This window comes from Haematobacter sp., assembly GCF_032102465.1.
Taxonomy (GTDB): domain Bacteria; phylum Pseudomonadota; class Alphaproteobacteria; order Rhodobacterales; family Rhodobacteraceae; genus Haematobacter.
Genome location: NZ_DAMDHB010000025.1, coordinates 1 through 55698, shown reverse-complemented (window position 1 = coordinate 55698; position 55698 = coordinate 1). Strand labels below are relative to the sequence as shown.

56 protein-coding genes and 1 other RNA gene are annotated in these 55698 nt (G+C 66.1%); 35 read left to right on the top strand and 22 right to left on the bottom strand.

Annotated features, from left to right (window positions below):
• Nucleotides 1-24: 24 nt before the first annotated feature.
• Complete coding sequence (gene ctaD, locus RT513_RS14695; RefSeq protein WP_088216491.1) at nucleotides 25-1695, top strand: cytochrome c oxidase subunit I; 1671 nt, start codon at nucleotides 25-27, stop codon at nucleotides 1693-1695.
• 12 nt (nucleotides 1696-1707) lie between these two features.
• Complete coding sequence (locus RT513_RS14690; protein WP_290688941.1) at nucleotides 1708-2238, top strand: DUF2244 domain-containing protein; 531 nt, start codon at nucleotides 1708-1710, stop codon at nucleotides 2236-2238.
• Between the two features lie 3 nt (nucleotides 2239-2241).
• Here the strand turns inward: RT513_RS14690 and RT513_RS14685 are convergent, their stop codons facing one another.
• Nucleotides 2242-2424 (bottom strand): DUF3008 family protein, encoded by a 183-nt coding sequence (locus tag RT513_RS14685; RefSeq protein ID WP_290688943.1) that lies wholly within the window; start codon nucleotides 2422-2424, stop codon nucleotides 2242-2244.
• 71 nt (nucleotides 2425-2495) lie between these two features.
• Nucleotides 2496-2954: a GatB/YqeY domain-containing protein gene (locus RT513_RS14680; protein ID WP_088216488.1), complete on the bottom strand. Its 459-nt coding sequence runs from the start codon at nucleotides 2952-2954 to the stop codon at nucleotides 2496-2498.
• A gap of 132 nt (nucleotides 2955-3086) precedes the next feature.
• On the opposite strand from RT513_RS14680, the gene carA reads away from it, so the two are divergent.
• Both carA and RT513_RS14670 read left to right on the top strand, forming a co-directional pair.
• Nucleotides 3087-4250, top strand: a complete 1164-nt coding sequence (carA, locus tag RT513_RS14675) for a glutamine-hydrolyzing carbamoyl-phosphate synthase small subunit (protein WP_290688946.1) — start codon at nucleotides 3087-3089, stop codon at nucleotides 4248-4250.
• A 67-nt stretch (nucleotides 4251-4317) separates the two neighbouring features.
• Nucleotides 4318-6237, top strand: a complete 1920-nt coding sequence (locus tag RT513_RS14670; protein WP_290688948.1) for a glycosyltransferase family 2 protein — start codon at nucleotides 4318-4320, stop codon at nucleotides 6235-6237.
• Here RT513_RS14670 and RT513_RS14665 read toward each other — a convergent pair.
• The 3 genes from RT513_RS14665 to RT513_RS14655 all read right to left on the bottom strand — a co-directional run bounded on the left by RT513_RS14665 (nucleotide 6227) and on the right by RT513_RS14655 (nucleotide 9396).
• Nucleotides 6227-6808, bottom strand: a complete 582-nt coding sequence (locus RT513_RS14665) for a TIGR02281 family clan AA aspartic protease (RefSeq protein ID WP_290688950.1) — start codon at nucleotides 6806-6808, stop codon at nucleotides 6227-6229. The genes RT513_RS14670 and RT513_RS14665 overlap by 11 nt on opposite strands.
• 64 nt (nucleotides 6809-6872) lie before the next feature.
• Nucleotides 6873-7496, bottom strand: a complete 624-nt coding sequence (locus RT513_RS14660) for a MarC family protein (protein ID WP_290688952.1) — start codon at nucleotides 7494-7496, stop codon at nucleotides 6873-6875.
• A gap of 61 nt (nucleotides 7497-7557) precedes the next feature.
• Nucleotides 7558-9396, bottom strand: coding sequence for an ABC-F family ATP-binding cassette domain-containing protein (locus tag RT513_RS14655; RefSeq protein WP_088216484.1), 1839 nt, complete (start codon nucleotides 9394-9396; stop codon nucleotides 7558-7560).
• Between the two features lie 214 nt (nucleotides 9397-9610).
• Between RT513_RS14655 and ndk the strand changes: the two genes are divergently transcribed.
• Nucleotides 9611-10033 carry a nucleoside-diphosphate kinase gene (ndk, locus tag RT513_RS14650; RefSeq protein ID WP_035708607.1) on the top strand — a complete coding sequence of 141 codons (423 nt, stop codon included), beginning with the start codon at nucleotides 9611-9613 and terminating at the stop codon, nucleotides 10031-10033.
• A gap of 118 nt (nucleotides 10034-10151) precedes the next feature.
• On the opposite strand, the gene RT513_RS14645 is transcribed toward ndk, so the two are convergent.
• The 3 genes from RT513_RS14645 to RT513_RS14635 form a co-directional block, all read right to left on the bottom strand.
• Nucleotides 10152-10322 carry a hypothetical protein gene (locus RT513_RS14645; protein ID WP_179209244.1) on the bottom strand — a complete coding sequence of 57 codons (171 nt, stop codon included), beginning with the start codon at nucleotides 10320-10322 and terminating at the stop codon, nucleotides 10152-10154.
• A 363-nt stretch (nucleotides 10323-10685) separates the two neighbouring features.
• Nucleotides 10686-11897, bottom strand: a complete 1212-nt coding sequence (locus RT513_RS14640; protein ID WP_290688955.1) for a UbiH/UbiF family hydroxylase — start codon at nucleotides 11895-11897, stop codon at nucleotides 10686-10688.
• A 1-nt stretch (nucleotide 11898) separates the two neighbouring features.
• Entirely contained in the window at nucleotides 11899-12576 is a 678-nt protein-coding gene (locus RT513_RS14635) for a pyrimidine 5'-nucleotidase (RefSeq protein WP_088216482.1), read from the bottom strand.
• Nucleotides 12577-12747: 171 nt separating this feature from the next.
• Here RT513_RS14635 and RT513_RS14630 point away from each other — a divergent pair, with 171 nt between their 5' ends.
• The 5 genes from RT513_RS14630 (at nucleotide 12748) to RT513_RS14610 (ending at nucleotide 17120) form a co-directional block, all read left to right on the top strand.
• On the top strand, nucleotides 12748-13398 hold the full coding sequence (locus RT513_RS14630) for a GntR family transcriptional regulator (RefSeq protein WP_088216481.1): 651 nt from the start codon (nucleotides 12748-12750) through the stop codon (nucleotides 13396-13398).
• Nucleotides 13399-13449: 51 nt separating this feature from the next.
• On the top strand, nucleotides 13450-14874 hold the full coding sequence (locus RT513_RS14625; RefSeq protein WP_290688958.1) for a protein adenylyltransferase SelO: 1425 nt from the start codon (nucleotides 13450-13452) through the stop codon (nucleotides 14872-14874).
• 108 nt (nucleotides 14875-14982) lie between these two features.
• Nucleotides 14983-15408: a Fur family transcriptional regulator gene (locus RT513_RS14620; protein WP_290688960.1), complete on the top strand. Its 426-nt coding sequence runs from the start codon at nucleotides 14983-14985 to the stop codon at nucleotides 15406-15408.
• Nucleotides 15405-16679 carry a phosphopyruvate hydratase gene (gene eno, locus RT513_RS14615; protein WP_290688962.1) on the top strand — a complete coding sequence of 425 codons (1275 nt, stop codon included), beginning with the start codon at nucleotides 15405-15407 and terminating at the stop codon, nucleotides 16677-16679. Before RT513_RS14620 ends, eno begins: the two co-directional genes overlap by 4 nt.
• 12 nt (nucleotides 16680-16691) lie before the next feature.
• The gene (locus RT513_RS14610; RefSeq protein WP_290688964.1) at nucleotides 16692-17120 is read left to right on the top strand and encodes a cupin domain-containing protein; all 429 of its coding nucleotides are present in this window, start codon (nucleotides 16692-16694) and stop codon (nucleotides 17118-17120) included.
• Nucleotides 17121-17424: 304 nt separating this feature from the next.
• On the opposite strand, the gene RT513_RS14605 is transcribed toward RT513_RS14610, so the two are convergent.
• Nucleotides 17425-18516, bottom strand: a complete 1092-nt coding sequence (locus tag RT513_RS14605) for an anhydro-N-acetylmuramic acid kinase (protein ID WP_409518418.1) — start codon at nucleotides 18514-18516, stop codon at nucleotides 17425-17427.
• 144 nt (nucleotides 18517-18660) lie between these two features.
• On the opposite strand from RT513_RS14605, the gene tyrS reads away from it, so the two are divergent.
• The 3 genes from tyrS to RT513_RS14590 all read left to right on the top strand — a co-directional run bounded on the left by tyrS (nucleotide 18661) and on the right by RT513_RS14590 (nucleotide 20661).
• Nucleotides 18661-19911, top strand: a complete 1251-nt coding sequence (tyrS, locus tag RT513_RS14600; RefSeq protein ID WP_290688763.1) for a tyrosine--tRNA ligase — start codon at nucleotides 18661-18663, stop codon at nucleotides 19909-19911.
• A gap of 73 nt (nucleotides 19912-19984) precedes the next feature.
• Entirely contained in the window at nucleotides 19985-20413 is a 429-nt protein-coding gene (locus tag RT513_RS14595) for a TIGR01244 family sulfur transferase (protein ID WP_290688761.1), read from the top strand.
• Nucleotides 20410-20661, top strand: coding sequence for a hypothetical protein (locus RT513_RS14590; protein ID WP_290688759.1), 252 nt, complete (start codon nucleotides 20410-20412; stop codon nucleotides 20659-20661). Before RT513_RS14595 ends, RT513_RS14590 begins: the two co-directional genes overlap by 4 nt.
• Before the next feature lie 216 nt (nucleotides 20662-20877).
• Here RT513_RS14590 and modA read toward each other — a convergent pair whose 3' ends face one another.
• On the bottom strand, nucleotides 20878-21642 hold the full coding sequence (modA, locus tag RT513_RS14585) for a molybdate ABC transporter substrate-binding protein (RefSeq protein WP_290688757.1): 765 nt from the start codon (nucleotides 21640-21642) through the stop codon (nucleotides 20878-20880).
• 49 nt (nucleotides 21643-21691) lie between these two features.
• Nucleotides 21692-22384: a metal-dependent hydrolase gene (locus tag RT513_RS14580; protein WP_290688755.1), complete on the bottom strand. Its 693-nt coding sequence runs from the start codon at nucleotides 22382-22384 to the stop codon at nucleotides 21692-21694.
• A gap of 59 nt (nucleotides 22385-22443) precedes the next feature.
• Here RT513_RS14580 and RT513_RS14575 point away from each other — a divergent pair, with 59 nt between their 5' ends.
• The 16 genes from RT513_RS14575 (at nucleotide 22444) to RT513_RS14500 (ending at nucleotide 35455) form a co-directional block, all read left to right on the top strand.
• Nucleotides 22444-23106, top strand: a complete 663-nt coding sequence (locus tag RT513_RS14575) for a ceramidase domain-containing protein (RefSeq protein WP_290688753.1) — start codon at nucleotides 22444-22446, stop codon at nucleotides 23104-23106.
• 30 nt (nucleotides 23107-23136) lie between these two features.
• Entirely contained in the window at nucleotides 23137-23424 is a 288-nt protein-coding gene (gene gatC, locus RT513_RS14570) for an Asp-tRNA(Asn)/Glu-tRNA(Gln) amidotransferase subunit GatC (RefSeq protein ID WP_035741492.1), read from the top strand.
• Complete coding sequence (gene gatA / locus RT513_RS14565) at nucleotides 23421-24908, top strand: Asp-tRNA(Asn)/Glu-tRNA(Gln) amidotransferase subunit GatA (RefSeq protein WP_313534124.1); 1488 nt, start codon at nucleotides 23421-23423, stop codon at nucleotides 24906-24908. The genes gatC and gatA overlap by 4 nt, the downstream gene beginning before the upstream one ends.
• 28 nt (nucleotides 24909-24936) lie before the next feature.
• Entirely contained in the window at nucleotides 24937-25539 is a 603-nt protein-coding gene (locus tag RT513_RS14560; RefSeq protein ID WP_290688748.1) for a hypothetical protein, read from the top strand.
• Nucleotides 25540-25590: 51 nt separating this feature from the next.
• The gene (locus RT513_RS14555; protein ID WP_290688773.1) at nucleotides 25591-26214 is read left to right on the top strand and encodes an N-acetylmuramoyl-L-alanine amidase; all 624 of its coding nucleotides are present in this window, start codon (nucleotides 25591-25593) and stop codon (nucleotides 26212-26214) included.
• A gap of 12 nt (nucleotides 26215-26226) precedes the next feature.
• An RNA gene (gene rnpB / locus RT513_RS14550) (RNase P RNA component class A) lies at nucleotides 26227-26611 on the top strand.
• An 81-nt stretch (nucleotides 26612-26692) separates the two neighbouring features.
• Entirely contained in the window at nucleotides 26693-27256 is a 564-nt protein-coding gene (locus tag RT513_RS14545) for a sugar O-acetyltransferase (RefSeq protein WP_290688742.1), read from the top strand.
• 66 nt (nucleotides 27257-27322) lie between these two features.
• Nucleotides 27323-27889, top strand: a complete 567-nt coding sequence (locus RT513_RS14540) for a NifU family protein (protein WP_035741497.1) — start codon at nucleotides 27323-27325, stop codon at nucleotides 27887-27889.
• On the top strand, nucleotides 27879-28556 hold the full coding sequence (gene tsaB, locus RT513_RS14535; protein WP_290688740.1) for a tRNA (adenosine(37)-N6)-threonylcarbamoyltransferase complex dimerization subunit type 1 TsaB: 678 nt from the start codon (nucleotides 27879-27881) through the stop codon (nucleotides 28554-28556). Before RT513_RS14540 ends, tsaB begins: the two co-directional genes overlap by 11 nt.
• On the top strand, nucleotides 28553-28972 hold the full coding sequence (gene rimI / locus RT513_RS14530) for a ribosomal protein S18-alanine N-acetyltransferase (protein WP_290688738.1): 420 nt from the start codon (nucleotides 28553-28555) through the stop codon (nucleotides 28970-28972). The genes tsaB and rimI overlap by 4 nt, the downstream gene beginning before the upstream one ends.
• A 133-nt stretch (nucleotides 28973-29105) precedes the next feature.
• The gene (locus RT513_RS14525; protein ID WP_088216464.1) at nucleotides 29106-30095 is read left to right on the top strand and encodes a BMP family protein; all 990 of its coding nucleotides are present in this window, start codon (nucleotides 29106-29108) and stop codon (nucleotides 30093-30095) included.
• Nucleotides 30096-30103: 8 nt separating this feature from the next.
• Nucleotides 30104-31666, top strand: a complete 1563-nt coding sequence (locus RT513_RS14520; protein WP_290688735.1) for an ABC transporter ATP-binding protein — start codon at nucleotides 30104-30106, stop codon at nucleotides 31664-31666.
• Nucleotides 31666-32748: an ABC transporter permease gene (locus tag RT513_RS14515; RefSeq protein WP_290688730.1), complete on the top strand. Its 1083-nt coding sequence runs from the start codon at nucleotides 31666-31668 to the stop codon at nucleotides 32746-32748. Before RT513_RS14520 ends, RT513_RS14515 begins: the two co-directional genes overlap by 1 nt.
• Nucleotides 32748-33713, top strand: a complete 966-nt coding sequence (locus RT513_RS14510; protein WP_290688728.1) for an ABC transporter permease — start codon at nucleotides 32748-32750, stop codon at nucleotides 33711-33713. Before RT513_RS14515 ends, RT513_RS14510 begins: the two co-directional genes overlap by 1 nt.
• Nucleotides 33714-33752: 39 nt before the next feature.
• Nucleotides 33753-34673, top strand: a complete 921-nt coding sequence (locus RT513_RS14505; protein WP_290688771.1) for a sulfite exporter TauE/SafE family protein — start codon at nucleotides 33753-33755, stop codon at nucleotides 34671-34673.
• Nucleotides 34673-35455, top strand: a complete 783-nt coding sequence (locus RT513_RS14500; RefSeq protein ID WP_290688726.1) for a TIGR02186 family protein — start codon at nucleotides 34673-34675, stop codon at nucleotides 35453-35455. The genes RT513_RS14505 and RT513_RS14500 overlap by 1 nt, the downstream gene beginning before the upstream one ends.
• A 4-nt stretch (nucleotides 35456-35459) precedes the next feature.
• Here the strand turns inward: RT513_RS14500 and RT513_RS14495 are convergent, their stop codons facing one another.
• The 3 genes from RT513_RS14495 to RT513_RS14485 are packed head-to-tail and all read right to left on the bottom strand — an operon-like array spanning nucleotide 35460 to nucleotide 37471.
• On the bottom strand, nucleotides 35460-35696 hold the full coding sequence (locus RT513_RS14495) for an Lrp/AsnC ligand binding domain-containing protein (RefSeq protein ID WP_035741509.1): 237 nt from the start codon (nucleotides 35694-35696) through the stop codon (nucleotides 35460-35462).
• Nucleotides 35697-35729: 33 nt separating this feature from the next.
• Nucleotides 35730-37259, bottom strand: a complete 1530-nt coding sequence (locus RT513_RS14490) for an ATP-dependent RecD-like DNA helicase (protein WP_290688723.1) — start codon at nucleotides 37257-37259, stop codon at nucleotides 35730-35732.
• Nucleotides 37260-37300: 41 nt separating this feature from the next.
• Nucleotides 37301-37471, bottom strand: a complete 171-nt coding sequence (locus RT513_RS14485; protein ID WP_179209241.1) for a hypothetical protein — start codon at nucleotides 37469-37471, stop codon at nucleotides 37301-37303.
• A 126-nt stretch (nucleotides 37472-37597) separates the two neighbouring features.
• On the opposite strand from RT513_RS14485, the gene moaA reads away from it, so the two are divergent.
• Nucleotides 37598-38602: a GTP 3',8-cyclase MoaA gene (moaA, locus tag RT513_RS14480; protein WP_290688769.1), complete on the top strand. Its 1005-nt coding sequence runs from the start codon at nucleotides 37598-37600 to the stop codon at nucleotides 38600-38602.
• Between the two features lie 6 nt (nucleotides 38603-38608).
• Here the strand turns inward: moaA and RT513_RS14475 are convergent, their stop codons facing one another.
• Nucleotides 38609-38980 carry a hypothetical protein gene (locus tag RT513_RS14475; protein ID WP_290688720.1) on the bottom strand — a complete coding sequence of 124 codons (372 nt, stop codon included), beginning with the start codon at nucleotides 38978-38980 and terminating at the stop codon, nucleotides 38609-38611.
• Between the two features lie 44 nt (nucleotides 38981-39024).
• Here RT513_RS14475 and RT513_RS14470 point away from each other — a divergent pair, with 44 nt between their 5' ends.
• The gene (locus tag RT513_RS14470; protein ID WP_313534123.1) at nucleotides 39025-39828 is read left to right on the top strand and encodes a Crp/Fnr family transcriptional regulator; all 804 of its coding nucleotides are present in this window, start codon (nucleotides 39025-39027) and stop codon (nucleotides 39826-39828) included.
• A 6-nt stretch (nucleotides 39829-39834) separates the two neighbouring features.
• Here RT513_RS14470 and RT513_RS14465 read toward each other — a convergent pair whose 3' ends face one another.
• From RT513_RS14465 to RT513_RS14450, 4 genes are read right to left on the bottom strand one after another with little or no spacing between them, the layout of a single operon-like run.
• Nucleotides 39835-40998: a M20 aminoacylase family protein gene (locus RT513_RS14465; RefSeq protein ID WP_290688718.1), complete on the bottom strand. Its 1164-nt coding sequence runs from the start codon at nucleotides 40996-40998 to the stop codon at nucleotides 39835-39837.
• A 13-nt stretch (nucleotides 40999-41011) separates the two neighbouring features.
• Nucleotides 41012-42370, bottom strand: coding sequence for an NAD(P)/FAD-dependent oxidoreductase (locus RT513_RS14460; RefSeq protein WP_290688716.1), 1359 nt, complete (start codon nucleotides 42368-42370; stop codon nucleotides 41012-41014).
• An 8-nt stretch (nucleotides 42371-42378) separates the two neighbouring features.
• A complete protein-coding gene (argE, locus tag RT513_RS14455; RefSeq protein WP_290688714.1) occupies nucleotides 42379-43539 on the bottom strand; it encodes an acetylornithine deacetylase in 1161 nt (386 codons plus the stop codon).
• 38 nt (nucleotides 43540-43577) lie between these two features.
• On the bottom strand, nucleotides 43578-45410 hold the full coding sequence (locus RT513_RS14450; protein ID WP_290688712.1) for an ABC transporter ATP-binding protein: 1833 nt from the start codon (nucleotides 45408-45410) through the stop codon (nucleotides 43578-43580).
• A gap of 374 nt (nucleotides 45411-45784) precedes the next feature.
• Between RT513_RS14450 and RT513_RS14445 the strand changes: the two genes are divergently transcribed.
• From RT513_RS14445 to RT513_RS14435, 3 genes are all read left to right on the top strand, one after another.
• On the top strand, nucleotides 45785-47488 hold the full coding sequence (locus tag RT513_RS14445; protein ID WP_290688710.1) for a peptide ABC transporter substrate-binding protein: 1704 nt from the start codon (nucleotides 45785-45787) through the stop codon (nucleotides 47486-47488).
• 80 nt (nucleotides 47489-47568) lie between these two features.
• The gene (locus RT513_RS14440; protein ID WP_088216450.1) at nucleotides 47569-48576 is read left to right on the top strand and encodes an ABC transporter permease; all 1008 of its coding nucleotides are present in this window, start codon (nucleotides 47569-47571) and stop codon (nucleotides 48574-48576) included.
• Nucleotides 48569-49483, top strand: a complete 915-nt coding sequence (locus RT513_RS14435; protein ID WP_290688707.1) for an ABC transporter permease — start codon at nucleotides 48569-48571, stop codon at nucleotides 49481-49483. The genes RT513_RS14440 and RT513_RS14435 overlap by 8 nt, the downstream gene beginning before the upstream one ends.
• Nucleotides 49484-49786: 303 nt before the next feature.
• On the opposite strand, the gene RT513_RS14430 is transcribed toward RT513_RS14435, so the two are convergent.
• The 3 genes from RT513_RS14430 to gltX all read right to left on the bottom strand — a co-directional run bounded on the left by RT513_RS14430 (nucleotide 49787) and on the right by gltX (nucleotide 54356).
• A complete protein-coding gene (locus RT513_RS14430) occupies nucleotides 49787-51226 on the bottom strand; it encodes an NAD(P)(+) transhydrogenase (Re/Si-specific) subunit beta (RefSeq protein ID WP_290688705.1) in 1440 nt (479 codons plus the stop codon).
• A gap of 13 nt (nucleotides 51227-51239) precedes the next feature.
• A complete protein-coding gene (locus RT513_RS14425) occupies nucleotides 51240-52811 on the bottom strand; it encodes a Re/Si-specific NAD(P)(+) transhydrogenase subunit alpha (protein ID WP_290688703.1) in 1572 nt (523 codons plus the stop codon).
• 222 nt (nucleotides 52812-53033) lie between these two features.
• Nucleotides 53034-54356 (bottom strand): glutamate--tRNA ligase, encoded by a 1323-nt coding sequence (gene gltX, locus RT513_RS14420; RefSeq protein ID WP_290688701.1) that lies wholly within the window; start codon nucleotides 54354-54356, stop codon nucleotides 53034-53036.
• A 72-nt stretch (nucleotides 54357-54428) separates the two neighbouring features.
• Between gltX and RT513_RS14415 the strand changes: the two genes are divergently transcribed.
• The gene (locus RT513_RS14415; RefSeq protein ID WP_290688699.1) at nucleotides 54429-54860 is read left to right on the top strand and encodes a metallopeptidase family protein; all 432 of its coding nucleotides are present in this window, start codon (nucleotides 54429-54431) and stop codon (nucleotides 54858-54860) included.
• Nucleotides 54861-55698: the final 838 nt, after the last annotated feature.

Sequence of the window (55698 nt, the reverse complement as noted above, 5' to 3'; positions counted from 1 at the left end):
CATCAAGATACGGGAGGCGGCAGCATGGCCGACGCAGCCATCCATGGCCACGAAGGGCATGACAAGCGCGGGTTCTTCACCCGCTGGTTCATGTCAACGAACCACAAGGACATCGGGATTCTCTACCTGTTCACGGCAGGCGCCGTCGGGCTGATCTCCGTCCTGTTCACTGTCTATATGCGGCTGGAGCTGATGCATCCGGGCGTACAATACATGTGTCTCGAAGGCGCACGGCTCATCCCCTCCGCGGAAGCCTGTACGCCGAACGGCCACCTGTGGAACGTGATGATCACCTATCACGGTGTGCTCATGATGTTCTTCGTCGTGATTCCCGCGCTGTTCGGCGGCTTCGGCAACTACTTCATGCCGCTGCATATCGGCGCGCCGGACATGGCGTTTCCGCGCCTGAACAACCTCAGCTACTGGCTGTTCGTGGCGGGGACGGCGCTTGGCGTGGCCTCGCTCTTCGCTCCCGGCGGCAACGACCAGATGGGATCGGGCATCGGCTGGGTGCTCTATCCGCCGCTCTCCACGCATGAGACGGGTTACTCGACCGACCTCGCGATCTTTGCGGTGCACGTGTCGGGGGCGTCGTCGATTCTCGGCGCGATCAACATCATCACCACCTTCCTGAACATGCGCGCGCCGGGCATGACCCTGCACAAGGTGCCGCTCTTCGCCTGGTCGGTGTTCGTGACAGCCTGGCTGATTCTGCTCGCGCTGCCGGTTCTGGCCGGTGCGATCACCATGTTGCTGACCGACCGGAACTTTGGCACCACCTTCTTCGACCCGTCGGGCGGTGGCGACCCGATCCTGTATCAACATATCCTGTGGTTCTTCGGCCACCCGGAAGTGTACATCATTATCCTGCCGGGCTTCGGCATCATCTCCCATGTCATCGCGACCTTCTCGCGCAAGCCGATCTTCGGCTATCTGCCGATGGTCTATGCGATGGTGGCCATCGGGGTACTGGGCTTCGTCGTCTGGGCGCACCACATGTACACCGTGGGGATGAGCCTTGCGCAGCAGTCCTACTTCATGCTCGCCACCATGGTCATCGCGGTGCCGACGGGGGTGAAGGTCTTTTCCTGGATCGCCACGATGTGGGGCGGCTCCATCGAGTTCAAGACACCGATGCTCTGGGCGTTCGGCTTCCTGTTCCTGTTCACCGTGGGCGGCGTGACCGGCCTCGTGCTCAGCCAGGCGCCGCTCGACCGCTCCTATCACGACACCTATTACGTGGTGGCGCACTTCCACTACGTGATGTCACTGGGCGCGGTGTTCGCCATCTTCGCGGGGGTCTATTACTGGATCGGGAAGATGTCGGGGCGGCAATATCCCGAATGGGCGGGCAAGCTGCACTTCTGGATGATGTTCGTCGGCGCGAACCTCACCTTCTTCCCGCAGCACTTCCTTGGCCGTCAGGGGATGCCGCGCCGTTACATCGACTATCCGGAGGCTTTCGCGACGTGGAACCTGGTTTCCTCTCTCGGCGCCTTCCTGTCGTTCTTCTCCTTCGTGTTCTTTATCGGAGTGGTGTTCTACACGCTGACCCGTGGCCAGCGCGTGACCGAGAACAACTACTGGAACGAATATGCCGATACGCTGGAATGGACCCTGCCTTCCCCGCCGCCGGAGCATACGTTCGAGACGCTGCCGAAACAGTCCGACTGGGACAAATCGCACGCTCACTGATCGCGCAGACTGATGCCGTATGAATGGGTCAAACGACCGGAAGGAGCCTCGGAGAAGTCCGGGGCTCCTTTGCCTTCGGGCGGGGCCGAGCCGCTGGCGGAACTGCACCTCTGGCCCTACCGCTCACTGCCACGCCGGGGCTTCGTCTGGGTGATAGGGGGTATGGCGGTGCTTCTGTCCCTGCCGCTGATCGAGGTATTGGGCTCGCCCGTGCTGTGGGGGTTGCTACCCTTTGTGCTGGCTGCGCTCTGGGGCCTCTGGTTTGCCCTGAACCGCAGCTATCGGGATGGCGAGATCCTCGAAAGGCTGACGCTCTGGCCCGACAGGGTCGATGTGTTGCGCGACGGTCCACGGCGGGCGCATTCCGAATGGCACGCCAATCCGCATTGGGTCAGGGTGGACCTGCATCGTCGGGAAGGGCCCGTGCCCAACTATCTCACGCTCTCCGGGGCGGGGCGGGAGATCGAGATCGGCGCCTTTCTGTCGGAGGAGGAGCGCCTCTCCCTCTGGCCGGAGCTTGCCGACCTGTTCCGACGCGCCTGACGCTCAGTCCTTGTGCTCCGGCAGTCCCTTGCGCCTGGTGGCGGCGAAGTCCTCCAGTTGCGCCTCGCTCATGTCCTGATACATCTCGCGCGACGCGCCCTTGAGGCTGGACACCGGCTCTTCACCCCGCTTGGCGGCAAGGGCTGCCCCTGCCGCCTTCTGCTGCGCTTTCGACTTGGCTGGCATGATTGTCTCCGCCGCTGGAGTGCTGCGAAGAAACGCCGGGCTTCCGGCGGTTGTTCCCGGCGGAGAGGGCCTCAGCCCAGCCGGTCCTTCACTTTCGGGCCGACCGTAGTGAAATCCATCTGGCCGGTATATTTCGCCTTCAATGCCGCCATCACGCGGCCCATGTCGCGCACCGATGTCGCGCCGAGGTCCGTGATCGTATCGGATATGGCCTTCTCGACCTCTTCCGGGTCAAGCTGCCGGGGCAGGAACTCCTCGATCACCGTGATCTCGGCCCGTTCCTTCTCCGCCAGTTCGAGCCGGCCGCCCTCCTCATAGGCGCGCGCGCTTTCCTGACGCTGCTTCACCATGCGCCCCAGAATGGCGAGGATATCGGAATCCGTTGCGCCCTGGTCGTTCCCCTCCCCGCGGAGCGCGATGTCCCTGTCCTTGATCGCGGCGTTGATGAGCCGGAGCGCGGAGAGCCGGGCGGCATCGCGGTTCTTCATCGCATCCTTGAGGTGCTGGGAGATCAGGTCTCGGAGCTGCATGGCTGTTACCCGTGGCTGTTCGCGAAAGGTTTCAGATATACTCGCACCCGCGCGGAAACAACGGGCGTGATCGCCTTGACCCTGCCGAGAGGTTTGCCTAGTTTCCCGCAGATTTTCCGAAGGAGTCGTCTCATGACCGGTCTGTCCCCCCAGAGCCGCCCGACCGCATGCCTTGCCCTGTCCGATGGCACGGTGTTCTACGGGCGAGGCTTCGGCGCGGCCGGCGAGACGGTGGCGGAGCTTGTCTTCAACACCGCGATGACCGGCTATCAGGAGATCATGACCGATCCGTCCTATGCCGGACAGGTCGTAACCTTCACCTTCCCCCATATCGGCAATGTCGGCGTCAATGCCGATGATGACGAAACCGCCGAACCCGTCGCCGCCGGCATGGTGGTGAAATGGGACCCGACCGAACCTTCCTCCTGGCGTGCGACGGGTGAGCTGACGGACTGGCTCCGCCGCAAGGGGCGGATCGGCATCGGCGGGATCGACACCCGCCGCCTGACCCGCGCCATCCGCCAGCAGGGGGCGCCGCATGTCGCGCTCGCCCATGATCCCGATGGCAACTTCGACGTGGCCGCGCTGGTCGCCAAGGCGCGGGGCTGGAAGGGCCTTGTGGGGCTCGATCTGGCCAAGGACGTCACCTGCGCCCAGAGCTATCGCTGGGACGAAAAGCTCTGGGCCTGGCCCGAAGGCTATACCCGGCGCGACGGGCCGGGGGCCAAGGTCGTAGCCATCGACTATGGCGCAAAGCGGAACATCCTGCGCTGCCTTGCCTCTGCGGGCTGCGATGTGACGGTTCTGCCCGCTACGGCGACGGCGGAGGATGTGCTGGCGCTGAACCCCGATGGTGTGTTTCTGTCCAACGGTCCGGGCGATCCCGCGGCGACAGGGGTCTATGCCGTCCCGATGATTCAGGGTGTGCTCGAACGTGACCTGCCGATTTTCGGCATCTGCCTCGGGCACCAGATGCTGGCGCTGGCGCTTGGCGCGCGGACGGTCAAGATGAACCACGGCCACCATGGCGCGAACCATCCGGTGAAGGATCTGGAGACCGGCAAGGTGGAGATCACCTCCATGAACCATGGCTTCACCGTGGACAGCCAGACCCTGCCTGCGGAGGTGATCGAAACGCACGTCAGCCTGTTCGACGGCTCCAATTGCGGCATCCGCGTGAAGAACCGCCCGGTCTTTTCCGTTCAGTATCACCCGGAAGCCAGCCCCGGTCCGCAGGACAGCTACTATCTGTTCGACCGTTTCACCGCAGCGATCCGTCACAAAAAATCAAGTTGATCGATTTCTGTTAACTTCGCGTTAAGGTTGATAGACGGAAGTTGATCCCTGTTACAGGGGGGTCAGCATGTCCGTCACGCCGCTTCGGGTCGTTCGCTCCCGTCCTCAACCCGTGCCGCAGCAGGGACGGCCCGAAATCGGTGCCCTGCTGGTTGGCAAGGGCGCTCTGCTGCCGCCAGACCTCTTTCGGGCGCAAGCGCTGCTCGCCCGGCAGGAGGCGGACCTTCCCGATACCCTGCTGGCGCGGGGCCTCGTGTCGGAGCCGACCCTTCTCGCGGCCTTTGCCGATCAATCCAACGCCCGGATCGTCGATCCGCTGGCGGAGCGCCCGGACGCCCGGCTGATCGACACCTTCGGCGCCGTGCGCTGTCTGCGGGAGGGTCTGCTGCCCTGGCGGCGGGCAGGCGGCGTGACCATCGTGCTGTCCTCCCGGCCCGACCGCTTTTACAGGCGGCGGAATGAGCTGGTGACGCTCTACGGCCCCGTTGCCCTCGCCCTCGCCGCCGCCCCGGCGATCGAGGAAGCCGTGCTGCGATCCGCGCGGGAGGAGCTGCGCGATCAGGCCGAATCGACGGTGGGAGAGGAGGAGAGCTGCCGGAACTGGCGGCCACAGCGTCTGGCCCGGATCGGCATCGGTGTCGCGATGGTCATGATCCTGCTGCTCGCAACGTCACCCCGCCTCGTGGTGGGCATTCTGGCCGCCGTCGCGCTGCTGGTGCTGGCCGCGAGCACCGTGCTCCGTCTGGCGGCTCTCGCGGCACGGCTGCCGTCTCTGCTGGCCGAGCGCCGGCCTGGCGCCACCGCCGATGTTCCAGTTCCGCTGATGCGGCTCCCCGTCGTCTCCCTGCTCGTGCCCATGTTCCGGGAGGAGGATATCGCACCGCGCCTGCTCGCACGGCTCGGGCGGATCGACTACCCGCGGGAGCTGCTTGATGTCATCCTCGTGCTGGAGGAGCGGGACCGGCAGACACACAAGGCCCTTGCCGAAGCCGATCTGCCGCCCTGGATGCGGATCGTCACGGTCCCCGACGGACCGCTCAGGACCAAACCGCGCGCGATGAACTTCGCCCTGGATTTCGCCCGCGGATCGATTGTCGGTGTCTATGACGCGGAGGATGCCCCCCATCCCGACCAGATCAACCAGATCGTGCGGCGGTTTTACGAGGCCCCGCCGGAGGTCGCCTGTCTGCAGGGTGTGCTGGACTATTACAACGCGCGGACGAACTGGCTCTCGCGGTGCTTTACCGTGGAATACGCAAGCTGGTTTCGTGTGATCCTGCCGGGATTGCAGCGCCTCGGCCTGCCGCTTCCGCTCGGGGGCACGACATTGTTCATGCGGCGCGACGCGCTGGAGGCGCTTGGCCGCTGGGATGCCCACAACGTGACCGAGGATGCCGATCTGGGGATCCGCCTCACCCGCCACGGCTATCGGACGGAGGTTCTTCCGACCGTGACGGAGGAGGAGGCGAACTGCCGCGCGCTCCCCTGGGTCCGGCAGCGCTCTCGCTGGATCAAGGGCCACGCGATCACATGGGCGGTTCATATGCGCGATCCTGGCAAGCTCCGCCGCGATCTGGGCTGGCGGGGGTTCTGGGGGATGCAGCTGATCTTTGCGGGCGCGGTGGCCCAGCCCCTGCTGGCGCCCGTGCTCTGGAGCTTCTGGGCGCTTGCACTGGGCCTTGGTCATCCCCTGTCGGGGATGCTGTCGCCCGCAGGCACCACGGCGCTGCTCACGCTGTTCTTCGGAGCCGAGGTGCTGAACATGATCTGCGGGATGCTGGCGGTAGCCGTGCCGGGGCGGCGGTTTCTGCTGCCTTTCGTCCCGACGCTGCATTTCTACCACCCGCTGGCGACGCTCGCGGCGGCAAAGGCCATCTACGAGCTCGCCTCACGCCCGTTCTACTGGGACAAGACCGCGCATGGCATCTTCGACGCGCCCGCTCCCGCCTCGCCCGCCTCCCCCGCATCCCCGCCTGTCAACGCGTGAGGATCATGCGGTCGCCCGCGATCTCCAGCCGCTCGAAGCGGCGGAGGTAGTCCATCCCGAGCAGCGATCCCGGCATTTCGCCCTCGCTCACCCATGCGGTCACGTTACGCTCCGCATGCGGTCCGAGGCGCACCTCCTCCAACCGGACGCGTGCCGTGCGCACGAGGCCGTTTGCCGTCATCGCCTGCCCGAAATAGGGGAGTTCATCCGGGTCCAGACCGATGGCGCGGGCATCCTCGCGCGAAAGGACGACGTTGGACGCGCCCGTATCGACGATGAAGGAGACCGGCGTTCCATCGACCTCCAGCGTCAGGTGAAAATGACCATCCCGCCCGCGCGGTACCTCTATCCGGGCGCCGTCCTCCATCACCTGCTGGCGCGGCATGACGGTGGAGCGGATGTCGCCCCACAACCCGATGACCGCCAGCACGCCGAAAAAGATCAGCCCCCAGAGCGCCGCATGGCGCAGGAGCGTCATCCCTTCCCCGCGGCGGCGCAGCAGGAAACTTCCCCCCACGGCGGCGAGAAGCAGCATGAGATAGATGAACTGTCCGGCGTCGTTTCCGCTCAACCCTGCTCCTCCGTTACCGGGATTTGACATAAGTCCCGCCCGGGCGGCGGCCAGCCCCTGCGACCTATAGCCCCGTCAGCAGCCCCATCTGGCGAATGCCGTCGATCACGAACTGCACCGAAAGCGCCGCGAGCAGCATCCCGAACAGCCGCGTGGCGACCATGATCCCGGTCGGGCCGAGACGCAGCGCGATCCACCCGGAGGCCAGGCACAGCAGATAGACGATCGCCACCACGGCCACCATCAGCAGAAGGATGATGGCCATGTCCAGGATGCCTGTGCCGGACTCGCCCATCAGCAGGATCATCGTCGTCAGCGCCCCCGGCCCGGCGATCAGCGGGATGGCGAGCGGGAAGACCGAGGGGTCGGGCGTCGGCTCATCGGCATTGCGCACACGCCGCTCCGTCCGCCGCTCGAACAGCATGTCGAGCGCGGTAAGAAACAGCAGCAATCCCCCGGAGATGCGGAATGCCGGCATCGAGATGCCGATGGCGGAGAGCAGCAGCTCCCCCAGCAGTCCGAAGGCCGCGAGGATGATGATGGCCGTGATGCTGGCGCGCAGGGCGACCTGCTGGCGCTCCTGCGCACTCATCCCGGCGGTGAGGGTGATGAACGGCGCGACAAGCCCGATGGGGTCGATGATGACAAACAGCGTGACGAAGGCCGAAATGATCGCCGTCAGGGTCATCCACCCGCTCCCTCAGCCTTTGCGGCCTCCAAACTTTCGGGGTTCCCGCCCGTTGAGACCCTCAGCCTTCCGCCGCCTCCAGCCGTTCCAGCGCCTGCAGCCAGAGGGCCTCCGCGCGTTGCAGACCCTCCGCCACCTCAAGGCTCTTGGCCTGCCACTTGCGGGCATCGGCGACACGCTCGGGAGCATATAGCGCGGGATCGGCCAGAATCGCATCGAGTTTCTTGCGCATTTCCGTCAGCTTTTCGATGCGTTCCTCGGACTTGCGGACCTCCTGGCGGAGCGTCTGAACTTCGTCGCGTTTGGGACGCGCCTTCTTCTCCGCCCGCTCCTCCCGCGTGTCATCGGAGAGCAGCATCCGGCGGTAATCCTCCAGATCCTCCTCGAACGGCGTCACATCCCCATCCTTGACCAGCCACAGCCGGTCGGCCACGAGGCTGAGCAGGTGCATGTCATGGCTGACCAGCACCACAGCCCCCGAATATTCCGTCAGCGCAACGACAAGCGCTTCCCTGCTTTCGATGTCCAGATGGTTCGTCGGCTCGTCGAGGATCAGCAGATGCGGCGCGTCGATGGTGGCGAGCAGCAGGCTGAGCCGCGCCTTCTGTCCCCCGGAGAGCCGGGCAACGGCGGTATCCGCTTGATCCGCACCAAGGCCGAACCCCGCCAGCCGCGCCCGGAGCCGGGGCTGCCCTTCCGCGGGACGGAGCCGCCGGACATGCTGAAGGGGCGTCTCGTCCAGATACAGCTCATCCACCTGATGCTGCGCGAAGTAACCGACCCGGAGCCTGTTCGACACCGTCATCCGCCCTTCCAGCGGAGCGAGCTTTCCGGCCAGCAGCTTGGAGAGCGTCGATTTCCCCTCACCGTTCCGGCCGAGCAATGCGATCCGGTCATCCTGATCTATGCGAAGGTCCAGCCGCTTCAGCACCGCGCGCCCGTCATAGCCCACCGAAACCTTGTCCAGCGCGACGATGGGGGGGGAGAGTTCCTCCGGCACAGGGAAGGTGAAGACATGGGCCTTCGCCTCCTCCGGCGCCGTTATCGGCTCCATCCGGGCGAGTTGTTTCACACGGCTCTGCGCCTGCCGCGCCTTGCTGGCCTTGGCGCGGAACCGGTCCACGAAACCTTGCAGATGGGCGCGCCGCAGTTCCTGCTTCTTGGCCTCCGCCGCCTGAAGCGCCCGCTGCTCCGCCCGCTGCCGCGCGAACTGATCGTAGTTGCCCTGCCAGTAGGTGAGCTTGCGGTTGTCCAGATGCAGGATGCCCTGCACGGACCGGTTCAGCAGCTCCCTGTCGTGAGAGATGATGATGACCGTATGGGGATAGCGGCGCAGGTAATCCTCCAGCCACAGCGCCCCTTCAAGGTCGAGATAGTTCGTCGGCTCGTCCAGCAGCAGCAGGTCCGGCTGCGAGAACAGCACGCCCGCCAGCGCCACGCGCATCCGCCAGCCGCCGGAGAAATCCGAGCAGGGCCGAAGCTGCGCCTCCGCGTCGAAGCCGAGCCCCTTCAGGATGGAGGAGGCGCGCCCCTCTGCCGACCAGGCGTCGATATCGATGAGCCGGGTGTGGATCTCGGCGATCCGCGCAGCATCGGTGGCGGTTTCCGCCTCCGCCATCAGGTCCGCGCGTTCGGTATCGGCGGAAAGCACCGTGTCGATCAGGGAGACGTTGGAGGACGGCACTTCCTGCGCCACGCCGCCGATCCGGGCGCGGCTGGGCAGCGCGATCTCACCGCCCTCCAGCGACAATTCCCCCCGGATCAACCGGAAAAGGGTCGTCTTGCCCGCGCCGTTGCGTCCGACGAGGCCCACTTTGTGACCGGTCGGAATCGTGGCCGAGGCATGTTCGAAGAGCGGTCGGCCCTCCACGCTGTAGCTGATATCGGTGATCCTGAGCATGGGTTGGGCATGTCCTCTGCGCGCAGGCTTGTCAATCCGGCGCCGTTCAATACAGGGATGCGGGTCAATACAGGGCTGCGGCGCGCTCCGGCAGCAGGTGGCGATTCATCCGGCAGGCGGAAGACGCGCGGCTTCCCATCGCGGGCGTCCCGTGCTAGCAGGGCGCGGCAATCCGGGGCGCCCTGTCGGTGCCGCCGGCAAGAGGATATGTGACATGGCCATCGAACGGACCCTTTCGATCATCAAGCCCGACGCCACCGCCCGGAACCTGACCGGAAAGATCAACGCGCGCTTCGAGGAGGCGGGCCTGCGGATCGTCGCCCAGAAGCGCCTCTGGCTCTCCGAAGCCCAGGCCGGCAAATTCTACGAGGTCCACAAGGATCGTCCGTTCTACGGCGAACTGGTGAGCTTCATGGCCTCCGGTCCGGTCGTCGTGCAGGTGCTGGAAGGCGAAGGCGCGATTGCAAAGAACCGCGAAGTGATGGGCGCGACCAACCCGGCCAATGCGGCCGACGGCACCATCCGCAAGGACTTCGCCCTGTCGGTCGGCGAGAACTCGGTGCACGGGTCGGATGCGCCGGAAACGGCTGCTGAAGAAATCGCCTTCTATTTCTCCGGCCTCGAAATCGTCGGCTGAGAGCCCGGGCCGAAAAGCCTACGCTGAAATGAAAAGGGCCGTCCCGATCGGGGCGGCCTTTCCTTTTGCGCCTGGACGCAACGGGGGGAGCGCGACAACGCCCCCGACCCGGCCGGGATCAGATCGATGCCCAGTCGGTGAACTTCGTTTTCCGGCGGGTCTCGAACGCGGGCTGTGCGGCCTGACGCTGCTCGGTGCCGGTGTCGTCCACGCCCATCTGCGGCGCGGGATTGTTGCTGTCCCCAGCCTGTTGAACGGACTGCTGGACGGGCGGTTTCGCGGATGCCATTCCACTGCTCCTTGGTTTGTGGCGATGGCTACTTACTCCCTCCCCACAAGGAAGCAAGGGGCTATCGTCAGACCCCCGCGCTCTTGTGATCACACCGAGAGAAAACAGCCTGCGACTGGCAGGTTTCCGCGGCATGATGAGGATGGAGCGGAACCAGCCGTGGCTTTTCAATACGCTGTAATAAAATGCTATTTTCGAAATCTATTGAATAATTCCGGGCGTCGTCGCTCTCGGGCAGCCCGGAAAGGGCTGATTAATGTTACGCCAGAAACACTCCGTGACCGATACAGAACCGGCCAAAATGCCACAACGCGCCGGGAGCGGACGCGGACCGCGGGGCGCAGCATTGTTTCCCGGGCAGCGCTAGTCGCGCGACTTTCCCGCCCCGAGTCCCGCCCGCATCAGGGTCTTTCGCACCGGGCCCGCGGAATAGAAGGCACCCAGCGCCGCGGCGCGCAGATCACGGAGGGGGCGGGCCGAGACCATGGAGGCGCGGTTGAGCAGATCGATGCCCGCTTGCCGCAGATGAACGTCGCGCTCCCGCTGCAGCGCGAACTGACGCAGCATCCCGGCCCCGCCCAGCCCCGCCGGATCCGCGGCAGCAAGATCGGCAAGCGTCGCGATGTCGGCAAGACTCATGTTCAGCCCCTGCGCCCCGATGGGCGGGACGACATGCGCAGCCTCCGCCACCAGCGCCACGCGCTCTGCCGTCATCCGTTCCGCCCGCTGGGAGATGATGGGCCACAGGCTCCGCCGCGTGATGAGGCGGAGCGGCCCCACCACTTCAGCCGAGCGTTCAGTCGCTTCCGCCTCGAATTCCTCCACCGGCAGGCGGGAGAGGCGCAGCGCCTCCGGCCCGCTTTCCATCCAGACCACGGCAGAGGCCGGGCGTCCCTCGCGGTCCGGCAGCGGGACAAGCGTGAACGGCCCGCCGGAACGGTGAACTTCGGTCGAGATACCGCCATGCGGGACCGGATGGGTCACGGCGAAAGCCAGCGCCTTCTGGCCATAGGAGATCCGCCGGACGGGAATCGCCAGCGCCTCCCTGACCGGCGAATTGCGCCCGTCTGCCGCCACCAGAAGCCGGGCAGAAACCTGCGCCCCGTCAGACAGCGTGATCAGGACAGCGTCCGTCCGGGTCAGAACGCCTGCCGTCGCCACGCCTGTGCGGAATGCGACATTCCGCATCTCGCCCAGCCGCGCCACCATCTCGCGGCGCAGCAGCCAGTTCGGAAGGTTCCAGCCGAAGGGCTGATCGGAGATATCGGCGGAGTCGAAGTCGCGCGTAAGCCGGGGGATCGTCTGCGCCCCTCCCGCATCGACGATCCGCATGATGGAAAGCGGCGCGGCAAAGGGCGCGAGCCGCTCCCACAGGCCCGCGCGGGTGAGCAGATCAATGGCCGGTTGCAGGAAAGCGGTGGTGCGCAGATCGGCCGCCGGGTCGCCCTCCTCCACCGTGGGCGGGGTGGGATCGACGCAAAGCGTGCGGAGACCGAGGGCACCGAACACCGCCGCAGCCGTCAGCCCCGCAACGCCGCCGCCCGATATCATCACGTCAAAGCTTTCGCGCTGCATCTCAGCCCCCCTGACCGCTGGCAAGCCGGGCAAGGAAACCGGCCAGATCGTTCGTGTGATGACGCACATGCGGCGCGTCCAGCCGTTCCGGCGCGACCAGCACCGTCTGCATCCCCATTTCATGGGGCGCGAGAAGGTTCCGGGGATCGTCCTCGAACATCGCGCCTTCCGCTCCGGTCACGCCGGCAAGACCGAAGACGGTCTCGAACGCCGCGCGCTGCGGTTTGGGGAGGTAGCCCGCATGCTCCACCCCATAGATACCGTCGAACAGCCCAGACAGCCCCCGCGCCTCCAGCACCCGTTCCGCATAGGGCGCCGAGCCGTTGGTATAGACGAACCGCCGCCCCGGCAGCGCCGCGATCTCTGCCCGAAGCGCCGGATCGGGCGAGAGCACGTCGAAGGAGATATCGTGCACCCGGGTCAGATAAGACCCCGGCTCCACGCCATGTTCGCTCATCAGCCCGGCAAGCGTCGTGCCATAGAGCGACCAGTAGTGGTGACGCAGCCGGTCCGCCTCCTGCTGCGCGACGCCCAGCGTCTCCATGACGTATTCCGTCATCCGCCGTTCGATCTGGTCGAAAAGCCGCATGGCCGGGGGATAAAGCGTGTTGTCGAGATCGAACACCCATTGGCGCACATGGGCGAAGTCGTTCGACGGAGGCGAGGGTTGGCGTGTCATCGCACCTGTCTAGGCCCGGAAAAGCCGCGCCGCAACGTCCGCTGCGATATATGCCCGGAGGTCTGCCGCAGGTCTGCCCGGGGGTCTGCCCGGACATCTGTCGGCAATGCTTGGCCTTGCCCCCGCCCACCGCGCCCTCTAGCTTCGGCCCCGACATTCCGAGACATTCGCATGACTGCCATCAAAGATCCGCCGAAAGACGCCTATTCCCTCATCCTCGACGCCATAGATGCCGGTGTCTATCGGCCGGGTGACAGGCTGGTCGAATCCGAGCTTGCCGACCGTTTCGGCGTGTCGCGCACGCCCATCCGGGAGGCGCTGCAACGGCTTGAGACGCAATCCATGCTCGTCCGGGACGGGCGCAGCATGGTGGTGGCCTCGCTCGATCATCACCAGCTCGCCGAACTTTACGCCGTGCGGGCCGAGCTGGAGGGGCTGGCCGCCCGTCTTGCCGCCCGCCACGCCACGGATGAGGAAGTGCGCGTTCTCCGCGCCATGGTGGAGGAGGATCGCCGTCTTGCCAACGACCCGAACGCGCTGGCCCGCGCCAACCGGCGCTTTCATCACCAGATCCATCTGGCGTCGCACAACCGCTACCTGATCCAGCAGCTCGACCTCGTGCACCGCTCCATGGCCCTGCTGGCCTCCACCTCCCTCGCGGCGGAAGGGCGGGCGGACGCGGCCCTTCAGGAGCATCAGGCGATCATCGCCGCAATCGCGCAGCGGGATGGGGATACCGCGGCGGAGGCGGTGAAAACCCACATCTCGCGCGCCTACGAGATGCGCCTCAAGCTGGATGCGCAGCAGTCAGAACAGTTCTGAGGGTGTCGCCCGCGCCCGCCGCCCCCATATAGACGATCAAAGGAGGCGCCCATGACCCTGCCGTTCGACAACAGCTATGCCCGTCTGCCTGACCGGTTCTTTGCCCGCCAGCCCGCCACGCCGGTGGGTGCGCCGCGGCTCATCCGGCTGAACCGCCCGCTGGCGGAGCGTCTTGGGCTGAACGCCGACTGGCTCTCTGGCCCGGAAGGGGTGGCGGCGCTTGCGGGCAACACCGTGCCGGAGGGGGCGGAGCCGCTGGCCATGGCCTATGCCGGTCATCAGTTCGGCGGCTTCGTGCCGCAGCTTGGCGACGGACGCGCGGTCCTGCTGGGCGAGGTCGTCGCCCCCGATGGCGCGCGGTTCGACATCCAGCTCAAGGGAGCGGGCCGCACGCCCTTCAGCCGCATGGGAGACGGGCGCGCGTGGCTTGGGCCGGTGCTGCGCGAATACATCGTCTCGGAGGCGATGGCCGCCCTCGGCGTGCCGACGACCCGCGCCCTCGCCGCAGTGGCCACGGGAGAGCCCGTCTATCGCGAGGGGGCGCTGCCCGGCGCCGTGCTCACCCGTGTCGCGGCATCGCATATCCGTGTCGGCACCTTCCAGTTCTTCGCCGCCCGGCGGGACGAGGAGGCGCTGCGCCTGCTGACCGAACACGTGATCGCGCGGCACTATCCGGGAGCGGCGGGGCCGCTCGGCCTGCTGAAGGGCGTGATCGACCGTCAGGCCCGGCTCATCGCGCAATGGATGTCGGTCGGTTTCATCCACGGGGTGATGAACACCGACAACATGGCCGTGTCCGGCGAAACGATCGACTACGGGCCCTGCGCGTTTCTCGACACCTATCACCCGCGCAAGGTCTTCTCCTCCATCGACCGGCAGGGGCGCTATGCCTATGCCAACCAGCCGCAGATCGCGCTGTGGAACCTTGCGCAGCTTGGCACCTCGCTCCTGATGATCATGGACGGGACGGAGGACGCGGCGGTGGAGGCGGCCGAGGACGCGCTCGGCGGCTTCGCCCCGATCTATCAGGCCGAGTACCTGCGGCTGTTCCGCGCGAAACTGGGCCTGCGCGGGGCGGAAGACGGGGATCTCGACCTCATCCAGTCGCTGCTCACGCTCATGGCCGAGGGTCAGGCCGATTTCACCCGCACCTTCCGGGGGCTGGCCGAGGGCACCGCGCGCGACGAGTTCACTGACGGCGCGGCCTTCGACCGCTGGACGGCGATCTGGCAGACGCGCCTGGCGCGGGAGACCGGCGACCCGGCAGAGGTGATGCGCGGCGCAAACCCCTGGATCATTCCCCGCAACCACCGAGTGGAGGAGGCCATCGCCGCCGCCGTGGCGGAGGACTACGCCCCCTTCGAGCGCCTGACGGATGCGCTTGCCGATCCCTTCACCGTGCGGAGCGGGGAGGCCGACCTCGCCCGCGCGCCGCTGAAGGAAGAAGCCGTGCACCTGACCTTCTGCGGCACCTGAGCCGCATCCCGCACCCGTTAGCGCCCTCGGTCGCGCTAACGGGGAAAATCCGGCTGGCGAGGCCGGAGCAGATCGCTTAAACCGCCCCAAACACCGAAGGATTGCGGGATGGAAAGCATCATCGCCCGTTGTGAGGCGCGCGGCCTGCGGCTGACCGAACAGCGCCGCGTGATCGCCCGTGTGCTGGAAACGGCCGACGACCACCCGGATGTCGAGGAACTTTACGCCCGCGCCAGTGCCATCGACCCCCGGATCTCCATCGCCACCGTCTATCGCACAGTGAAGCTCTTCGAAGAGGCCGGTCTGCTGGAGCGCCATGAGTTCGGCGACGGGCGCGCGCGCTACGAGGATGCGGAGCGCGACCACCACGACCACCTGATCGACATCACCACCGGCGAAGTCATCGAATTCGTCGATGAGGAAATCGAGGCGCTGCAGGATAAGATCGCGCAGCGGCTCGGATACCGGCTGAAGGGCCACCGGCTGGAACTCTACGGCGTTCCGCAGCACAGGAAGGACAAGGACAGGGCATGAGCACGATCATCGACATCATCGGTCGCGAGATCATCGACAGCCGCGGCAACCCGACCGTCGAGGTCGACGTGATCCTGGAGGACGGCACGCTGGGCCGTGCCGCCGTGCCTTCCGGCGCCTCCACGGGCGCCCATGAGGCGGTGGAAAAGCGTGACGGCGACAAGGGGCGCTATCTCGGCAAGGGCGTGCTGGAGGCCGTGGCCGCGGTCAACGGCGAACTGGCCGAGGCACTAGTGGGTGAGGACGCGACCGAACAGGTGGCCATCGACCGGCTGATGATCGAACTCGACGGCACGCCCAACAAGGCGCGGCTCGGTGCGAATGCCATTCTCGGCGTGTCGCTGGCGGTGGCGAAGGCGGCGGCGGATTTCACCTCCCAGCCGCTCTACCGCTATGTGGGCGGCACCTCCGCCCGCGTCCTGCCGGTGCCGATGATGAACATCATCAACGGCGGCGCGCATGCCGACAACCCGATCGACTTCCAGGAATTCATGATCATGCCGGTCGGCGCGGAGAACATCCGCGAGGCGATCCGCATGGGGTCCGAGGTCTTTCACACGCTGAAGAAGGAACTGTCGGCGGCGGGTCTGTCCACGGGGATCGGCGATGAGGGCGGCTTTGCCCCGGCGCTGTCCTCCGCGCGCGACGCGCTCGACTTCATCCTGAAGTCGGTCGAGAAGGCGGGATACCGGGTGGGCGAGGACATCTTCCTCGCGCTCGATTGCGCCTCGACCGAGTATTTCAAGGGCGGGAAGTATGAGCTGGAGGGCGAGGGCAAATCGCTTTCCGCCGCCGAGAACGTCGATTACCTCGCCGCCCTCTGCGCCGACTACCCGATCATCTCCATCGAGGACGGCTGCGCCGAGGACGACTGGGAAGGCTGGAAACTGCTCACCGACCGTCTGGGCGACAAGGTGCAGCTGGTGGGCGACGACCTGTTCGTGACCAACCCCGTACGTCTGGCCGAGGGGATCGCCAGGGGCTGCGGAAATGCGCTGCTGGTGAAGGTCAATCAGATCGGCACGCTCACCGAAACGCTTGCCGCCGTTGATATGGCGACCCGCGCGCGGTTCAACTCCGTCATGTCGCACCGCTCGGGCGAGACGGAGGATGCGACGATCGCCGATCTCGCCGTCGCGACCAACTGCGGCCAGATCAAGACCGGCTCGCTCGCCCGGTCCGACCGGCTGGCGAAGTACAACCAGCTCCTCCGTATCGACGAGATGCTGGGCGAGACGGCGGAATATGCCGGCCGCTCCATCCTGAAGTAAGGCGGCAGGGGCATGGACGATGCGGAGCGGATCATCGCGGCGCTCGGCCTTGCCCCGCACCCGGAAGGCGGCTGGTTCCGCCAGACCTGGATCGCGGAGGCCGCGGCGGGTGAACGCCCGTCAGGCACCGCGATCCTTTTTCTTTTGCGGGCGGACGAGCGGAGCCATTGGCACCGGGTGGACGCGGCGGAGATCTGGCATTTCCATGCCGGCGCGCCGCTCACCCTCTCCCTCTCCGAACATGCGGAAGGTCCGGCGCGGCACCTGCGCCTCGGCCCGGATGTGCTGGCGGGAGACAGCCCGCAAGGCATCGTCCCCGCGGGCCACTGGCAGGCGGCCCGTTCCACCGGCGCATGGACATTGGCCGGCTGCACCGTCAGCCCCGGCTTCACCTTCGCGGGGTTCGATCTCGCGCCTCCCGGCTTCGATATCGGCGGTTAGCAGGCTGCTGAAAGAGGCCCTTGGTCTGCGTCGGAGCGGAGATCGTTGGCAATCTGAGGAAATCCGGCTGGAAATCTACTGATTTCGGGTCCAGCCGAGTCATTCGGGGACCGAGGCCGTGTCAAAACCCCGTCAGGTAGTGTAGCCGTATTGTTCCATTGCGGTCGAGTTGACCTGCGGAGTTCAGCGTTTCTTGCGTCGCCCTTCGGAGGAAACGGTTTTGGACAGGTTCGCGTATTCCGAGATCGACACGGCCTCGACCGATTTCCCGAGCATGGGCACCCCAGAACCCGTCCGCAGCCGCTCAGGCGGCCCGCGCATCCGGGCGGCTGATCCGGCCGCCTGTCACGGGCCGCGGCACGCCAGTGGTCATCGGCGCGGAGAGCGGCAGGCCACGCAGCACACGGACGGCGAGGAAGGCGAAGGCCTGTGCCTCCAGCATGTCGCCGTCGAGGCCCGCATCCTCCACCGGTGCGACGCGCGTGCCAAGCCGTTCTGCCAGCATCCGCATCAGCGTTGCATTGTGCCGCCCGCCCCCGGTCACCAGCACGCGCGAGACGGGCGTCGGGAAATGCCGGGCGCCCGCCGCGACAGTCGCCGCAACCGCAGCCGACAGCGTCGCCGCCCCATCCGCATCGGACAGCGCTTCGACCGAAGGCAGAAGCCCGGGAAAGCCGTTCCTGTCCAGTGATTTAGGCGGTCTCTGCGCGAAATATGGATGGGCCAGCAGCGCCGCCACAGCGGCCTCATCCACCGTGCCGGAGGCGGCGAGTGCGCCCCCCTCATCCCGCGTGGCGCCCCGGCGCTGTCGGAGAAAGTCGTCGATCGGGGCATTCGCGGGCCCGGTGTCAAAGGCAAGGAGCGCGCCTTCGGCCTCCGGCGCGGGGCGGCGCGGATCGACCCAGGTGAAATTGCCGACACCCCCAAGGTTCAGGAAGGCCACAGGCTCCCGCTCCCCCGCCCAGCGGGCGCAGGCGAAATGGAAAAACGGTGCAAGCGGCGCCCCCTGCCCGCCTGCCGCGACATCGGCGGAGCGGAAGTCCCAGATCACCGGGCGGGCCAGCGCCGCCGCCAGCGCCGCGCCCGAGCCTGCCTGATGTGTCCCCCGCCCGCCGGGATCATGGGCCAGCGTCTGGCCGTGAAAGCCAGCGACCTCCCCCGCCAGCGGGGACATCAGCGCCGCATGGGCGGCCTCCACCACCCGCGCGGCCTCCGCCACCCCCGGCTCGCCGGGCCAGCGGCCGAGCGCGGCGCGCAGAACGTCCCGCTCCCCTTCGGTATAGGGGCGGTAGGCGGAGGGGCCGAAGGTCTCTATCCGTTCGCCATCCGTCACGACCGTCGCCGCATCCACCCCGTCGAGCGAGGTTCCCGACATCGCGCCGAGCGCTGTCATCATCCGGTCCATGACCCCTCCGAAACCATTCCGCCGCCGCCATGACGCTTTCCCTTGCAGCCGCCCGGCGGTATAGGCGACGGCACATGGAGAGGCACCACGGGTGAGCCTTGGGATCCATGTCAGACAAGAGAGGATGAAAGGGCAATGGCCTTCCAACCGAAATCCGATTTTCTGAGCGTCATGATCGAGCGTGGCTATGTCGCCGACTGCACCGATTACGAGGCGCTGGACGCGGCTTTGGTGAAGGGGATCGTGCCCGCCTATATCGGCTATGACGCAACGGCCGCGTCGCTGCATGTGGGGCATCTGCTCAACATCATGATGCTGCGCTGGTTGCAGAAAACCGGGCACAAGCCGATCACGCTCATGGGCGGCGGCACCACCAAGGTGGGCGATCCCTCCTTCCGCAGCGAAGAACGCCCGCTGCTGACCCCCGAGCGGATCGACGAGAACATCGCCGGGATGAAGCAGGTGTTCTCCCGCTACCTCTCCTACGGGGAGGCGGGGAACGGCGCGCTGATGCTGAACAACGCCGAATGGCTGGATCACCTCAACTACCTCGAGTTCCTGCGGGACATCGGGCGGCATTTCTCGGTGAACCGGATGCTGTCGTTCGAATCGGTCAAGTCGCGGCTGGACAGGGAGCAGTCGCTCTCCTTCCTCGAATTCAACTACATGATCCTTCAGGCCTATGACTTTCTGGAGTTGAACCGCCGGTATGGCTGCCTGCTGCAGATGGGCGGGTCGGACCAGTGGGGGAACATCGTCAACGGCATCGACCTGACGCGCCGGGTGATCGACGAGGAGATCTACGGTCTCACCTCGCCGTTGCTCACGACATCGGACGGGCGGAAGATGGGCAAGTCGGCAGGCGGCGCCGTGTGGCTGAACGCGCAGATGCTCTCACCCTACGAGTTCTGGCAGTTCTGGCGCAATACCACGGACGCGGATGTGGCCCGATTCCTGAAGCTCTACACCGAATTGCCGGTCGCGGAATGCGAGAGGCTGGGGGCGCTGGCGGGGTCTGAGATCAACGGCGCGAAGATCATCCTCGCCAACGAGGTCACCACGCTCCTTCACGGTGCGGAGGCGGCGCAGGCGGCGGAGGCCACGGCGCGCGAGGTGTTCGAAAAGGGCGGGATCGGGGACGATCTGCCCACGCTCGCGCTTGAAAGCGGAGAAGTGGGCGAGGGCATTACGCTGGCCCAGCTCGTCGTGCGGTCGGGGCTGGCGAAATCGGGCAAGGATGCGAAACGCCTGATCGCCGAGGGTGGCCTGCGCGTCAACGACGCGGCGGAGGCCGATGCGGGGCGCATGTTCGCGCCTGCCGATCTTGCGGAGCCGGTGAAGCTCACCGCGGGGCGGAAGCGTCACGCGCTGGTCGTGCTGAACTGAGCGGGCGGGGGCCGCGGGCGTTGCGCCTGCTGTCCCCATCCGTATGCTGCGGGCAAGGATCAAGGAGAACACCATGGATATCCGCGCCCTGACTGACGACTACGCCGTCTCGCCCCAGATCGACCCGTCCGACATTCCGGCGATCAGGGACGCGGGCTATACCACCATCATCTCCAACCGCCCGGATGCGGAGAACCCGCCGGAGCTGCGCAACGACGAGATGCGCCGCGCGGCGGAGGCAGCCGGACTGACCTTCGTGGAAAACCCGGTGATCGGCGGCGCGCTCACCGAGGACAACGTGACGGCGCAGGCCGCCGCACGGGAGGCCGCGACAGGGCCGGTGCTGGCCTACTGCGCCTCCGGCAACCGGTCGTCCATCATGTGGGCGCTGACGGAGGCGGGCAATCTCGCCACGGACGACATCATCGCGACGCCGTCGCGCTATGGCTACAACCTCGAACCCGTGCGCGGGCTGATCGACGCGCTGGCCGCGCGGAAGTGATCCTGCGCTTCGCCGGCAGCCACGCCTATCCGGGCTGTCGCGTCGGACTGGCGGAGGCCGGGGGCGATACGCTGGCGGAATTTTCCGACGGCAGCACCGCCCCCGCCATGGCAGAGCGGCAGGGCACGGGCTGGGACATTCGGATCGCCCCTTACCGGACAGCGCGGGGCACCGCCATCGCCGCCGGGAACTGGCGGTTGACGCCCGTTGGCGACGGCTGGAAGGTCACGACACGGCTCGGCGGGTGACGCGGCAGCCTGTGCCCGGCGAAACAGAATGTGAGAGCGCGCAGTCCTCTCATCCGGCTTGCGTAGGGGTGCTTTCAGCCACATTTGGGCAGAGCACGCCCGGTCCGCTGCCGAAAGTCTTCAGATCAACGCGGGCGCAGGGGGCCGGGAAGCCCGGCCGCCTGCATCAAGGCGGGCGCAGGGACCGGGAAACCTGCCGCCCGCGACCCGCGCCGTTCAGTGCATCGACACGAAGCCATGCGCCTCGAACAGTGCACGGATCGGCTCGGAGGACAGGAAACTGACGAAGCCATCCGCTTCGGAAGGATGGGGCGGCTCCTTCATCACCGCGATCGGATAGAAGATCGGCGCGTGGCTTTCCGGCGGGAAGGTGGCAACGATGGTCACCGCCTTCTGCGCGACCGCATCCGTGCCATAGGCGACGCCATAGGCCGCCTGCCCCTCGGCGACGGCAGCAACCACCCCCGGCTCCGTCTCTGCGGTCAGCAGATGCGGCTCCACCGTCTCCCAGACCCCGAGATGGCGGAGCGATTCGCGCCCGTAGGCACCAAGCGGCAACCCCTCTGCCGCCAGCGCCACCTTGCCCTCGGCCAGAAGTCTGGCGGCATCCGGGCTTTCGAGCGGGACGGGATCCGTATGCCCCGGCCCGCCGATCAGCACGAGCGTGTTGCCCAGCAGGTCGAACCGCTTGCCCTCCGCGATGAACCCGCCCGCATCCAGCAGGTCCATGGATTCCGCATCGGAGGACAGGAACACATCCACATCCGCGCCCTCCGCCACCTGCCGCGCCAGTTCCGAGCTGGCCCCATAGGTGATGAGCGCCCGCTCCCCGCTCGTCCGCGCCCACTCCGCCGCGGCGAGGTCGAGCGATGCCTTGAGGCTGGTGGGCGCAAAGACCACCACCGGCTCCGCCGCGTGAACAGGCAGGCTGGCCAAGCTCAGGCCAGCGGCGAGCAGAAGGCGGCGTGTCAGATCGAACATGGGGTTCCTCCTTGGATCGGAACGAGGGGCGCGTCGGAAGAGGCGCATGTCAGAGCGGCACGGGGGTCAGCACTTCCGGCTCATGCACCGTCACGCCGGGCAGGCCGGCCTGCAGGCCCGAGGCATCCTGCGCGAGCAGCGGGAAGGTCCGGTAATGGCTGGGCAGGACAAGCGAGAAATCGAAGAACGTCTTCGCGGCATAGGCGGCACGGGTCATGTCCATCGTGTAGTGTCCGCCCGCACAGAGGATGCCGATATCGGGCGCATGCAGATCCGCGATGATCTTCATGTCGGCCATCACATCGGTATCGCCGGAGAAATAGATCGTCCGCCCCTCGCCCGCGATGACATAGCCCGATTCCGTGCCGGCATAGATCGTCTGGCCGTCCACCGTCATGGAGGAGGAATGCGTGGCGTTGACCATCGTCACCTTTGCGCCGTTCAGATCGACCGTGCCGCCCTTGTTGAAGTCGATGGTCTTGCAGCCGTGGCGCTCCGCGAAATAGCCCATCAATTCCGGGATACCGACCAGCGGAATGCCCAATTCCTTCGCGATGGCAAGCATGTCGCCGGTATGGTCGTTGTGGCCATGCGTCAGCACGATATGGGTCGCGCCCCTGATGGCATCCGCGCGCCGTCCCTCCGGGAACATCGGGTTGCCGGTCAGCCACGGGTCCACCAGCAGAACCGCGCCCTCGACCTCGATGCGCCAGCCGCCATGGCCAAGCCAGATGATCTGCATGGATTTCTCCTTTATTGTTCCCCCCGAAAGGTAGCCGCGCCGCGCGGGAATGGAAACGCATGGACTGGAGCCGGACGATAGACGCCTATTGCGAGCGGACGGACGCCTCCTTCTGGTCGGAGCCGCTGAATGCCGTCACCAACCTGGCCTTTCTCATCGCGGCCCTTGTGTCCTGGCGGCGGATCAGCGGGGAGCGGCTGCCGCTGGCCGGTGTGCTCTGCGCGCTCCTGGCGCTGATCGGCATCGGGTCTTTCCTGTTTCACACTTTCGCGACCCGCTGGGCGGCGCTGGCCGATACGCTGCCGATCCTTGCCTTCATCCTCGTCTATCTTTTCACGGCGAACCTGCATTTCCTGCGACTCCGCTGGCCCCTGGCCCTGACCGGTGTGGCGTTGTTCTTTCCCTTCGCCGCTCTGGTCACCCCGTTTCTGGCGGATGTGCCGCTGCTGGGCCGATCCGCCGCCTATCTGCCGGTGCCGCTCCTGATCCTGTTCTACGCGCTCCTGCTGTCGTCCCGCGCCCCGCGGACGGCCGTGGGACTGGCGCTCGGAGCGTGCATCCTGCTCCTGTCGCTCACCGCCCGCTCCGCCGACGGGCTGGTCTGCGCCCGCCTGCCGATGGGCACGCATCTGCTCTGGCACGTGCTGAATGCGCTGATGCTCGGCTGGATGATCGAGGTCTATCGGCGTCACATGCTTGCGGAGCGGGGCCTGCCTCGCTAAACGATCCCGGTCCTGACGCGGAGACACCCCATGTCCATCGACACCGATACCGCGCGCCGCGTGGCGCACCTTGCCCGTATCCGGGTGGAGGAGACCGACCTGCCCGCGCTGGCGCAGGAACTGTCGAACATCCTCACCTTCATGGAACAGCTCAATGAGGTGGATGTGGAGGGCGTGGAACCGATGACCTCGGTCACGCCGATGCGGCTCAAGCGTCGTCAGGACGTGGTGACGGAAGGGGAGATGCAGGACAGGATCCTCGCCAATGCCCCCGATGCCCGCGAAGGATTCTTTGCCGTGCCGAAGGTGGTGGAATGACCGAAGTCCTGCCGAACCGTCTGACCATCGCCGATGCGCGCGACGCGCTCCGCAAGGGCGACATCACGTCCGTCGAACTGACGGAATCCTGCCTTGAGGCGATTGCCGCGGCGGGGGCGCTGAACGCCTTTGTCCACACCACCCCGGAGATCGCGCTGCACCGCGCGACGGAGGCCGACAAACGGCTGGCCGGGGGCGATGCGCCCGCCATGTGCGGCATCCCTATCGGCGTGAAGGACCTGTTCTGCACCGAGGGCGTGGCCTCGCAGGCCGCCTCGCGCATTCTGGAGGGCTTCCGTCCGGGCTACGAATCGACCGTCACGCAGCAGTTGCGCGATGCGGGCGCCGTGATGCTGGGCAAGCTGAACATGGACGAATTCGCCATGGGCAGTTCCAACGAAACCTCCGTTTACGGCGATGTGGTGAACCCGTGGAAGGTGGACGACCGCAACCTGACGCCCGGCGGCTCCTCCGGCGGATCGGCGGCGGCGGTGGCGGCGGACCTTTGCCTTGGCGCCACGGGGACGGATACCGGCGGCTCCATCCGCCAGCCCGCCGCCTTCACCGGCATCGTGGGCATCAAGCCGACCTACGGGCGCTGCTCCCGCTGGGGCACCATCGCATTCGCCTCCTCGCTGGATCAGGCGGGGCCGATGACCAAGACGGTGCGCGACGCGGCCATCATGCTGGAAGCGATGTCCGGGCCGGACGCGAAGGATTCCACCTCCGCCGACCTCGCCGTGCCGAATTTCGAGGCCGCGCTCACCGGTGACATCCGCGGCAAGCGCATCGGCATCCCGCGCGAATACCGCATGGACGGCATGCCCGACGAGATCGAGGCGCTCTGGAAACAGGGGACCGAAATGCTCCGCGACGCGGGGGCGGAGATCGTGGACATCTCCCTCCCCCATACGAAATACGCGCTGCCGGCCTATTACGTGATCGCGCCGGCGGAGGCATCCTCGAACCTCGCACGATATGACGGCGTGCGCTATGGCCACCGGGCAAAGCTCGGGCCGGGCGAAGGCATCGTGCAGCTCTATGAAAAGACCCGCGCCGAAGGCTTCGGCAAGGAAGTCCAGCGCCGGGTCATGGTCGGCACCTACGTGCTCTCCGCAGGGTTCTACGACGCCTACTACAACCGCGCCCGCAAGGTCCGCACGATGATCAAGCATGACTTCGACGTGGTCTTCGGCGACGGGATCGACGCGATCCTGACACCGGCCACGCCCTCTGCGGCATTCGGTCTGGGTGAAATGGCCGATGCGGATCCGGTAAGGATGTACCTCAACGACGTCTTTACCGTGACGGTCAACCTCGCGGGGCTGCCGGGGATTTCGGTGCCTGCGGGGCTGGACCGGCAGGGCCTGCCGCTGGGCCTCCAGCTTATCGGCAGGCCGTGGGAGGAGGGCGAGCTTCTCAATACGGCCTTCGCACTGGAGACCGCTGCGGGATTCGTTTCCAAGCCCGCGAAATGGTGGTAAGGCGCTAGAAAATCAAATGGGTTGCCCGATGCGCCTTACCTTCGCTGTCCTCGCTCTCTCTGGCCTTGCTGCCTGCTCCTCCGAAGGGAGTTATCAGGAATACATGCACATGCGTGAGGGGGGCGCGGCCGGTGCCGCTCCGGCCAGTGCGATCGGCGGGCCTTCGGTCTCGTCCTCCACCCTCGGCGCACCCGCCGCCACCTACGGCGACACGGCGCCAGCGCAGGAGCGCGCGGCGGTGTTCACCGGCATCTCCGACGAGCAGAGCTTTGCTGCCGTCCGCTCGCGCGAGACGATCGAGAGCGACAAGGCCCGCATCGAGGCCAACGCCCGCAGCTACCAGCAGGTTGCGGCGGTTCCCCTGCCCCAGCGCACCAATACCGGGCCGAATATCGTGGCCTATGCGCTCCAGACCACCAACAACGTGGGAGAGCAGCGTTACAGCCGCGTGAACCCGTTCCGCGGCAATATGAACGCCAGCGCCTGCGCGCGCTATGCCTCGCCCGATCTCGCCCAGCAGGCGTTCCTTGAGGCGGGCGGCCCGGAGAACGACCGGCGCAGCCTTGATCCCGATGGCGACGGTTTCGCCTGCGACTGGGATCCGACGCCCTTCCGCAACGCGATGCGCTGACCCGTGGCCTCGCCGAACTTCGGCGAGCGTCGGGACGGCGCGCGGCCGGACATGGTGGTGATCCACTACACCGCGATGACCGATTGCCGCGCGGCGGAGGAGCGGCTGTGCGATCCCGCGGCGGAAGTGTCGGCCCACTGGCTGATCGGCAAGGACGGCACAACGCTGCCGCTGGTGGAGGAGAGCCGCAGGGCATGGCACGCGGGGGCCGGCCAATGGGGCGCCGTGACCGACGTGAACTCCCGCTCCATCGGCATCGAGCTTGACAATACCGGCGCGGAGCCGTTCTCCGCCCCGCTGATGGCATCGCTGGAGCGGCTGCTGGCCGACATCCTCGACAGATGGGCCATTCCGCCGGAGCGGGTGATTGCCCATTCCGACATGGCGCCCGCACGCAAGATCGACCCCGGTCCCCGGTTCGACTGGCGGCGGCTCGCGCTGTCCGGTCTGTCGGTCTGGCCGGAGGCGGCAGAGGGGGGCGGAGCATGTCTGGACGGGCTTCCGGCCTCTCTCCGCGCCTTCGGCTACCCGGAGGGTGATGCGGCGCTGCTGCTCTCGGCCTTCCGGCTCCGCTTCCGCCCCTGGGCCGATGGACCCGCCGACCCCGTGGATGCGGCGCTGGCCGCCGACCTTGCCCGTCGCTTTCCCGTTGACCGGAGGCGGGGGAGCGTCTAGCTCTCTCCCCGCGCGGATGGCCGGATGACCGCGGGGGCCGCAAGGCCCGCGAGGAAAGTCCGGACTCCATGAAGCAACGGTGCCGGGTAACGCCCGGCCGGGGCAACCCGAGGGAAAGCGCCACAGAGAACAGACCGCCCGCGGTTCGCCGCTGGCAAGGGTGAAACGGTGGGGTAAGAGCCCACCGCGGGACTGGCAACAGGACCGGCTTGGCAAGCCCCACCGGGAGCAATGCCGAATAGGGGCCTCGCGCCTTCCGCTCCGGCGGAGGCAGGGACGCTTCAGCCCGGAGGCCCGGGTTGGCAGCTTGAGCCCGGAGGTAACTCCGGGCCTAGAGGAATGGTCATCCAGGGGGTCCGCCCCCGGACAAAATCCGGCTTACAGGCCATCCGCGCATACAGACCAATGGGCACCGGACACCGGAAGCCCGACCACCGGAAAAACTGCGGAAGCCCCGAAGCCGCCCGCGGAGGATGCCATGACTGACAACCGGACCCAGAAACAGCGGATGCTGGCGGGGGAACTCTATCTGGCGAACGATCCCGAACTGGTGGCCGAACATCTTTCGGCGCAACACCTGCTTGCGGTCTTTAATGCCAGCGCGCCCGATGAAACCGCGGTGAGGGATCATCTGCTGTCCCGGCTGTTCCGCCACTGGGGCGATGGTGCAGTGCTGAAACCCGCCTTCCGCTGCGATTACGGCATCCACATCTCCATCGGCGCGCGCAGCTTCGTGAACTACGACTGCGTCTTTCTCGACTGCAACCGCATCGACATCGGGGAAGAGGTACAGATCGGCCCCGGCGTGCACATCTATACAGCAACCCATCCCCTCGACGCCGCCACCCGGCGCTCCGGTCTCGAATCGGCCCTGCCCGTGTGGGTGGGCGACGGAGCGTGGATCGGCGGCGGCAGCATCCTCTGCCCCGGCGTGACGGTGGGCGCGAACACCGTCATCGGTGCGGGCAGCGTGGTGACGCGCGACCTGCCGGGCGGGGTGCTCGCCGTGGGAAATCCCTGCCGTGTGCTCCGGTCGATTTAGAATCGTTCCAGAAATCTTGACTTTCCCTGTCGGAATCGACATCTTGGCGGCAACAGGAGACAGCCCATGTTCATCCAGACAGAGACGACCCCGAACCCCGCCACGCTGAAATTCCTTCCCGGCCTGACCGTGCTGGAGGTCGGGACCGCCGATTTCCCGAACGAGGGCGCGGCCGACCGTTCCCCCCTCGCCCGCCGCATCTTTGCGGTGGAGGGCGTGACGGGTGTGTTCTTCGGCACCGATTTCGTGACGGTGACCAAGGCCGAAGGCGTCGCCTGGGAGCATATCAAGCCCGCGATCCTCGGCGCGATCATGGAGCATTATCAGTCCGGTATCCCGGTGATGGAGGGGGAGGCCCCGAAGGCCAACTCCGGCCACCGCGAGCATACGGGAGAGGATGCGGACATCGTCGAGCAGATCAAGGAACTGCTGGACACGCGTGTCCGCCCTGCCGTGTCGCAGGACGGCGGCGACATCACCTTCCACGGGTTCGACCGGGGCGTCGTCTATCTGCACATGCAGGGGGCCTGCGCGGGCTGCCCGTCCTCCACCCTCACGCTGAAGATGGGGATCGAGAACCTGCTGCGCCACTATATCCCCGAGGTGATCGAGGTCAGGCCCGTTGCCGCCTGAGCCGCTGATTCTCGCCTTCGACACATCGGCCGCGCATTGCGCGGCCGCTTTGCTCTCCGGAGACCGGCTGCTTGTTTCGCGGCAGGAGGCCATGGAAAAGGGGCAGGCGGAGCGGCTGATGCCGCTGCTGGAGGAGGTGCTGGCGGAGGCGCAGGCCGGCTGGCGCGATCTCTCGGCGCTCGGCGTGGGCGTGGGGCCGGGCAATTTCACCGGCATCCGCATCGCCGTCGCCGCGGCGCGCGGGCTGGCGCTGTCGCTCGGCCTCCCCGCCATCGGCGTCAGCCGGTTCGAGGCGCTGGCGATCGGCACCCAGCGCCCGGTTCTCGTCAGTCTCGATGCGCGCCGCGATCATGTGTGGCTCTGTCCCCTGCGCGCTGAGGGCGGATCGCTGCCCCGGGGAACAAGCGAAGGTGCCGTGCTTGCCGACCCGAAGTCCCTGCCGGAGGGACTGGCAGAGAGCCAGCTTCCTGTTCTGGGCCACAGAGCTGCGGAGATCGCGCGCCTGACAGGGGGGGGAGCACTTGGGCCGGGGCTGCCGGTTGCGGAGGGCGTGGCCCGGCTCGCGGCTGAGCGGCGGCACCGCCCGGCTTCTCCGCCGGCCCCTCTCTACCTCCGCCCCGCCGATGCGGCGCCGCCCGCGGACCCGCCGCCGCTCATCCTGCCATGACGCCGGCGGAGCTTGCACAGCTTCACGCGGAAAGTTTCACCACGCCCCGCCCCTGGTCGGAGCGGGAGATGGCGGAGGTACTGGCCGGGCGCGGCGTCTTTCTGCTGAGGGAAGGCGCTGCCTTTCTCATCGGCCGGGTCATCGCGGATGAGGCGGAGTTGCTGACGCTTGCCGTCTCCTCCGCGTTTCGCCAGCGGGGTATCGGGCGACGGCTGGTCGAGGGGTTTGCGGCGGACGCGGCGCGGCGCGGCGCGGCAAGCGCGTTTCTGGAAGTCGCCGCCGACAATGCCCCGGCGCGCGCGCTCTATGCCGCGACAGGTTTCCGGGAGGCCGGGCGCCGCAGGGGGTACTACGCCACCCCCGATGGCCGTTCCGTCGATGCGGTGGTCATGACACGGGCACTCTCCCCCTCCTGAACCGCCCCGCCACCGTCTGCGCCAGAAATCTGTTGACCGCCCGCAGGGGCTGCGGCCAAATCGTGCTGGGCGAAGACCCGGCTGTCGCCACTGGGACCGGGCGGCTGGCAGACAGGCAACAAGGAGACATTTCATGGGTTTGATGCGGACCTATCTCGGCGCCGCCGCTGCGCTGTTTCTGGGCGCGGGTGTTGCCGCAGCCGATCCGGCGCTGATCTTCGATCTCGGGGGCAAGTTCGACAAATCCTTCAACGAGGCAGCCTATGGCGGGGCGCAGCGCTGGGTCGCGGCATCGGGCGGCAGCTATCGTGAGCTTGAGATGCAGTCGGAGGCGCAACGGGAACAGGCGCTCCGCCGTCTGGCCGAAAGCGGTTCCAACCCCATCGTGATGACCGGCTTCGCCTTCGGCGATGTGTTGAACAAGGTTGCCCCGGACTATCCCGACACCAAATTCGTCATCATCGACATGGTCGTCGATCAGCCGAACGTGCGCTCCGTCATCTTCACGGAGGAGCAGGGGTCATATCTTGTGGGCATCATGGCCGCGATGGCCTCCAAGACGGGCACGGTCAGCTTCATCGGCGGCATGGATATTCCGCTCATCCACAAGTTCGCCTGCGGCTTTGTGCAGGGTGTGAAGGCGACCAATCCCGGCGCCAAGATCATCCAGAACTACGTGGGCACCACGCCCACCGCCTGGAACGACCCGGTGAAGGCCGGTGAGCTGACCCGCGCCCAGAAGTCGCAGGGCTCGGACGTGGTCTATGCGGCGGCAGGCGGTTCCGGCATCGGCGTTCTGCAAGCCGCCGCAGATGAGAAGATGCTGTCGATCGGTGTCGATTCGAACCAGAACTTCCTGCATCCGGGACAGGTTCTGACCTCCATGATCAAGCGCGTGGACAATGCCGTGTTCGAGGCCTTCACCGAAGGCGGGAACCTGGCACCGGGGCTCAAGGTGATGGACCTGGCCTCCGAAGGGGTAGGGTATGCTCTGGATGAGAACAACGCCGCTCTCGTCACCCCGGAGATGAAAGCCGCCGCGGACAAGGCTGCCACGGAAATCTCTGCCGGAACGCTCAAGGTGCACGACTACATGACCGACAACACCTGCCCCGTGCAGTGAGCGACGCGATGACGGGAGGCGGCGACGGCAGGGAGACGGCGGCGGCCCTCGCCATCGAACTCAGGGGCGTGTCCAAATCCTTCGGTGCGGTTCAGGCCAACCGGGACATCTCGCTCAAGGTGCGCAAGGGCACGATCCACGGCATCATCGGCGAAAACGGCGCCGGGAAATCGACACTCATGTCGATCCTGTTCGGGTTCTATCAGGCCGATGCGGGAGAAATTCTGATCGACGGCAAAGTGACCGCGATCCCGGACAGCCAGTCCGCGATCCGGGCGGGCATCGGAATGGTGTTCCAGCATTTCAAGCTGGTGGAGAACTTCACCGTGCTGGAGAATGTCGTGCTCGGCGCGGAGGGTGGGCGCTTGCTGCGCCCCGCGCTCGCGCGGGCGCGGAGCCTGCTTGTGGACCTCGCCCGTGATTATGAGCTGAACGTGGACCCGGATGCGCTGGTGGAGGAGCTTTCCGTCGGCCATCAGCAACGGGTGGAAATCCTCAAGGCGCTCTACCGGCAGGCCAATATCCTGATCCTCGACGAACCGACGGGCGTGCTGACCCCGGCGGAGGCGGATCACCTGTTCCGCATCCTCCGCGCGCTCCGGGACGAGGGCAAGACCATCCTCCTCATCACCCACAAGCTGCGCGAGATCATGGAGGTGACCGATGCCGTCTCCGTCATGCGGCGCGGGGAGATGGTGGCGACGCTGCCCACGCGGGACACCACGCCGGAGGCGCTGGCGGAGCTGATGGTCGGGCGCAAGGTGCTCCTCCGCGTGGAGAAGGAGGAGGCGACGCCCGGCCCTGTCGTGCTGTCGGTCGAAAACCTGACCGTGCGCGACCCCTCCGGCGTGGAGCGGGTCAAGGATGTCTCCCTCACCGTGCGGGCGGGGGAGATCGTCGGCATCGCGGGGGTTGCGGGAAACGGACAGTCGGAGCTTCTGGCGGTGCTGGGCGGTATCATGCCCGCCGCCTCCGGTCACATCCTGCTCAACGGCCGCGCCTTGCCGCTGTCGGGGCGGGAGGCGAACGGACGGACCCGCAGGAGCGCGGGCATCGCCCATGTGCCGGAGGACCGCCATCACCTTGGCCTGATCCTCGATTTCACGGCGTGGGAGAACGTGGCCTTCGGCTATCAGGATGACCCGGCCTACCGGCGCGGCCCGTTCATGCAGAACGGCGTGCTGATCGGGGAGACGGCGGCGAAGATGCAGCGTTTCGACGTGCGCCCGCCCCTTCCCCGGCTCGAGGCCAAGAATTTCTCGGGCGGCAACCAGCAGAAGATCGTTCTGGCGCGGGAGATGGAGCGCAACCCGGACCTGCTGCTGATCGGCCAGCCGACGCGGGGGGTGGATATCGGGGCGATCGAATTCATCCACCGCCAGATCGTCGCCCTGCGCGATGCGGGCAAGGCGATCCTGCTGGTTTCCGTTGAACTGGACGAGATCCGCGCGCTCTCCGACCGGATCGTCGTGATGTGCGGCGGTGAGATCATGGGCGAACGCGCGCCCGCAGCGACCAGTGAACAGGAACTCGGCATGATGATGGCAGGAATGGACGGGAAGGCCGCGTGATGCCGAAATGGGCCGATGTCTTTCTCGTGCCGCTGATCAGCATCCTGCTGGCCTTCATCATCTCTGCGCTGGTGATCCTTGCCATCGGCGCCGACCCGGTGGAGGCGATCCGCACGATGGTGACGGGCGCGCTCGGCTCCTCCTACGGCTGGGGTTTCACGCTCTATTATGCCACCTCGTTCATGTTCACCGGGCTGTCGGTGGCCGTGGCCTATCACGCGGGCCTGTTCAATATCGGCGGCGAGGGGCAGGCGACGCTGGGCGGCCTCGGCGTGGCGCTCGTCTGTCTGGCGCTGCCGTGGACCTCTTGGTGGCTGGCGCTTCCCGCCGCGATGATCGGCGCGGCGGTGTTCGGCGCGGCCTGGGCCGCGATCCCCGCCTGGCTTCAGGCGCGGCGGGGCAGCCACATCGTCATCACCACCATCATGTTCAACTTCATTGCCGCGGCATTGCTGAACTATCTGCTGGTGAACATTCTGCGGCCCATCGGCTCCATGGACCCCGCGACGGCCCGTTTTCCCGCAGGGGCCACGCTGCCCCGCCTGTCGGAAATCCTCGCGCTCGTGGGTATTCCGTTCAACAACCGCAATCCGGCCAATATCACCTTCCTGATCGCCGTCGGCGCCTGCATCGCCGTCTGGCTCCTCATCTGGCACACGCGGCTGGGCTATGAGATCCGCGCCTTCGGAAAATCGGAATCCGCCGCGCGCTATGCCGGTATCTCGCCCACGCGGATCACCATGTGGGCCATGCTCATCTCCGGCGGGCTGGCGGGGATGATGGCCATCAACAACGTCATGGGGGAGGCCCAGCGGCTGGTGCTGAACTCCGTCGAAGGGGCGGGCTTCATCGGCATTGCCGTGGCGCTCATGGGCCGTTCGCATCCGGTGGGGATTTTCCTCGCCTCCCTGCTGTTCGGATTTCTCTATCAGGGCGGCGCGGAGCTTTCGCTCTGGATGGCGATCCCGCGTGAACTGATCACCGTGATACAGGCGCTGGTCATCCTGTTCACCGGCGCGCTGGACAACATGGTCCGCATGCCGGTGGAGCGGCTGTTTCTGAAATTCGGGAGAAAGGGCTGATGGACGCGGCCACGATCCTGCAGATCCTCGACAGCACGATCCGCCTCGGGACACCGCTGCTGCTGGCCTGTCTGGCGGGGATGTTCTCCGAACGGGCGGGCATTTTCGACATCGGGCTGGAGGGCAAGATGCTCGCCGCCGCCTTCCTGTCGGCGGCGGTGGCGGCGGTGACGGGCAATGTCTGGCTCGGCCTGCTGGCGGGGATAGCGGCCTCGCTGGCGCTGTCGGCCATTCACGGCCTCGCCTCCATCACCTTCCGCGGCAATCAGCTCATCTCCGGCGTGGCGATCAACTTCCTGGCTTCCGGCCTGACGGTGCTGATCGGGCAGAACTGGTTCCAGCTCGGCGGACGCACCCCGTCGCTGGAGGGCGCGGCGCGGTTTCAACCCATCACGCTGCCCTTTGCGGAGACATTGCGCCATGTCCCCGTCATCGGCCCGATCTATGCCGAACTAATCTCCGGTCATACCATCCTTGTCTATGTCGCGTTCCTGCTCGTCCCGGCGAGCGCGTTTCTCCTCTACCGCACGCGGTTCGGCCTCCGGCTCCGGGCGGTGGGAGAGAACCCGGCGGCGGTGGACACGGCGGGCGTGTCCGTCACGCGGCTGCGCTACGCGGCCGTGGCCATCTGCGGGGTGCTTACCGGGCTTGCGGGCGCCTATCTGGCGACCGGGCTCTCCGCGGGCTTCGTCAAGGAGATGACCGCGGGGCGCGGCTATATCGCGCTGGCCGCGCTGATCTTCGCCAAGTGGCGGCCATGGTATGCTCTCGGCGCGACGATGCTCTTCGGCTTTCTGGAGGCGCTGACCAACCGGTTTCAGACGATCGAAATTCTGGGCATCACCGTGCCGGTGCAGGTCATGCAGGCGCTGCCCTATGTGCTGACGGTCATCATTCTCGCCGGCTTTGTCGGTCGGGCTGTTCCTCCGCGCGCGGGCGGGGTAGCCTATGTGAAGGAGCGGTAGCCGCGGGCGCGCCGAACCGCCCGCGCGGGGAATGAGATGCTGCAAGTCTATCTGCCGATCGCCGAGGTTTCCGTCAACGGCGGGATCGTCTTCGCGATAGGCGCCATCGTCGGTATTCTGTCGGGCGTCTTTGGTGTGGGCGGCGGGTTCCTCATCACTCCCGCGCTGTTCTTCATCGGCATTCCGCCGCCCGTCGCAGTCGCAACCGGCGCGAACCAGGTGGTCGCCTCCTCCGTCTCGGGCGTTCTTGGCCACCTTCGCCGCAAGACCGTGGACCTCAGGATGGGCACGGTGCTGCTCGTCGGCGGTCTCATCGGTTCATTGATCGGGATCTGGCTGTTCAACCGGTTGAAGGCGCTGGGGCAGATCGACCTGATCGTGCAGCTTTCCTACGTCGTGCTGCTCGGGACGGTCGGCCTGCTCATGTTTCAGGAAAGCCTCCGCGCGTTGCGACGACAGCGGATGCAAGGCCCGGTCCGCATCCGGCGGAGCCAGCATCTGTGGGTCCACCGGTTGCCCTTCAAGATGAAGTTCCGGGCGTCCGGCCTTTATATCTCCGTCATTCCTCCGATGCTGGTGGGGTGTCTCGTGGGGATCATGGCGGCGATCATGGGCGTGGGCGGCGGCTTCCTGATGGTGCCCGCCATGATCTACCTGCTCGGCATGCCGACCAAGGTCGTGGTGGGCACGTCGCTTTTCCAGATCATCTTCGTCACCGGCTTCACCACGCTCATGCAGGCGTGGACCAACCAGGCGGTTGACCTCATCCTCGGCACCCTGCTGATCATCGGCGGCGTGATCGGGGCGCAGATCGGCACGCGGCTCGGTGCCAAGCTCCGGGCGGAGCAGCTCCGGGTGCTGCTGGCGGTTCTCGTGCTGCTCGTCTGCGGACGGCTGGCCTATGATCTCGTCGTGACGCCGCCGGAGCTTTTCTCCATCGCGCGGGGGGGCGGGTTCTGATGCGCGTTTTCCCGCTGTTCCTGTTGCTCCTCACCCTCCTGCCGTTCACCGCAGACACGCAGACCCGCCCGACGGGTGAAAGGATCGTGGCGGGCTTCAGCCACGACTTCATCGACATCAGTGCGCGTTTCGACGGGTCGGAGATCCTCGTCTTCGGCGCCGTCCGGCGGGAGCAACCGATTCCAGAGGACAACCCCCTGGGTATCATCGTCACCGTCGAAGGACCGCCGGAGACGCTGACCGTCCGCAAGAAAAGCCATGAGTTCGGCATCTGGATGAACACGCAGAACGTCCGTATCCGCTCCGCGCCGAGCTTCTATGCCGTCAACACCTCCTGGCCTGTTTCCTTCATGCTGACACCGGAGCAGGACCGACAATACGGCATCACTCTGCCGCGGCTCATCTACATCGCGGGGCGGGACGTGTCGGAGGAGGAGGAACCGGCCTTCGTCGATGCGCTGATCCGAATTCGCCGGGAATCGGGAACATATCAGGTCAACGAGCGCGCCGTGTCGCTGGAGGAATCAACGCTGTTCCAGACGCGGGTGGAGCTGCCCTCCACGCTGGTGGAAGGGACTTATATCACCCGCATCTACCTGACGCGGGAGGGGCAGGTGATCGACCGCTACGAAAGCCACCTGCCAGTGTACAAGGTGGGGGTGGAGCGGTGGGTGCATCTTCTGGCGGTGGAGCAGCCGTTGATGACGGGGATTCTCGCCCTCGTGGTGGCCGTCGTGGCAGGGTGGGGCGCCTCGGCGCTGTTCCGGTCGCTCCGGCTCTGAGCGGTCAGAACGCCTTGAACGTCATGGTCGTCAGGCTGCGCTGGATATCCGCGATGTCGAATAGGTTCTCGGCCAGCCAGCGGCCAGTATCCTCTTCCTCGGGGATGTAGATCTTGGCGAGGAGATCCCATTCGCCGGAGGTGGAGTAGAGTTCGGAGACCACCTCCCGGTCATAGATCGCATCGGCAACCTCATAGGTCTTGCCGGGAGTGCAGCGAAGCTGAACAAAGATGCAGCGCATGGCATTTCCTTTCCAAATCATCCCGAACGGGGGTCATTCCTCCGCTTCGGCGGCGAGTTCCAGCGTGGGCCGCGCACCGGCCAGATCGGCAACACCCAGCGCCGCCGTCGGCCGCGCCAGCCGGTTGCGCACCACCCAGAGCAGCCGTTTCTCCGCCCGCGTGATAGCCACATAGGCAAGCCGCTTCCACAGGGGAAGTCCCGCCTCCATCCGCCCGGTCTGCGCCGCGGCCCAGAGATCGGGGGCAAAGACCTGCACGGCCTCCCATTGCGAGCCCTGCGCCTTGTGGATGGTCACCGCCGCGCCGTGCAGAAAGGTGGCGCCCATCCGCGCGGCAAAGGGGATGAAGGGCTCCTCCTCATCCGGCTTCTCGATCTTGACGATGGAGGCGGCGGAGACCTGCGGATCCTCCGCCCCCAGCACGTGCAGACGGGAGAAGCCCGGCTTACGCCCCTCGCCCAGATAGATGACCTGCGCGCCCTTGATGAGCCCGCGCGCCTCAAGGTCGATCCGCTTCTTGCGATGCTTCAGCGGCAATTCGATCCCGTCGCAGATCAGCGGTTCACCGGGCAGCAGCGCATCCTCCGGCGCACCGAAGGCCGCCCGGAACGCCTGGATGAGCCGGATCCGCGTGACATTGCGCCAGACCAGCACCGGGGAGCGCGCCATCAGATCGGACTCCACCCGCTGGCTCACCACCACGCGGGGGTCGCGCCGGGCCGCGTCCTCCACCATCGCCTCGAACCGCTCGAAGGTCAGCGCGGGGTCGGCCAGCGCATGGGCGAGATCGAGGATCGGGTTGTCCTCCGCCTGCCGGTGGATTCGGGAAAGGTGCAGGACCCGCTTCTCCCCCAGACTCTCGAAGGCCATTTCGCCCGACTGCCCCACGGGCGCGAGCTGCGCCGGATCGCCGAAGAGCACGAGCGTCGGAAAGATTTCCTGCAAATCCTCGAACTGGCGGGCGTCGAGCATGGAGGCTTCGTCCACGAAACCGATGTCCAGCGGATCCTCCCGCCGCTTCCAGCCCCGAATGAAGTCGGACCCGCGCAGCCCCGCGGTGGCAAGCGCGCCGGGGATCGACTTCATCTGATCGTAGAACGCCTTGGCCCGGTCCAGCGCGGCTTCCGCCATGCCCTCCACCACCGGGCGCTCCCCGCCGTTGGCAAGCCATTCGGCCAGCCGCTCATATTGCGGATCATAGACGGGCGTATAAAGGATACGGTGGATCGTCGTCGCCGGCACCCCGCGGGAGCGGAGCACGCTCGCCGCCTTGTTGGTGGGGGCGAGCACCGCCAGCGTCCGCCGCTCCTTCCGGCGCCGCCCTTCCCAGTCGCCGGAGACGATCTCCACCCCGGCATCTTCCAGCGCCTTCGTCAGGCTGGCGAGCAGCATCGTCTTGCCCGAACCCGCCTTGCCCGTGACCGCCAGAACCGAAGGCCCTTCCCCACCGGCGGGTTGAAGGGTTCCGTCGATCAGGTCCACCCCGGCACCGGCCAGCATTTCGGCAAGTCGATCCCAGGCCTCGGCCTGATCGGGAGAGAGGGGGAGCATGTCGGCAGCCATGGCGCGACCCTATCCCGACAGCCGGGCACGCGCCAGCCGGATCAGCCGGGTTGTGGAGGCGGATGCGGAGCATCCTGCGGCCCGGCGTCGATCTCCCGCCGCGCCACCTCCTCCGCGATCACGATCTGATCGGAGAGAAGCGGCAGACCGTTCAGTTCTGAAAAGCGGCGCAAATCCGCGAGGACATCAAAAATCCAGTCATGCCGCGTCACAAATGCTCTCCATTATCGAAACATCTTGAGGTTAGCATGTCTTTCCCCTGCAACCGTGCGCAAATCAGCAGCATTGGGGAGACGCGCCTGCTTGCCGCGGCAGCCCGCGAAGCCTATCTTCTCAATATGACAACGCCGTTGATCGATCCTTTTGCGCGCGCAATACGTTACCTCAGGGTATCGGTGACAGACCGTTGTGATTTCCGCTGCGTTTACTGCATGGCGGAAAACATGACCTTTCTTCCGAAGGCAGAGCTTCTGACACTGGAGGAGTTGGACAGGATCTGTTCCGGCTTCGTGGCCCTGGGGGTCGAGAAGCTCCGCATTACCGGGGGGGAGCCGCTTGTCCGGCGGGGGATCATGACCTTTTTCCGGGCGATGGGGCGTCATCTGGAAAGCGGCGCCTTGAAGGAACTTACGCTGACGACCAACGGCTCGCAGCTTGCCCGCCACGCTGCGGAGTTGGTGGATTGCGGCGTCAGGCGGGTGAATGTCTCGCTCGACACGCTGGACGCGGGCCGCTTTGCGGAAATCACCCGCTGGGGGCGGCTGTCACAGGTTCTGGAAGGGCTGGAAGCGGCAAAAGCTGCAGGTCTTCGGGTCAAGATCAATACCGTGGCGCTGAAGGGCGTCAACGAGGATGAGCTTGAGACGCTGGTCCAATGGTGTGCCGCCGAGGGTCACGACCTGACCTTTATCGAGGTCATGCCGATGGGCGATATCGGCAATGAAAACCGGCTGGACCAGTTCTGGTCGCTTCGCGACCTCCGTGCGCGCCTTGCGCAGAGCTGGACCCTGACCGACCTTACGGAGCGGACGGGCGGCCCCGCCCGCTATGTGCGGCTGGAGGAAACCGGCCAGAAGATCGGGTTCATCACGCCGCTCTCACATAACTTCTGCGAAAGCTGCAACCGTGTCCGCCTTACCTGCACGGGGGAGCTTTTCATGTGTCTGGGGCAGGAGGACAAGGCGGACCTGCGTGCCCCTCTGCGCGAAGGCGCGGACGATGCAGCGCTGGAGACCGCCATTCGCGCCGCCATCGCGCGCAAGCCCAAAGGCCATGATTTCGACTATTCCCGCCAGGCCGTCGCGGGAACAATGTCCCGCCACATGAGCCATACCGGCGGATAGGGGGCGTCAGCTCACCTGACCGGGAAGGCGCGCCAGCAGGTTGTCCACCATGTCGCCGGTGAAGGGCTCCCGAAGCAACAACCATCCTTCCGACAATGCGTCTTCCTCCGCCAGCGAACCGCTGACGACAATGATCTGCCCTCCCCGCTCCGCCACGGACCGGTGAAGGCCGGAGTCGAGGATCGCCTGCTTTCGCATCGACAGGAAGGCCGCCCTGACGTCCGGCATTTCCGCCAGGGCGTCATGGGCGATGTCGGCGCGGGGAAAGACCTGCACATCACAATCCCCCGCCGATCCGCGGATCGCCTCTACAATATCAGTCGCAATAATCGGCAAGGGTTCTACCACGATGAACCGCGCCACCTCGGGTCGCCGCACTACGGAAAATCCGGACCCCTCCATTGTGGCTCCCTCCATCTTAAATGTTACCGCATGATCCTTGGAACATTCCGGCGACATCGTCATTAAACTACGACATATCAAAAGGAGCGACCGGCATGACGGTTTCGTGTACTGCCTGCCCGCTTCGCCGCCGCCCCGCCTTTCTTCCCATGACCTCCGAAGAGCTGCGTTTCATGGAGCGTTTCAAGCGAGGTGAGATGATTGTCTCGCCTGGCACTCCCCTTTTCAGCGAAGGGGAACAAAGTCGAAACATGTATACAGTTCTTTCTGGAATGGGGTTAAAATACAAGAGTTTGGAGGACGGTCGCCGTCAAGTGGTGAACTTTGTCTTTCCCGGAGATTTCGTTGGTCTGCAAAACGCGATCAGCGCCGGAATGCAGTTCGGAATAGAGGCCACCACCCCCATGACCCTCTGTGTCTTTGACCGGTCACGATTGGGAGAACTGTTCACGACCCAGCCCACGCGCGCTTATTCGCTGACATGGATAAGCGCGGCAGAGGAGTATTTTCTGGGTGACGCATTGGCAACAATCGGCCAGCGGGACGCGCGGGAGCGGCTGGCCTGGGCCATGGCGCGCATCTTCGGACGGCTGACCGCGCTTGGTCTCGCGGAGGGGCAGACCGTGCCCTTTCCCTACCGGCAGCAGGATCTCGCGGATGCGGTCGGGCTGTCGCTCGTCCATACCAACAAGATGCTGGCGCGCCTGCGGCTCGACGGGCTGGCGGACTGGGCGGGCGGACGGCTCACCGTGCCGGATGTCCAGCGGCTGGGGGCGGCGGCGATGATGGATGAACTCATCCCGCCGCCGCGCCCGATCTTCTGACCGCCCTCAAGCGGCGCGGAGACGCTGCTCCACCAGTTCCGCCCAGAACGACGCGCCCGCCGGGATCGCCTCATCGTTGAAGTTGTAGGCGGGGTGATGGACATCCGCGCTGTCGCCGTTGCCGATCTGGATATAGGCGCCCGGCACGACCTCCAGCACGTAGGAGAAATCCTCGCCCCCCATCAGCGGCTCGGCGTTGGTATCCACGTCACCCGCCACGGTGCGGGCCGCTTCGGCGGCATAGCCGGTCTCTGTCTCCCAGTTGACGGTCGCGGGGTAACCGGGACGCCAATCTATCTCGACGCTGCCGCCGAAGGCCCCGGCGATCTGCGGCACCAGCGCTTTCAGCCGCTCCTCACCCAGCGTGCGCAGTTCTTTCTCGAAGGTGCGGACGGTGCCGCGCAGGGTCACGCGCTCGGGGATGACGTTGAAGGCTTCCGTCTCGGTGCGGAAACTGGTGACGGAGACGACGATCGACTTGACAGGATCGGCATTGCGCGAGGCGATGGATTGCAGCGCGATGACGATATGGCTCGCGATCAGCGTGGTGTCGATCGCGGCATGGGGCTTCGCGGCATGGCCGCCCTTGCCGGTCACGGTGATCTCGAACTCATCCGTCGCGGCATAGAAAGGACCGGGGCGGATGGAGAACTTGCCCACCTCCAGCCCCGGCGAATTGTGCATGCCATAGGCTTCGGTGATGCCGAAACGCTCGATCATGCCGTCATCCACCATGGCCTTGCCGCCCGCGCCGCCTTCTTCCGCGGGCTGGAAGATCAGCGCGACCGTGCCGTCGAAGTTCCGCGTCTCCGCCAGATACTTCGCCGCGCCAAGCAGCATGGCCGTGTGCCCGTCATGGCCGCAGGCGTGCATCTTGCCGGGCGTGCGGGAGGCATAGGGAAGCCCCGTGGCCTCATAGATCGGCAGCGCATCCATATCGGCGCGCAAGCCGATCACCCGGTTCGATCCGCTCCGCCCCCGGATGATGCCGATGACGCCGGTGCGGCCGATCCCCTCCACCACCTCGTCGCAGCCGAACTCCCGCAGCTTTTCCGCCACGATGCCTGCCGTGCGGTGGACATCATACATCAACTCGGGGTTTTCGTGGAAATCGCGGCGCCACGCGGCGATCTCCTCCTGCAACTCCGCCAGACGGTTCTTGATCGGCATGTCTTGTCTCCTGTCAGACGCCGGGGCCGAGTTCGAGTTTCGACCCATCGGAAAATCGGGACCAGCGAAAGCGGGTCATGTCGTGGCCTGCCGGGCGGCCCGTCACCATGTCGGCGACGATCCGGCCCATCGCGGGACCGATGCCGAAGCCATGGCCGCTCATCCCGGTCGCCAGGGTCAGCCCCGGCAGGGCGGGTATGTGGTCCACGACGGGCACGGCATCCGGCATGGCGTCGATCATCCCCGCCCAGGCGCGGGCGATCCGCACGGTGCCGAGCTGCGGGAAGGCTTGCTGGAACCGCGACCGGAACTGCTCGACGATCCGCTGGTTCGGCTGCGGGTCCAGCACACGCATCCGCTCGAAGGGCGTGACCTCATCGGGCCTCCAGCGGCGCGGAGTGTTCCATGCGTCGGGATAGCCGTCCGGGGCCTTCCAGACGAAATGGTTGGAGGCGAAGTCGTCGAACAGCGCGGGCAGATATTTGCGGAAGTGGCGGAATGCATCCGGCCCGATCAGCACCTCATGGAAGCCGCGCGGGGCGAGCGTGTAGCCGCCGTCCTCCCGCCGCCGGAAGGCGTGGTCGGTGGCATAGACATTCCCGCCGAACACCTCCGGCAACGGCTCCGTCGCGGCGACGGTGGAGCGGACGGAAAGCTGCGGGATCATGACGCCATGGTTGCGCAGGAAGAGCGAAGACCACGCCCCCCCGGCGAGCACCACCCGGTCGCAGGCGACGCGCCCCTGCTCCGTCACCACCCCTGAGATCCGGCCCGCCGCGATGTCGAGCGCGCGGACAGCGCAGTTCTCCACCACGGCGACGCCCCTGCGCTGCACGGCACGCGTCAGCGCGGGCACCGCGACCCACGGCTCCGCGCGCCCGTCGGATGCCGTCCAGAGCCCGCCGACCGCCGCCTGTCCGGCCATCGGCACCATGGCAGAGACTTCCGCAGGGGTCAGCAGCCGCGTGTCGAGCTGATGCGGCACGGCATTCCGTTCGCGCCAGTCTTCGTAATAGGCCAGTTTCTGCGCGTCCCCGGCGATGTAGAACACTCCCTCCCGCCGGAAGCCGAGGTCTTCGCCCGCCGCCTCCGCCAGCCCGCCCCAGATGCGGCTCGCCTCCATCATGATCGGAAGCTCGGCATGGTCGCGCCCCTGCTGGCGCACCCAGCCCCAGTTGCGGGAGGATTGTTCCCCCGCGATCCGGCCCTTCTCGCAAAGCACTACCTTCTCGCCCCGCTCCGCCAGATACCAGGCCGTCATCACCCCGATGACGCCACCCCCGATCACCACAACATCCGCCTGCGCGGGAAGGGGGTCGGTGAACTGCACGGGAGTTGCCGCGGTGATACCCGCCCGAACTGTGAATGCCATGCTGTCCCTCAGGCCGCCAGTTGTCCGACAAGGCGCTGCATGAACGCCCAGCCCGCGTCAAGCTGCGCGACCGTGATATACTCGTCGGGCTGATGCGCCTGCGCGATGTCGCCGGGGCCGCAGACGATGGTGGAATAGCCCTTGTGCTGGAAATGTCCGGCCTCCGTGCCATAGCTGACGACCCCTGCCGCGTTCTCTCCGGTCAGGGCGCGGGTGATCTCCTCCGCCCGGCCACCGGCTTCGGGTTTCAGGAGCGGCACGAAGAAACGCTCGGTCACGGTGATGCCAGCGGCCGGGTTGATGGCCTTCATCCCCGCCTCCACCTCCGCCACGCGTTCGGCCAGACGCCGGCGATAGTCCGCATTCTCCTCCCCCGGGATGACGCGGAAGGCCATGTCGAGCCAGCAGTCCTCCGCCGTGATGTTCCCAGCCGTGCCGCCCCGGATGGTCCCGACATGGATCGTCGTCCACGGGGGGTCGAACATGTTCGCAAGGTCGGTTCGCGGTTTCGCCCGGTTTTCCGCATTCACCTCGTTGGCCCACATGATGAGCCGCGCCGCCTCATGAATCGCGCTGACGCCCTTGTGGAGCATGGAGGAATGCACCGGCACGCCGCGCACATGGATGGCGAGCCCGGACCCGCCCTTGTGGCCGGAGATCGGCTTCATCATCGACGGCTCCCCCACGATAACGGCAGAGGCCCGCGGCAGCCGTTCCGCCATCTCCGCCACCATGGAGGGGGCACCGACGCAGCCCACTTCCTCGTCATAGGACAGCGCGATCTGCAGCGGGCGCCTTACGCCCGCCGAAAGCGCCAGCGGCACCGCCGCCAGCGCCAGCGCATCGAACCCCTTCATGTCGCAGGCCCCGCGCCCGTAAAGCCGCCCGCCCCGCTCCGTCAGCACCCAGGGGTCGCTTGTCCAGCTCTGCCCATCCACCGGAACCACGTCGGTATGGCCCGACAGCACCACGCCGCCTTCGACATCCGGGCCGATATGGGCGTAGAGGTTGGCCTTGGTGCCCTCGGCGTTATAGACGCGATGCGCGCTCACGCCATGCCCGGCCAGGTAATCCTCCACCCAGTCGATGAGGGGAAGGTTGGAATCGCGGCTGACGGACTGGAAGGAAACCAGCTTCTCCAGGATCTGCCGCGGGGTAAGGGTGGTCATGGTCTTCTCCGGCCCGGCCGTCCCCGCCGGGCGCTCATTCAGGATTGCAGGACGAAGTGGCCCGGACCGACCTCATCGTAGAGCGAGGGAGCGGGCTCGTGGCCGACCGGGAAGATCGGCGAGGGGATGGGCTTGAAGCTCAGATCCTCGCGGATCTTCTTGCGCGACGGATCGGCCACCGGAACGGCGGAGAGCAGGGAGCGGGTGTAGGCATGGCGCGGATCCTCAAAGATCGCCTGCCGCGGCCCGATCTCCACGATCCGCCCCAGATACATCACACCGACATGGTGGGAGACCCGCTCCACCACCGCCATATCATGGCTGATGAACAGGAAGGACAGTCCCAGCTCCGCCTGCAGTTCCATCATCAGGTTCAGCACCTGCGCCTGCACGCTCACATCGAGGGCCGACACCGCCTCATCGGCGACGATCAGCTGTGGGTTCAGGGCCAGCGCCCGCGCGATCGCCACCCGCTGCCGCTGGCCGCCCGACAGTTCGTGCGGATAGCGCCGCAGGAAGGAGCGCGGCAGTTCCACCCGGTCGAACAGGCCCGCCACCCGCTCCTCCAGCTCTGCGCCGCTCATCAGCCCGTAGTTGACGATCGGCTCCGCCACCTGATCCGAAAGGCGGCGCTGCGGGTTCAACGAGGCGAAGGGATCCTGAAAGATCATCTGCATCTCGCGCCGCATATCCCGCAGCTGGGATTCGGAAAGCAGGCGCACGTCCTTGCCGTCCATCCAGATGCGCCCCTCGTCCGGCTCCACCAGCCGCAGGATCGACCGGCCCGTGGTGGACTTGCCGCAGCCGGATTCGCCGACCAGCGACAGGGTTTCGCCCACGTTGAGGCGAAAGCTCACATCCTCCACCGCGTGGACATTGGCGACCGTCCGGCGCATCAGCCCGCCCTTCACCGGGAAGCGCGTCGTCAGATGCTGGACGTCCAGCAGCACCTTCGGCTCCCGTGCGGGGATGAGCGCGTCTGCAACCTTGGCGGGTTCGGCACCCATGATGCGCATGGGTTCGGGCGCGGACTTGCCACGCATCTCCCCGAGCTTCGGGACGGCTGCGAGCAGCGCCTTGGTGTAGTCCTTCTGCGGGTTGGAGAAGATCTCCTCGACCGTCCCCTCCTCCACCATGTTGCCGCGGAACATCACCACCACCCGGTCGGCCATCTGCGCCACCACCGCCATGTCATGCGTGATGAACAGCACAGCCGTGCCATGCTCCCGCTTCAGCCGGTCGATGAGGGCGAGGATCTCCGCCTGGATCGTCACGTCGAGCGCGGTCGTCGGTTCGTCGGCGATCAGCAGGCGCGGCTCGCAGGCCATGGCCATCGCGATCACCACGCGCTGCCGCATGCCCCCCGACAGCTCATGCGGATACTGCTTCAGCCGCCGCTCCGGCTCCGGGATGCGCACCTGCCGCATGAGGTCGAGCGCCCGCTCCCGCGCTGCCTCCTTCGACAGGCCCTTGTGAACGCAAAGCCCCTCCACCAACTGCCGCTCCACCGTGAACACCGGGTTGAGCGAGGTCATCGGCTCCTGAAAGATCATACCGATCTCGTTGCCGCGGATCGTGCGCATGAGCGAGGGATCCGCCTGCGACAGATCGACCGTCTCCCCCGACTCGCGGGTGAACATGAGCTTGCCGCCCGCGATCGTGCCGCCGCCGTATTGCACGAGCCGCATGAGCGATAGCGAGGTGACAGACTTCCCGGAACCCGATTCGCCGACGACGCAGACCGTCTCTCCGGGGCGGATGGCAAAGCTGACATCCTCCACTCCGACCACGACCCCATCATTGGTATCGAACTCCACCCGGAGCTTTTCCACCGAGACAAGCGGCTTCGCGGCGGCGGGATCGTCGAGCATATGCGTCTCCTTCAGAGGATGGGTCACGCTAGGGAGCAGCCCGCGAAAAAGTCAAACGCCGCCTCCTGCACCGCATACATGCTCCGGTCGATGGTCTATATTTTGAGCTTATCGCTCATCGCTTGGGCAAAAACCACTGTTTGCGCCGATGAATGGCCTGATCGCGACACAGAGATGATTTGACTTCGCCACACGCCGCGCTTGCAATCGCATCTTCCCGTGACAGAGTGTGGAGGCGAAACGGTCATCGGAAAGCGCCGAGCGGTCAAGGACAAGCAGCCAGAAATGTCGTCCGCCCACAGCCCTCTCAGTCCGTCGATCGGGGAAGGAACCCCGGCAGACCGCGCAGTTTCAATTCCAGCAAGGAGACTTCCATGAGACGAACCACGGCCCTGAGGGGAGCGGCGGCGCTGATCGCGCTTCTGCCTGCCGCCGCCATGGCGGAACGCGGCGCGGACGGCCATCTGAACATCATCTATTATCAGGCCCCCTCCATCCTGAACCCCTATCTGTCGGGGGGCACGAAGGACATCGAAAGCTCCTCCCTCATCATCGAGCCGCTCGCGCGCTACAACGAAAAGGGTGAGCGCGTCCCCTATCTGGTGGACGAGATCCCGACGCTGGAGAATGGCGGCGTGTCGCAGGACATGACCTCCATCACCTGGAAGCTGAAGCCGGGGCTGAAATGGTCCGACGGCTCGCCGCTGACCTCGGCAGACATCGTGTTCACCGCGGAATACTGCATGCATCCCGAGGGCGGTTGCGCGCAGCTTTCCAAGTTCGAGGGCGTCAAGACGGTCGAGGCCGTGGACGAGCTGACGGTCAAGGTGACCTTCGAAGGACCGAAGCCGAACCCCTACCTGCCCTTCGTCGGCGGCCAGTCCCCGATCATCCAGAAGGCGCAGTTCGCCGAATGCCTCGGCACCAAGGCGCCCACCTGCACCAGCGCAAACTTCGGCCCCATCGGCACCGGGCCCTACGTGGCGACCGAATTCCGCCCCAACGACGTGATCTCGCTGAAAGCGAACCCGAACTACCGCGACCCGGCGAAGCCCGCCTTTGCCACCGTGACGTTCAAGGGCGGCGGCGATGCGGCGGCGGCGGCGCGCTCCGTGCTGGAGACCGGCGAGTTCGACTATGCCTGGAACCTGCAGCTCCCGCCCGAGGTGCTGGAGAAGATGGTGGCCGCCGGCAAGGGAGAGCTTGTCACCGGCTTCGGCACGCTGGTGGAACGGCTTGAGCTGTACCTCACCAACCCGAGCCCCGCCCTTCCGGCAGAGACGCGTTCGACCCGCAAGGAGCCGCATCCCTTCTTCTCCGACATCCGGGTGCGCAAGGCGCTCTCCATGGCGATCGACCGCCCGCTGCTGACGGAGATCGGCTATGGGCAGGCGGGCCGGGCGACCTGCAACCTCGTCCCCGCGCCGGAAGCCTTCGCCTCCACCGCCAACGACGCCTGCCTGACGCAGGACGTGGCCGGCGCCAAGGCGCTTCTCGACGAGGCAGGCTGGGTTCCCGGGCCGGACGGCATCCGCGTGAAGGATGGCCAGAAGCTCGCCATCATCTTCCAGGCGCCGGTCAACGCGATCCGTCAGGACTTCCAGGCGCTCATCAAGCAGTGGTGGCAGGATATCGGGGTGCAGACCGAGCTGCGCACCGTCGATCCCTCCGTGTTCTTCGGCGGCGATCCCGGCAGCCCGGACACGTTCCAGAAGTTCTACGCGGACGTGGAGATGTACGCGAACAACTTCGACGGGACGGACCCGGAAGCCTATCTTGCCATGTACAAGTGCAACAACGAGCCGCGCCCGGAAACCGGCTGGCAGGGCGAGAACATCAACCGGTTCTGCGATCCGGCCTATGACGCGCTGATCGACAAGCTGGGCGAGACCGGCGTGTTCGAGGAGCGCACGAAGATCGCCAAGGAAGCGCACGACCTCTACATGCAGCAATCCGTCCTGCTGCCGCTGGTCGATCGCGGCCGGGTGTCGGGCAAATCCAAGACCTTGGGCGGCGTCGTCCTGAACACCTGGGACAGCGAGCTGTGGAACGCGGCGGACTGGTACCGGATCAAGTGATCTGATCCGTCGGGCGCCCCGCCTTTCCGGGTGGGGCGTCCCCTCCCCCGGCCATTCCGCCGCACGCTCCACGAGGCGCCATGTTCACCTATACGCTCCGCCGGCTCCTGCTGGCGATCCCGACACTGCTGTTCATCTCGCTGGTCATCTTCCTGCTTCTCGACCTCGCTCCCGGCGATCCGATGGCGCAGATGCCGCTGACCATTCCTCCCGAAGTGCGCGACAAGATGCGCGAGGCGCTTGGCCTCAACCAACCCATCTATGTCCGCTACGGGCTGTGGCTCTACCAGTTCTTCTGGGTGGAACCGCTGCATATCCTCGGCAATCTCACCGGTCACGAATTCGCCGCCGGTCAGCAACGCATCCTGTCTTGGCAGAGCCGCAGCCCGGTGGCCGATGTCATCGCGCAGCGCCTGCCGCAGACGCTCTGGGTCGTGGGCCTGTCCTATGTGGTCGGCGTGCTGCTCGCACTGCCCATCGGGATCATTTCCGCCTACCGGCAGTATTCCTGGTTCGACCAGATCGGCACTTTCGTCTCCATGATCGGTTATTCGGTGCCCACCTTCTTTACCGGGGTGCTGATGATCGTGATCTTCTCCGTCTATCTTGGTTGGTTCCCCTCCATCTACGATACGACGCTGGTGGTGAATTCCTGGGACACGTTCCTCCAGCAGGCGCGGCAGATGGCGATGCCGGTCTTCGTGCTCGCGCTCTACAACGCCAGCCAGATCAGCCGGTTCATGCGTGCCTCCATGCTCGACAATCTCAACCAGGACTACGTGCGGACGGCGCGGGCCAAGGGGCTGTCGGAAAAGACCGTGGTCCTCAGCCATGTGCTGCGCAACTCGCTGATCCCGGTCATCACGGTGATCGCGCTTGGTGTTCCGACGATCTTCGGTGGAGCGATCATCACGGAGCAGGTGTTCAAGGTGAACGGGTTGGGGCAACTCCTCATCACCGCGATCTATGCCAATGACATCCCGATGGTGCAGACCCTGACCTTCATCTTCGCGGTGCTGATCGTGCTTTTCAACCTGATCGCCGACATTCTCTACGGCATTCTGGACCCGAGGATCCGCTATGACTGATGCAACGCTGGCCAAGACCGCGGCCAAGCCGCCCCGCAGCCAGTGGGTGGACATCTGGCGGCAGTTCCGCAGCCACAAGGGTGCGCTGATTGGCGCAGCGGTGTTCCTGCTGATCGTGTTCGGCGTCGTCCTCGGCCCCTATCTGTGGCACGCGGATCCGACGACCATCGACATCCGCGCCCGCAATCAGGGCCCGAGCCTGCTGCATCCGCTGGGCACCGACCAGCTGGGCCGCGACATGCTGGCGCGGATGATGGCGGGGGGGCGGGTTTCCGTCGCGGTGGGGCTGACGGCAATGGTGCTGTCGATGCTCCTCGGCACGCTTGTGGGCGTGGTGGCGGGCTACTTCCGGCGGCTGGACGGCCCGCTCATGCGGCTGACGGACCTGTTCCTCGCCCTGCCGCTGCTGCCGCTGCTGCTGGTCATGGTGCTGCTGTTCCGGGAGCCGCTTTCGGGCTGGCTCGGGCCGGAGATGGGCACCTTCCTGCTGATCGTGACCGCCATCGGGGTCACGAGCTGGATGCACACCGCGCGCATCGTGCGGGGTGACGTTCTGGCCATCAAGGAACGGGAATTCGTGCTCGCCGCGCGCTCCATCGGGACACGGCCGAACAAGATGATCCTGCGCCACATCCTGCCCAACATCCTCTCGCCTATCATGGTTTCCGCTACCCTGGGGATCGCCACGGCGATCATCACGGAAAGCTCGCTTTCCTTTCTCGGGCTGGGTTTTCCGCCTGACTTCCCGACGTGGGGACGGCTGCTCTACGACGCGGTGGACTACCTCCAGCAATACCCCGAGCGGGTGATCTGGCCGGGGTTGGCCATCTCACTCACGGTGCTGTCGGTGAACTATATCGGCGACGGCCTGCGCGACGCGCTCGACCCCCGCATCCGCGGGCGGTGAGACTTCCGGCAGGCAGGCAAGGCGCCCCCGGGGGGCGCCTTTTCGTTTCGCGCAGATCGTTTCGCTCAGAACAGGACGCGCCAGAAAAGGCTCCGCCGCGGGGGGGCGCCTCCCCTCTGTCGGCCAGCCGTGGTGGCGCTGTCGCAATGGATGTATTCGCGCGGGGCATCGGAACAAAGGAAGAAATAGCCCGCCACCGCGGTCTTCGGAAAAGCCAGCATGATGAAATACCTCAAATGAAAAGACGCCCGGCAATCACCGGGCGCCTAATATTTTAGCAGATTATGGCCGTTTCAGCCAGTCTCAGTTGATCAGCGGCAGGAGCTGGTCCAGCGACTTCTTGGCATCGCCGTAGAACATCCGCGTGTTGTCCTTGTAGAACAGCGGGTTCTCGATCCCCGAATAGCCGGTTCCCGCGCCACGTTTCGACACGAACACCTGCTTGGCTTTCCACACCTCCAGCACCGGCATCCCCGCGATGGGGGAGTTCGGATCTTCCTGCGCAGCGGGGTTCACCACGTCGTTGGAGCCAATGACGATGACCACATCCGTGTTCGGGAAGTCGTCGTTGATCTCGTCCATCTCCAGCACGATGTCGTAGGGCACCTTCGCCTCCGCCAGCAGCACGTTCATGTGCCCCGGCAGACGGCCCGCGACCGGGTGGATGCCGAAGCGCACTTCCTTGCCCGCCGCGCGAAGCTTGCGGACCAGTTCCGACACCGACTGCTGCGCCTGCGCGACCGCCATGCCGTAGCCCGGCACAATGACGACGGAATCGGCATCGTTCAGCGCGGCGGCAACACCCTCCGCGTCGATGGCGATCTGCTCGCCGGTGATCTCCATCGCGGGGCCCGTGGTGCCACCGAAGCCGCCGAGGATCACGCTCACGAAGGAGCGGTTCATCGCCTTGCACATGATGTAGGACAGGATCGCACCGGAAGACCCGACGAGCGCGCCCACCACGATCAGCAGGTCGTTGCCCAGCGTGAAGCCGATCGCCGCCGCCGCCCAGCCGGAGTAGCTGTTCAGCATGGAGACCACGACGGGCATGTCCGCGCCACCGATCCCCATGATCAGGTGCCAGCCGATGAAGCCCGCGAGGATCGCCGTGACGATCATCGTCCAGATGCCCGCACCGTTGAAATACATCACCCCGAGGATGATGCAGACCAGCAGCGCGGCGAGGTTGAGCAGATGGCCGCCCGGCAGTTTCTTCGGTTTGCCATCCACCTTGCCGGCCAGTTTGCCGAAGGCGACGACGGAGCCGGTGAACGTCACCGCGCCGATGAAGATGCCGAGGAACACCTCCACCTTCATGATGGCGAGTTCGACGCCGGACTTGTGCGCCAGAACCGCCGCAAACCCGGAGAAGGTCTCCGGCGAGGCGCCGGAGGCGAGCAGGCGCGCGACCCGGCCCGCCTCAATTTCCGCGTTGAGCGCGATGATCACGGCGGCGAGGCCGACGAGGCTGTGCATCGCCGCGACGAGCTGCGGCATCTCCGTCATCCCGACGCGGGAGGCGAGCACCACGCCCGCCGCACCGCCGATGACGACCATCAGCAGGACGAGCCAGTCGCCATGCACACCGGGCGCCAGAAGCGTCGCGATGAAGGCCAGCGCCATGCCGGCGATGCCATACCACACCGCGCGTTTCGCGCTTTCCTGACCGGACAGGCCGCCCAGCGACAGGATGAACAGGACCGCCGCCGCGACATAGACGGCAGCAACCATTCCAAGGGACATGATTTCCGCCTCCTCAGCTCTTCTGGAACATGGCAAGCATCCGGCGCGTGACCAGGAAGCCGCCGACGATGTTGACGGAAGTCATAAGCACGGCAAGCGCCGCAAGGATCGTGACGAGCCAGGAGCCGGAACCGATCTGCAGGATCGCCCCCACGATGACGATGGAGGAGATCGCGTTCGTCACGGCCATCAGCGGCGTGTGCAGCGAATGGCTGACGTTCCAGATCACCTGGAAGCCGACGAAGCAGGCCAGCGCGAACACCACCATATGCTGCATGAAGCTCACCGGCGCAAAGCTGCCGAGCACCAGCAGGATGAGCGTGCCGACCACGAGCAGACCCACCTGGTTGAGTGTCGCCTTGCGGAAGGCGGCGGTTTCGGCCGCGCGCTTCTCTTCCGGCGTCAGTTCCTTTTCCTTGGGCTTCGGCTTCGCCGCGGCGATGGCCTGCACCTTGGGCGGCGGCGGCGGGAAGGTGATCGCATTGTCCTTCACCACGGTCGCGCCGCGGATCACGTCATCCTCCATGTTCTGAACGACCTGCCCGTCCTTGGCGGGGGTCAGGTCGGTCATCATGTGGCGGATGTTGGTCGAATAGAGCGCGGAGGACTGCGTGGCCATCCGGCTGGGGAAGTCGGTGTAGCCAACGATGGTCACGTCATTGTCGGTGACGATCTTCTGATCCGGCACCGTCAGCTCACAGTTCCCGCCCCGTTCGGCAGCGAGATCGATGATGACGGAGCCGGGCTTCATCGCCTCGACCATGTCCTTCGTCCAGAGCACCGGCGCGTCCCGGCCCGGGATCAGCGCAGTGGTGATGACGATGTCCATCTCCGGCGCCAGCTCACGGAACTTGGCAAGCTGCTTTTCCCGGAACTCGGGGCTGGAGGGCGCGGCGTAGCCCCCCGTGGCAGCACCGTCCTGGCTTTCCTCGAAGTCGAGGAACACGAAGTTGGCGCCCATGGATTCGATCTGCTCGGCCACTTCCGGCCGCACGTCGAAGGCATAGACAATGGCGCCAAGAGAGGTGGCCGCGCCGATGGCGGCAAGACCTGCCACGCCCGCGCCCACGATCAGCACCTTTGCGGGGGGTACCTTGCCCGCCGCCGTCACCTGCCCGGTAAAGAAGCGGCCGAAGTTGTTCGCCGCCTCGATCACCGCCCGGTAACCGGCGATGTTGGCCATGGAGGAGAGCGCGTCCATCTTCTGCGCGCGGGAAATCCGCGGCACCATGTCCATCGCGATGACGCTGGTGCCCCGGTCCTTCAGACGCTCCATCAGGTCCTTGTTCTGGGCCGGATAGAGGAAGGAAATCAGAAGCTGGCCGGAATGTGTGAGATCCGCTTCCGCCTCCGTCGGCGGGCGCACCTTGGCGACGATGTCGGAAAGCTGGAACAGCTCCTCCTCCGTCGGCACCACGCGCACGTTCGCTGTCCTGTAGGCTTCATCCGTGAAGCCCGCCTTCAGCCCCGCTCCGCTCTGGATCAGGCAGTCGTATCCAAGCTTTTGAAGCTGAAGCGCGCTGTCGGGCGTCATCGCCACGCGCGCTTCTCCCTCGAAGCTCTCCTTCGGCGCCCCTATTCTCACACTCGTGTCCCTCTCTTGGATCGTTCTTCGTTGCGAGCCGGTATGGCCAATGAAATGTGGCTTCGCAACAAACTATGCGCCTCGCCGCCTGGCAGAGGCAAAAATGGCCGAGAAAATCGCATTTGCGCAACGCCGTTCCACGAGCCTGTCATCAGGTGGAACGGTAGTCTCAAGATCGTTAGCGCTAACCCCGGACGGGGGCGCGCCATGCCGCACGAATCGTCACAGGTTTGTCGGAATTTTCCGCAGAACCGGCAGGAGTGTGGCCATTTCCGGCCCGTGATCCATACCCGTCAGCGCCTTGCGGAGCGGCATGAACAGGCCGCGCCCCTTGCGCCCCGTCGCCGCCTTCACCGCGCCGGTCCAGGTGCCCCAGGTGGTTTCGTCATGCGGGGCGGGCGGCAGAAGCGAGAGCGCGGTTGCCACGAACTCCTCGTCCTCCGGCGCTACCACGGGCTCCGCACCCTCCGATACCAGTTTCCACCAGCCGTCGAGATCGGCAAGCACGGTGATGTTGTCCTTAACCGCGTTCCAGAACGGCGCCGCCATCTCCTCCGGCACGCCAAGCGCCGTGAGCCGCTCCTTCACCGCGGAAAGCGGCAGGGACTGCACATATTTCTGCGTGAGCGGGAACAGATCGTCCGGGTCGAACTTGGTCGGGGCCGCGCCGAACTGGTCGAGCGAGAAGTTCTCCGCGATCTCGTCGAGGGAATGGAACAGTTCCACCGGCTGAGAGGAGCCAAGCCGCGCCATCAGCGACAGCAGCGCCATCGGCTCCACCCCCTGCGCCCGCAGATCACGGAGGGAGAGCGTGCCGAGCCGCTTGGACAGCCCCTCGCCCTGCGCACCCGTCAGCAGGCTGTGGTGCGCGAAGTCGGGCGGCGTTGCGCCCAGCGCCTCGATGATCTGGATCTGCGTCGCGGTATTCGTCACGTGGTCGGAGCCGCGCACGATATAGGTCACGCCCATATCGACGTCATCGACCACCGAGGCGAAGGTATAGAGCACCTGCCCATCCGCCCGGATCAGCACCGGATCGGACACGGAGGCCGCGTCGATGGAGATCTGGCCGAGGATGCCGTCTTGCCACTCCGTCCGCTCCTGATCCAGCAGGAAGCGCCAGTATCCGGGCTGCTCCAGCCGCTTGGCGTCCTTCTCCGCTTCCGTCAGCTTCAGCGCCGCGCGGTCATAGACCGGAGGCTTGCCCATGTTGAGCTGCTTCTTGCGCTTGAGGTCCAGCTCCACCGGGGTTTCGAACACCTCGTAGAGCCGCCCCTCCTGCCGAAGCTCCGCAGCGCAGGTCTCATACCGGTCCAGCCGGTCGGACTGCCGCTCCAGCCGGTCCCACGTCAGCCCCAGCCATTCGAGATCCTCCATGATCCCGTCGGCATATTCCTGCTTGGACCGCTCCCGGTCGGTATCGTCGAGACGCAGGATGAAGGTTCCCCCCGCCTTCCGCGCGATCAGGTAGTTGAAGAGCGCGGTGCGAAGGTTGCCGACATGGAGATAGCCGGTCGGCGAGGGCGCGAAGCGGGTCGTGGTCATGGTCGGACTCCTGTTGAGGCTGCTCTTTCACAGACGGTCGCTTTTGTCCATAACAGCGACAGGAGACATGCCATGACCGAAGAAGAACTCGACGAGAATCTGCTCTGGGCGGGCACCACCCCCCCGTCGCTTGAGGATATGGAGGCGCTGGCGCGGGAAGCCATCGCCGCGCTGCCGGGCCAGTTCCGGGCGGAGGCGCTGAAGGTCGCGCTCCGCGTCGAGGATTTCGCGCCGGAGGATCTGCTGGCGGAGATGGAGATGGAGGATCCGTTCGAGCTGACCGGCCTCTACGAAGGCATCCCGCTGCCGGAGAAATCCGTGATGGATCAGCCGATGCGGCCCGATACGATCTGGCTGTTCCGCAGGCCCATCCTGGACGAATGGGTGGCGCGGGGGGATGTCGCACTCGGAGATCTGGTCGGTCATGTGGTGGTCCATGAACTGGCCCACCATTTCGGCTGGTCGGACGAAGATATCGCCGCCATCGACCGCTGGTGGGAATAACGTCTCTGCCATGGTCGGGTGCTGCTCCTGCGGAGACATCCCGCAGGAGAGCCGGACTGGTCCGGGTCTGCCTAAGCGGGCCTGCCTGACCGGACCTGCTGACCGGGCTGGCGGTCGGGAGGCCCAACACCGCCTCGCCCAGCGAAACGGCGGTGCTGCGCAGGCCGACTGGGCATGATGGGCACCTCGGCTGTCAGCCAGGGAAACGGCCGTGCTGCGCGGGCTCGACCATTCCGCTTCCTCGCCGGCGCGGCGGGCCATATTGTTTGCGGGCCGTATCGTCAGCGGAGGGCAGCGGAGGACGAGGTGTGTCGGGTCTCTTGGGGAAGCCAAACACCGTATTCGCAAAGCTCGGCGGGACAGCCGGGAGTGATCTCTGCCTTGTCATGGGCTATCCCTTGCTGCTCTCCGGTAAACCGGGGGGGCGGTTCAGAGCGACCTTTCGGACCTGCCGGACCGTAGCGGCCGGAGGGCTGCCCACCGAGCCGGACCCCATCTTCCCCGATGGAGCCACGCACCCTCCGGTTCGCGATCAGAGGCTGTTTTCACAAAACGCATAACAGCCGCACGCACGCAAAGACCGGTGCCTCCCCGCGCCGGATCGGCCGGGAGCGTGCCGAAACTCCGCTCCAGCGACGTGCAGAGGAGTTTCTTCCCGTTTGTAACCGCTGACCTTACTTGCGTACTGATGTCCTGAAAGTGGCATCCACATCACCGCGGTAGATGAGGAAACAGCCTTGGCCCGGTCCTCAACTCGCAGCCGGAGCCTGATACCGCAGGGGCGGCAGCGGGCAGCGGGCAGCGGGCAGCGGGCAGCGGGCAGCGGGCAGCGGGCAGC

Bases quoted from the DNA above. Each gene is read 5' to 3' on its own strand.
- ctaD (WP_088216491.1), top strand. From the start codon at position 25: ATGGCCGACGCAGCCATCCATGGCCACGAAGGGCATGACAAGCGCGGG.
- RT513_RS14690 (WP_290688941.1), top strand. From the start codon at position 1,708: ATGCCGTATGAATGGGTCAAACGACCGGAAGGAGCCTCGGAGAAGTCC.
- RT513_RS14685 (WP_290688943.1), bottom strand. From the start codon at position 2,424: ATGCCAGCCAAGTCGAAAGCGCAGCAGAAGGCGGCAGGGGCAGCCCTT.
- RT513_RS14680 (WP_088216488.1), bottom strand. From the start codon at position 2,954: ATGCAGCTCCGAGACCTGATCTCCCAGCACCTCAAGGATGCGATGAAG.
- carA (WP_290688946.1), top strand. From the start codon at position 3,087: ATGACCGGTCTGTCCCCCCAGAGCCGCCCGACCGCATGCCTTGCCCTG.
- RT513_RS14670 (WP_290688948.1), top strand. From the start codon at position 4,318: ATGTCCGTCACGCCGCTTCGGGTCGTTCGCTCCCGTCCTCAACCCGTG.
- RT513_RS14660 (WP_290688952.1), bottom strand. From the start codon at position 7,496: ATGACCCTGACGGCGATCATTTCGGCCTTCGTCACGCTGTTTGTCATC.
- RT513_RS14655 (WP_088216484.1), bottom strand. From the start codon at position 9,396: ATGCTCAGGATCACCGATATCAGCTACAGCGTGGAGGGCCGACCGCTC.
- ndk (WP_035708607.1), top strand. From the start codon at position 9,611: ATGGCCATCGAACGGACCCTTTCGATCATCAAGCCCGACGCCACCGCC.
- RT513_RS14645 (WP_179209244.1), bottom strand. From the start codon at position 10,322: ATGGCATCCGCGAAACCGCCCGTCCAGCAGTCCGTTCAACAGGCTGGG.
- RT513_RS14640 (WP_290688955.1), bottom strand. From the start codon at position 11,897: ATGCAGCGCGAAAGCTTTGACGTGATGATATCGGGCGGCGGCGTTGCG.
- RT513_RS14635 (WP_088216482.1), bottom strand. From the start codon at position 12,576: ATGACACGCCAACCCTCGCCTCCGTCGAACGACTTCGCCCATGTGCGC.
- RT513_RS14630 (WP_088216481.1), top strand. From the start codon at position 12,748: ATGACTGCCATCAAAGATCCGCCGAAAGACGCCTATTCCCTCATCCTC.
- RT513_RS14625 (WP_290688958.1), top strand. From the start codon at position 13,450: ATGACCCTGCCGTTCGACAACAGCTATGCCCGTCTGCCTGACCGGTTC.
- RT513_RS14620 (WP_290688960.1), top strand. From the start codon at position 14,983: ATGGAAAGCATCATCGCCCGTTGTGAGGCGCGCGGCCTGCGGCTGACC.
- eno (WP_290688962.1), top strand. From the start codon at position 15,405: ATGAGCACGATCATCGACATCATCGGTCGCGAGATCATCGACAGCCGC.
- RT513_RS14610 (WP_290688964.1), top strand. From the start codon at position 16,692: ATGGACGATGCGGAGCGGATCATCGCGGCGCTCGGCCTTGCCCCGCAC.
- RT513_RS14605 (WP_409518418.1), bottom strand. From the start codon at position 18,516: ATGATGACAGCGCTCGGCGCGATGTCGGGAACCTCGCTCGACGGGGTG.
- tyrS (WP_290688763.1), top strand. From the start codon at position 18,661: ATGGCCTTCCAACCGAAATCCGATTTTCTGAGCGTCATGATCGAGCGT.
- RT513_RS14595 (WP_290688761.1), top strand. From the start codon at position 19,985: ATGGATATCCGCGCCCTGACTGACGACTACGCCGTCTCGCCCCAGATC.
- modA (WP_290688757.1), bottom strand. From the start codon at position 21,642: ATGTTCGATCTGACACGCCGCCTTCTGCTCGCCGCTGGCCTGAGCTTG.
- RT513_RS14580 (WP_290688755.1), bottom strand. From the start codon at position 22,384: ATGCAGATCATCTGGCTTGGCCATGGCGGCTGGCGCATCGAGGTCGAG.
- RT513_RS14575 (WP_290688753.1), top strand. From the start codon at position 22,444: ATGGACTGGAGCCGGACGATAGACGCCTATTGCGAGCGGACGGACGCC.
- gatC (WP_035741492.1), top strand. From the start codon at position 23,137: ATGTCCATCGACACCGATACCGCGCGCCGCGTGGCGCACCTTGCCCGT.
- gatA (WP_313534124.1), top strand. From the start codon at position 23,421: ATGACCGAAGTCCTGCCGAACCGTCTGACCATCGCCGATGCGCGCGAC.
- RT513_RS14560 (WP_290688748.1), top strand. From the start codon at position 24,937: ATGCGCCTTACCTTCGCTGTCCTCGCTCTCTCTGGCCTTGCTGCCTGC.
- RT513_RS14555 (WP_290688773.1), top strand. From the start codon at position 25,591: ATGGTGGTGATCCACTACACCGCGATGACCGATTGCCGCGCGGCGGAG.
- RT513_RS14545 (WP_290688742.1), top strand. From the start codon at position 26,693: ATGACTGACAACCGGACCCAGAAACAGCGGATGCTGGCGGGGGAACTC.
- RT513_RS14540 (WP_035741497.1), top strand. From the start codon at position 27,323: ATGTTCATCCAGACAGAGACGACCCCGAACCCCGCCACGCTGAAATTC.
- rimI (WP_290688738.1), top strand. From the start codon at position 28,553: ATGACGCCGGCGGAGCTTGCACAGCTTCACGCGGAAAGTTTCACCACG.
- RT513_RS14525 (WP_088216464.1), top strand. From the start codon at position 29,106: ATGGGTTTGATGCGGACCTATCTCGGCGCCGCCGCTGCGCTGTTTCTG.
- RT513_RS14520 (WP_290688735.1), top strand. From the start codon at position 30,104: ATGACGGGAGGCGGCGACGGCAGGGAGACGGCGGCGGCCCTCGCCATC.
- RT513_RS14515 (WP_290688730.1), top strand. From the start codon at position 31,666: ATGCCGAAATGGGCCGATGTCTTTCTCGTGCCGCTGATCAGCATCCTG.
- RT513_RS14510 (WP_290688728.1), top strand. From the start codon at position 32,748: ATGGACGCGGCCACGATCCTGCAGATCCTCGACAGCACGATCCGCCTC.
- RT513_RS14500 (WP_290688726.1), top strand. From the start codon at position 34,673: ATGCGCGTTTTCCCGCTGTTCCTGTTGCTCCTCACCCTCCTGCCGTTC.
- RT513_RS14495 (WP_035741509.1), bottom strand. From the start codon at position 35,696: ATGCGCTGCATCTTTGTTCAGCTTCGCTGCACTCCCGGCAAGACCTAT.
- RT513_RS14490 (WP_290688723.1), bottom strand. From the start codon at position 37,259: ATGGCTGCCGACATGCTCCCCCTCTCTCCCGATCAGGCCGAGGCCTGG.
- moaA (WP_290688769.1), top strand. From the start codon at position 37,598: ATGACAACGCCGTTGATCGATCCTTTTGCGCGCGCAATACGTTACCTC.
- RT513_RS14470 (WP_313534123.1), top strand. From the start codon at position 39,025: ATGTTACCGCATGATCCTTGGAACATTCCGGCGACATCGTCATTAAAC.
- RT513_RS14465 (WP_290688718.1), bottom strand. From the start codon at position 40,998: ATGCCGATCAAGAACCGTCTGGCGGAGTTGCAGGAGGAGATCGCCGCG.
- RT513_RS14460 (WP_290688716.1), bottom strand. From the start codon at position 42,370: ATGGCATTCACAGTTCGGGCGGGTATCACCGCGGCAACTCCCGTGCAG.
- argE (WP_290688714.1), bottom strand. From the start codon at position 43,539: ATGACCACCCTTACCCCGCGGCAGATCCTGGAGAAGCTGGTTTCCTTC.
- RT513_RS14450 (WP_290688712.1), bottom strand. From the start codon at position 45,410: ATGCTCGACGATCCCGCCGCCGCGAAGCCGCTTGTCTCGGTGGAAAAG.
- RT513_RS14445 (WP_290688710.1), top strand. From the start codon at position 45,785: ATGAGACGAACCACGGCCCTGAGGGGAGCGGCGGCGCTGATCGCGCTT.
- RT513_RS14440 (WP_088216450.1), top strand. From the start codon at position 47,569: ATGTTCACCTATACGCTCCGCCGGCTCCTGCTGGCGATCCCGACACTG.
- RT513_RS14435 (WP_290688707.1), top strand. From the start codon at position 48,569: ATGACTGATGCAACGCTGGCCAAGACCGCGGCCAAGCCGCCCCGCAGC.
- RT513_RS14430 (WP_290688705.1), bottom strand. From the start codon at position 51,226: ATGTCCCTTGGAATGGTTGCTGCCGTCTATGTCGCGGCGGCGGTCCTG.
- gltX (WP_290688701.1), bottom strand. From the start codon at position 54,356: ATGACCACGACCCGCTTCGCGCCCTCGCCGACCGGCTATCTCCATGTC.
- RT513_RS14415 (WP_290688699.1), top strand. From the start codon at position 54,429: ATGACCGAAGAAGAACTCGACGAGAATCTGCTCTGGGCGGGCACCACC.